This is a genomic window from Rhizobium sp. RAF36, from assembly GCF_052114105.1.
Taxonomy (GTDB): Bacteria; Pseudomonadota; Alphaproteobacteria; order Rhizobiales; family Rhizobiaceae; genus Rhizobium.
In genome coordinates this window covers 447609-501441 of the sequence record NZ_JBFREC010000003.1, presented here as the reverse complement: position 1 = coordinate 501441, position 53833 = coordinate 447609, and the positions used below count along the sequence as shown (strand labels likewise).

Below are 53833 nucleotides of genomic sequence, written 5' to 3'. Positions count from 1 at the left end.
TTTCCGCCCTTCATTGGCAAGTCCTTCGCTGCTATCCCAGACGGCGTCTGCCCCGACGGCACTTCCTGTTGTCATGAACGGTTTCGGCTTTCGGCCCTTTCCCAAAGCAATCGCTTCCATCGTCCTCCCCGACGCTACCGACGTATCATTATCGTCGAGCACTGCTGCGCCATCTTCCTCGACCGAATAATCGTCATGGTGCTTGATCAGCAGCCAGTTGGTACGTTTTTCACCTTCCTTGCCACGCATTCGAACGAGAACAAAGCTACCGTGAAGGCGGTCGCCATCGAGGGTGAACTTGAAATCGCCTTTCGCCAAGGCTTGTTCTGGGCTCTTGTTTCCTTCTGGTTCCCAGTATCCACGGTCCCATAGCATGACAGTGCCGCCACCATATTGTCCCTTTGGAATGGTGCCTTCGAAATCACCGTAGTCGAGGGGATGATCCTCGACCTCGACGGCCAATCGTTTGTCCTGGGGATTGAGCGACGGTCCTTTGGTGATAGCCCAAGATTTGAAAACGCCGTCGAGTTCGAGGCGTAGGTCATAGTGGAGACGGGTCGCATCATGCTTTTGAATGACGAAACGCAGGCGGTTTGACGACTTAATGGTAGTCTCCCCGCTGGGCTCAGCGGTCTTATTGAAATCTCGCTTGGCGCGGTACTTGGAAAGATTGTCAGCCATGGCGTCTTTTCCGTGTTTATGAATAGTCGAAATGTCCCAACCTTAATCAAGGTTCCCCACCGGTGGTGCGGGCGATTTACATTCACCATTCGGCCAGGGGGAACGAGTCAGCCTTGCACTTGAGAAAATTATTACTGGCGGGATACGGCACGCTACGACTACGATTCTAAGCTTAAGACGGGCTGGCCGGGCAGCCGCAGGCCGAGGCGCACGCTTTGTCCTGACACCCAGGAAAGTGCAAAGTGAATGCCTGTAAAATCCTGCTCGGTCACCCGAACGACGAATCGCTCTCCGCGAAGGATAAGACCAACAGCCGACTGTTTCATTCTTCGTCCCATAATCGGTGGAAATTCGTTGGGTGCGTCGGAACCGTAGGAGACACTAAGATTTGCGCGCTTTGCCCAATACAGTGAGCAACTCGGTTTTGCTCGTATATCCGGCCTGCAAAAGGTCGAAGAGGCGCGACGCCAGGGAGCATCCATCCAGGCTGTCCGGAGTGACGCGGTGTGTTGCGCAGTACTCTGCCATGGCCTCGAATGCCGGGGTCACGTCATCCTTGAACGAAATCGCGGAATAGCTCCGACATAGATCGCCCTCCCTGTTAGAGAGGCGAGAGCTCGTATCAACTCCCAAGCGGTCACTGCCATTGCATTCCGACCGACGATACAACATACGACCAATCGCTGGGTGCTGAGGGTGACGCCGTGAGGTAGTACGGCGAATGTTCTACATTTCCAAGTTCACTTATGAACGAGCGTCAATGGCGGGTCGCTGACTGGGCCACCGCGACGGCCAATGCGATCACCATCTGCTCCTGCTTGAGAGGCTCTTTCAAAACCGGCACCTTGCCAAAACGCTGTAGCAGCTGCGGTTCGTCGTTTTCTGTTATGAAGACGAAGGGGATCCGATGGGCGAGCAGTCGATCAGCTAGGGAGACCACGCCTGCGAGTTGGACCCGAACACTGACAACGGCGGCATCGACGACCGCGTGATTGATAACCTCAATTGCTTCCGGCACATTCGGATAAGGACCTACGATTTCGCTTCCTTGATCTTCAAGGGAAAGCACTGTTTCGCTGGCCCGGTGATAGTCGTCGTCGACGACAAGGACGTGTTTTCCTATTAGGTCGCTAAAGGTCATCAACAATCCTCTCAAGACTATCACTGGATGTTATCGTTTGATGCAGAGGAGATGACTTCCATCGACCGATGCAGGTCGGCGCTGAGCGCCTCGCGAGTGGCGGCTCCGAAGGCGATCAGATTGAGGGCAATTGAAGCCGCCTGTTTAGCCAGCTGTGTTTCGAGCGAGTTACCCGTAGCCTCGGCCCACTCGGTGAAAACATCTTGAAAAAGCTGAAGTTGTTCTGCATCTGTGAGGTCATCGATTAACATGGTGTCGCTTTCTGTTGCCGAGCGCGCGTGTTCTCTCCCAATCGGCCGGCCTGTGGCAGCGGCCGATGTTCAGGATACACCGAATTACCAGTTATTTGGCATGAATTGTCCGCTTCCGGACATGTTGGTCGCTTCGAGAAAGCGCCGCAGGGCCGCGAGGAGCCTACTATGTCCCTACCTAAGCTATTATAATTAAAGCGTAATTGACAAATTTATTTATGTAAAAATTGCGGGAGACCAAATATATTCGTCCGCTATCGTACGCAATTCTCTGGGAACGTCCACGTTGGCACTGCGTTGTGGCTCTTTGGGAGATCGTCAATGCTACACTTACCAGCAAGCGCAGCGCAGAGCCGCGAAATCGTCGAACTGATGCCGGCTCTACGGAAATTTGCTTACCGCTTTACATCCAATGAAAACGACGCCGACGACCTCGTTCAAGAAGTGCTAAAGCGTGCCATTGAACATCTGGATCAGTACTCTGCCGGAACGAGCATGAAATCCTGGATGTTCACCATTATGCGCAACCTTTACGCCACCCGTTACAAGGCTGCTAAACGCGAAAGCTGCGGTCTGATTTCCGACGTGGCATTGCAAGATGTGCCGGTGGCAGCCAGTCAGGACTGGAAAATGCGTGCAATTGACGTGAATACAGCGCTGCTTCGTCTTTCCAGCAACGAGCGTGAGGCACTGATGCTTGTCTCCGCCGGTGTGTCTTATATTGAAGCTGCACACTCCGGCGGTTGCGAAATCGGGACGATAAAAAGCCGGGTTTCTCGCGCTCGCCACCACTTGGCCGACCTTTTGGGAGATGCCAGTGTGGGGGAGGCGACTGCAGCTTCGTGACAAGCAAGCGTCAAAGGAACCTTACCAGCTTCGTTGCCCCAGGGTCTGCCCAGTCAGTCTCAGGTATTCTCGTTCGGCTGGACCATATGTGCTCCCTGCAAAGAGAATGAGAGCCTCGCGATTTTTAATTGTGATCATAGAGCGGCTTGTGCCGATGAGACCGTGCTTTTCGAGGACGTGAAGCGCGTCGGTCACGCTCGGACGCCTCACCCCCAGCATGACAGACAGGAACTCATGCGTCAGAGGTAATGCGCTTGACAGCATGCGGTCGTGGACCATGAGCAGCCAACGCGCCAACCTCTGGTCGATATGGGTCTTGCCATTGCAAAGCGTTGTGTATGCAAGCTGAATGGTGGCGGACCGCGCATAGCGCAAGAGCGACCGTCTCAGTTGATGAGACTGGAAAACGGCGGCTGCAAAAATCGGCGTCGCTATTCTAACCCCTTCGCCAGGCACCTGCATATAGCACTCGAATGGAGTTTGGTCGTCATCGTAGAGAAGCGACGCGCCTGTGAAACCCTCACGACCAATGAGGCCAACCTCGATTTGCAGACCATCGCGTGTTTGGGCGACAACGGAAGCGAGCCCGCTCTCGATAAAGTAGACGAAGTCTATCGGCTGGTGGACCTCTTCCAATCGGTGTTTGGCTGGCAAGTCGATGCGTTCGAAATGCGATGCCAACCTCTCGTATGTGGTGTCCGGCATGCTTTGTAGCAGCAGATTTTGGGTCGAATGGCGGATGTGATCCAAAAGCGCTCTACCTCCAGGGGTCAAAGCACGAAACGTCGCGTCGATGTGGAGCAATATGTCTCATCGCTCATCGTAGATGGACGGCTGCGGTTTTCAAGCGGCCGTAACCGTCAGGCCGCAGCCGCATTGACGGTCGTTTCAGCGATTTCCGACAGCAACTCGTCGGTCTCCTCTTCCTCATTGAGAGTGAGAGCAAGGAGGTCGGCAACCTCATCCAGACCGAGCGTTTTGGCCCAGGTCACCATCGTAACGTAGCGGCTGATCTCGGGGTGTTCCACCGCCTGCGCGCCGGCAAGCAGTCCTGGGTCGAGAGCGTCGGTCCCCTGAAGTTCTTCCATGACCTCTCTGCCTTCATCGATGATACCGAGAATGGCTTTACAGGTCTTTTGATCGGCTGGCTTGCCGAGGAGTTCAAAGGCTTCTTCCAATCGCTGGACGTGCACTCCGGTTTGTGCACGATGGGTCTCGAAAGCTTCCTTCAGCTCCATCGACTGTGCAGCATCGGCCATCTTCGGAAGAGCATTGAGGATTTGCTTCTCCGCGAAATAAATGTCCCTCATCGTTTCGGAGAGGGGGTCACTAAGGTGTTTTGATCCTGCCATTTTCGCGTTCCCTTTGATGGTCGTTGGGGCGTTCGACGTAGGGACATCGAGATGAGTGAGCATGTTAAGCGAACACCTCACAGACAACGATCCACTCCTGCGCCACCAAGCGGTCACTAAAGACTGACCGGCACTTGGGACTCCCTAACTGGGACCACCATGGATAGTTCCTTCCAACGCCGCGACTAGGTCAGCTTGTTGACAGTGGGGCAATTTCGAAACGGCTGGTCCTGCCACTCAATCGCCAGTAGCCGTCGTGAGGCCAAGCTGCGCTAGGTTCTGAGGCAGAGCTGCCTGGCAGACAAGCGCCTTGCAATAGAGCCATCTACGCGACCCGTCTTCGCTCGGACTCCGCCTTAATCGCGGCGTCCTTTGCCATCTTTATCAAGTAGGCGACGAACGGTTGATCGCTGAGTTCGGCAAGTTTCTTGGCTGCTTCAAGATGATCGATCAGATGAGCCTGCGACATTCAAACCTCCATTTGCAAATATATATTCATGTTTGCTAACGAACCTTAACCGAGGCTTAATACGCGAGTTTCGTCCGCCACCGGACAACCACAAGAGGCTAAAGGAGCAGCAGGCGCTGCCAGGCCACGGCAATCGCTCGGGCGATCCCGTTTTGAAGGCAACAACACGTTGGACGAGGTCTAGGTGAACTGACGATATCTTCGTGCGCGAATAGCAATGGCTATCTGACGGGACTCACGCCGCACATTGTGAAAATAGCTGATTAGGCCCGGTGTCATACCAACAAACCATAGGCCTTCGTAGGCGTTGCTCTGCCGAATACTCACCCCTTCCGTTCCGTCCAAGGCGGGAATTAGGCTTCCGAGGCCCGCGCCGTATCCCGTGGCGGCAATTATGATCTCTGGATCGATGGATGTGCCGTCCGCAAGGGAAACCATGTCTCCCGAAAATCCCAAGACCTCCGACACGACTTTCGTCCGCCCGTCCCTGATCGAGCGGATTGCCCCGTCATCGACAGGAATGGCGATTTGTTCATTCGAGAGACGCGTCGCTGCACCCTTGTGGGCCGCTGGAAGTCCTGTGTCCGCCAGGCTTCCGAACGCCAAAAACTGCGTCAAGGCGATCGAAACGTCCGCGACCTTCGAGGGCAGCGCGGCTACCAACGGTGACAATCGATGGACTGCAATTCCATGCAAACGTTTCGGTAGGATAGTCGAGCCGCTACGAACTGAGACCCACGTCTGGGCCGGACGAACCCTAGAAAGGTGGTTGAGGACGTCGAAACCGGAATTGCCTCCGCCTATGACCAGAACCCGCTTTCCCTCGTACTGCTTGGCATCACCGAATTGGGATGAGTGGATCAGCAAGCCGCGGTAGCCGTCACCCCCTTGCAAAATGGGCATGACGGGGTAGCGATCCCTGCCCGTCGCGATGACGACGTTCCGAGCCCGGACCGACGCGGCGTTGATTTGCATTGTGAAACAGTCGTCAGTTCGCCTAATGTCTGAAACCGTCACACCGTGCTCAACGGACAGATCGTGCCGTCGCGCGAACTCCTGGAGATGAACCGCTACGTCTGTCCTTCGTGGAAAGGCCGGCGTTCCACGGGGGTACTCCAAGCGCGGCAGGTGGGACACGCTCCTGTGTGTATTCAGAGACAGCTGGGGATGGCGATCGAGCCAAGTTTGACCAATCTCATCATCTTTATCGAAGATACGCGCAGCTATACCTGCGCGTTTGAGCTCGTACGCGGCGGTCAGTCCCGCGAGTCCTCCCCCGACGATCACGGCCTTCTCGATTGTGTCATCGGATTCCATGACACAACATCGCACGCCCGTGCCGAATAGCAACAGTGTTCGGCCAAAAGCGCATTTAGAATCCCCTAAAACAGTATTCGCGTTAGGTAACTCATGTTGCCTCTGGCACTGCTAGGATGCTGGCTTCCAGCGGGGGGATTCGAGATGCCGGGTGTTCGCAGTTTCATCGATTCAGTGTTCGATCGCCGCGTGGCTAACCTTCCGAACACGCCATATCCCAACGAAGAAAAGCTCGATCTCTGTCGAAAACATGGAGATTTCTCCTTAGCTTATTCGACAGCGGTTCAGGGAAACCTGCGCCATTACGGCGATGATAGCGGATACTTGGCCTACGCCACCAAGATGGGCCACACCTTTGTCCTTGGTGATCCGGTGGCCGCCCCAATCGAAAGACGCAAATACATTGAAGGCTTTGTGAAAGCCGCAGGCCGCCCCTGTTTTGTTCAGATCGGGGCGCAGACTGCTTCCGTGCTGGCTGGGCTCGGTTACCGCGTCAATCGCATGGGCGTGGACACCCGTCTCACACTTGACACCCATGACTTCGCTGGCAAGCGAAACGAGACCGTACGTTATTCTGAGCGCTGGCTTATCAAAAAAGGCTTCTCGATAGTAGAATGCGATGGGACGAAGACCACGCAAGAGCAGATCGAAGCCGTTTCAGAAGACTGGAGATCGGGTCGAATCGTCAACCGGCGGGAAATGTGCTTCCTCAACAGGCCCTTTTTAAGTGCCCTGTCACCAGACATGCGCCGCTTTCTCATCCTTGATCCGGACAACCGTCCTGTCGCAATCCTCGATTTCGATCCGCTCTTCAGTAATGGCGCCGTGACTGGATATACCGCCGCCTTCAAGCGGAAGTTCACGGGGACGACATCCCACGCCGAAATCGGGCTGACTAAGTTCGCGGCGGACCGCTTTCGGGAGGAAGGACGCGCTGTTGTGACATTAGGCCTCTCGCCTCTTGCGGCCATCGGGCGGAGCGGATTTTTGGAAAGTGGATTTTGGAGAAGCCTGTTCAAGCGTGCTTTCGACTCCCGTGCTGTGAATACCCATATTTTCAACCTCCAAGGTCAAGCCGCCTTCAAACGAAGGTTCCATGGCGACGAGGAACCGATGTACATCGCCTTCAAACGGCGGACGCCCTTAGAGATTCTTGCTCTTCTTCGGCTTCTTAAAACCCTCTAAGGACGCTTTTTGCGAGTTCAAAGCGGGTGGATTAGCCATCCTGGGCGAGGCAATCGTCACCGCGCCGTCCGGTCGTTGTGTTACCTCTTCTCCCGTTGAAGCCGGTACTTCCCATCATCGGTCACGAAGCCGTCGGCAGCTGGCATCCAGCCGTAAGACGATTCCTCTCCTGCGGAGAAGGACAGATAAATCTCGGAAATCTGCCAAAAGGTCATTTTGGTCTTTCGGACAGTGGCATTGCAGTCTTTGGAGAGTTCAAGGGCGTTTTCATCGTCGTAGCCCGCCGCTGGAGTATCAAGTAGGGTGACATGGCATAGTGTCTTCCCTTTTCGATCCAACAGAGCCCACGTTCCGGAAACAGCCTTCTTGGTGGGTACTCTTTCCATTGTGCCTGGTTCGGGCACCAAGTAGACCGCCGGCTCGACCTCCAGCGGCGTGCGCCACGGTCCGCCCTCCTGTTCTTCGAAACCGAGTACGGATTTCCGAGTGGCATCGCGGAAGACAATGCCAGGTTCGGCAAAGTCCCATGCAGCAAGCATGTCATGATATGGCGGCCCGCACGGACTTTCTTCAGTTAGCGCGTATCCACCGATCGTCTTGTCCTTTGACAGTTGCACTCTGCAACCGAGCGAACCATCGGCGGAAGCGATGAGCCAGGTCCCCGTAGTCGCCTCGACGATGTCGTCGCTGACCTGCGCCAGCGCGGGTGAAGCAAAAATACTGAGTGAGGCACTGACAATTGCCAGAGAAATACCTCGGAGCCCAAACATGAAATCCCCCGTCGCCTCGTTGCGTCGATCGCAAAGTGTCACGTTAGCCCGACGCCGTACAGAGTGGACGTCTCTTCTGGGCGAGCATTGGCGGGCTAGCCAATACGATGGATTTCGAGGATGCGAGGACTTTTCCCTAAACGGGAGGTCGAAACCTCACTGTGGGACGACGTTTCTGAAACCTGACAGCTTCTGGGAGCCAGGGTTGGTATCTGCTAAACCGGACGCCCAGGACGGTGCAAAATGAAAGCCTCAAAATCCGTCGTCCGGAGCTCGGTACCCTGCCGACGAAACTCCCTCCCCGAAGAATGAGATCAACAGCTGCTGTTTCATGGGTTGCCCCGTGATAGGGGGAAGAGATTGATGAGGTGCGTTGGGGATCGTGCGAACCACTAACATGGCCGTGCCTCGCCCAAAGCAGCCAACAACTCGGTTTTGGTCGTATATCCGGCCTGCAGAAGGTCGAATAGGCGCGATGCCAAGGAGCATCCCTCCATGCTGTCCGGAGTGACGCGGTGCGTTGCACAGTACTCAGCCATGGCCTCGAATACCGGGGTCACGTCATCATTGAACGAAATCGCGCGGAATAGCTCCGACATAGATCGCCCTCCCTGTTAGAGGGGCGAGAGCTGGTACCAACTCCCAAGCGGTCGCTGCCATTGCATTCCGACCGACGATCCAACATAGGCCCATCGGTCAGCACTGCCAATTAACTTTGACATCGTCCATTAGCGGACGAACACCGCATCGGCGACCGATTGATCCGAGGCGGTCGACGGTCCACCTCCCCCTCAGCAGATCGCCGTCATTTGCCGAATATGATTTGCCACCTCAGTGGCCTTGTATGGCTTGGGAAGAAATTTTCCATCTATGTCAAACGCACTGCCCGCCAGGTCATGATGCCCAGACGTCAAAATGATCTTGATCGGCGGCCATCTGTCGCGAACGAAGGCGGCGAGCTTAATCCCATCCATGCTGCCTGGCATATCGATGTCGGTGAACAAAGCGTGGATCGTAGGATTCGCCTGAATGATGGCAATGGCTTCGTCCGCGTTAGACGCCTCGAACACAAGGAAGCCCTCGTCCTCAAGCTCACCGGCGATCGATATCCGCAGGAGTGGCTCGTCTTCTACGACAACCACGGCGATAGGTTTAATGTTCGCTGCCATTTCTTCTCTGTGAGAATACGTCGTAGGCCAACTCAACCGATTGTACGGTTGCGAACATAACTGTCCTCAAGCTGTTCGGGTTCAAGTTGTCAATAAAAATAAAGATATGTCTTTGCGTTGGAAGAATAGGATCGCCAGAAATTCCGGTACGAGGAGAAGGCGATTTGAAACATCAGTGAATAATGAAAAAGCGCCCGCCGAATATCGGCAGGCGCTCCAGAATTGGCTGTCCGCTATCGGTTAGAGAGAGGCAGCACGTGCGATGTTGCGGATGTCGCTGCGATCAATACCGAGATCGTGGAGTTCACGATTGGACATGCGGCCCAGTTCGGAGACCGTCTGACGATACTTGCGCCAGTTCTTCAGAGTGCGTGCTACGTTCATGACTATCCCCTTTCGTGGGCTTTCGAAACACAGCTGCCAGTCCTTGGCGCTTCGTTTGTCTCGATGGCTATTATGTAATGGAGGTCCGGCTAATTTTGCAGCGCTAAGGCGCGATCCCAGCGATGCAGAAAGCGCATAGCCTGATTAAAAAGTCATCAAGTCACCTTGTTGCGTGGATCAACCATGGCAGAAGATTTGCCGCCGCTGCCGGCGTACTGTCCCATGAGAACGGCAGCGCGCTGATCGCTCCTTCTTTGAGCGAAGCCCTAGCGACTGGAAACGTGGATTGCGCCGGCGTCGCCAAAGATGCGATGGAGGGTCGGTATCTGGTCGGCTTTGACCATTACCGAGACGATGATTTCGCCGCCGAGCGCAGCATCCATTCTAGTGCCGTGGTTTACCGAGGGAGCATCGCCACCGTTTGGTATTACTCCCGAGCTGTTCGAGTGGCCGCTGGGTTCCACAAAAATATCGGCGCGGTCTAGCCCCGCGTGTTGGACCAGATGTTCGATAGCGAGGTCGGCACCCTCGCGAGCCTGAAAAGTTGCGGTAACGGTCTTCGTGCTCTTGTCCGACATAACGATCTCCATTCAATCTCTGTCTAAGGCCGTCGCCCGTTCTCGTGTTTGAGCCGAGCGACCTTCAAGGTGAGTGACGATCTCTGCGCCCGAGCAGAGCAGTGTCCTGGCCACAGCACTGCCCATCGCACCCATTCCAATCACTGCGATCTTCGTCACGGCATCTCTCCAGCGTTCTTGTTCATCTCGAAACTAGAGGCGCCAGAGTTTGGTGCAAGCGTGGGGAACCGGTCTTGTCAGCTAAAGGGCATTCGTTTTAGGGCAAAGATCGCCGTTAGACCATGTCGCGGAACAACCTTGCGAGATTACACATTCTATTGAAAACACGAACCGTCGGATCGGATCGATCTTGGAAGCACCACCCCTGCAACGAAAACTCGCCGCGATTTTGGCCGCGGACGTCGAGGGTTACTCGCGGCTGATGCATGTCAACGAAGAGCAAACCCTTGCAATACTCACAAGCCATCGGACAGTGGTCGATGGGCTGATCGAAAGTGCGAACGGCCAGATATTCGGAACGGCCGGCGACAGTGTCCTTGCCGAATTTCCAAGCGTCGTCCAGGCTTTCAACTGCGCGATAGCAATTCAGCTTGCCATCGGCCGCGCGAACGCCGATGAGGCGCCAGATCATCAGATGAATTTCCGCATTGGCATCAACATCGGAGACGTGATGGTCAAGGATGGAGACATTTTTGGCGATGGTGTCAACATCGCGGCGCGCCTTGAGGGCTTAGCCGAGATTGGCGGAATCTGTGTGACGAGGGTGTTCGCGATCACCTCCGCGATCGGGTCGCGGCCAAATTCGAGGACATGGGGGAGCATAGCGTCAAGAACATTCCCCGGCCGGTTCGCGTATTTAAGGTGTTGTTTGACCCGGAATACGACCCCATGCTGTCAGTGCCGAAATCCATCGACCCGCCGTCGAAGGACGCGACAATGGTCGTTGAGGGCGACGCCGCCGAGGTGGCGTTCTGGGAGTCGATCCGCGACGACGATGATGGTGCAGAGCTTCGAATCTATCTTGAGCGCTATCCAAACGGAACCTTTGCCGACCTCGCCCGGACACGCCTTGATCGTGGCCCGACGACCAGCGAGGATCCCGCAGTGGAGGTGTCGTTTTGGGAAAGCGTTCGCGACAGCGGCAATCCGGAAATGATTGAAGCTTATCTTCGACGTTATCCGACCGGGAAATTTGTAAGCCTTGCTGAGATTATTACAGGTCAGAAGTCGCAGTGAGGACAAAAGCTCGATTGCACGATGGGCAACATGCGAGGATCGATCGAGATGACGTATTATCGCTTCAAGACTTCATTACTCCTCAAAATCTAACAGATGCAGCAACCTGCATGGGATGCATGCGTTCGTACGACAGTGATCGTGAGCGACGATGGAACATCAGAGGGGTTGGCAGCATTAGGCGCAATGATGAAAACATTCCTTCTCAACTCCGTCATCTCCCTCGCGTCGGTGGGAGCAGTTCACGCTCAAGATTTATCGCGCGAGGTGATTAATAACGCTGATCTCTCATCCTTCTCGTCTGAGAATAGCAAGGAAAGCGCGCCGAACGACCAGCCCGATCCCGTGACCATTCACCTTCAGGTGTTGCTAGATCGTGCTGGCGCATCTCCGGGGGTCATTGACGGACTGGATGGCGCAAATGTTCGGAAAGCCATCTCGGGATTCGAATTGCTGCAGGGACTTCCGGTCGACGGGAAGTTGGACGCTGACGTTGTAGCGCGTCTTTCCGATGATAAGGGCGTCGTCGGGCCCTACATCATTTCCCCTGATGACGGCGACGACATCGTTGCAGAGATTCCGAAAGACTACGCCGAACAGGCAAAAATGACCCATCTAGGGTACACCAGCATCGCCGAAAAATTGGCTGAGCGTTTCCATATGGACGTCGACCTTATGTATGCGCTGAACCCGACAGCGCAATTTGTCCCTGGCGAAACGTTGTCCGTGGCCGTAATCGGCGCTCCCCGAACAGGAAACGTTAAGCGGATTGAGGCGCATCGCAAGGCAGGCGAGCTTGTTGCCTACGATGCGAACGACAAAGTCCTGGCCATATATCCCGCGACAATTGGCAGCGAGGATAATCCCTCCCCTTCAGGCAAGCACAAGGTCAACGGCGTGGCTCGCAATCCGCCATATGTCTACAATCCCAAAATCAACTTTCAGCAAGGCAAGAACAAGACGAAACTCACACTTCCGAGCGGTCCTAACAATCCGGTGGGCACCGTCTGGATCGATCTTTCAGAACCGACCTACGGCATCCACGGTACGCCAGAACCGTCACTGATCGACAAGGCCGGCTCTCACGGATGTGTCCGGCTTACGAATTGGGACGTCGAAGAGCTGAGCAGCATGGTCAAACCTGGGGTCATTGTCGAGTTTGACCAGTAGAATGTTGGCGACGCTTATGCCGCGGCCTGGGTCACCTAGCTTAAATCGCCCTATTGTCAGCATTGAGCTGTGTTGAGTGCCTTGATAGACCGCAGCAGCCGTGGTGAAAAAAGGAGGTCGGCGATGATTGCTGACCTCCTTACCTCAGAGGGCCCTAAGGAAGGCCAGTGACGGCATAAAGAAGTATTCTCCACCCTTCATGGTGACGGCTCGCTGCACAGCGGGTGTCGTCATCAGGGCAGCGGGATTTCCCCACTCAGTCGTTCCCTCCATGTCTGGGCGTTGGCTGTCACTCGGCATCTGACCGATAACGGGGTCGACACCGGGCGAAGGAAAGCCGGCCGGCACCCGTGGGAAACCTGGGTTATTCGCCCAGTTCTTTTGCGTGAACTCGAACTGGTTGCCGATATCGCTGTTAAAGGCCATAAACAGAAGGCCGACGTTTTTGTCCGGCTTGTTGTCAATCCGGCCGTCATTCGGATTGTCAGTCCTGACGCCATAGGTCTGGCCGCGTCGCGCCATTAGGTGCTTGCGTTCACCATCCTGATCTTCGAACCCGCCCGACCCACGTGGATTGGTTTTCCTGATATGTCCGGAGAACGGACACTTCGCGCCGTTCTTGTCGCTGAAATAGTTGAAGTTGTTGGGCACCGGAGATTCAACTCCGTCTTCGAACTGCATAGTGACGGGGGTGCCGTCCTCAAAGCGGCCGACAACCATGGCTCCCGCTATTTCGTTTTCTGCACCGAAGAGCCGATCGGCCAGCTTCTCCTCTTCCTCCTTGAAGAGCCGAACATTTTGCTCGAGTTTGCGATAAACGAAATAGCTTCCAAAATGCACGGTTGGATCGGGGGCCGCCGGATCAGCGACGATGACCTGGCCAAGCGGGAAGTCGGGGTTCCAGTTTGCGGTCCCATCGGTCCCGTTCTCCTCGCCCTCGATATCTTCTGTGAGGAAGAGCGGCTGGCTGCGTCCATCGACATAGCCGAAATGCTCGATCCCTTGGCCGTTGTTGTTGTGCAGGCCCAACCCATCCTGCGAGCCGACAATTTTGACGCCGTAGGAGCTGTTGATCAGGTTGACGACTTGGTCGTGCGCAGCAACCTTTGTCTCGTTGAGCATATCTCCGATAAGGACAACGGCGTGAATGTCATCGCCAAAGTACGGGTCCCAGGTACTGGCATCGGGATCGTTTAGCTCGGACATCTGCATCCCGCTACCAAAGAGACTGTCGCCCGGTGTCTGGGTTATTCCGAGTTTGTCGTAGCCCTTCTTTGTGAGACCAACGCCGACATAGGGTGTTCCAGCCACAGGCGGCGTTGACTTGAACGCCTCGATTTCGTCCAGGTGTTGCTTGGCCGATTTCATCATCGAATTCGATAAAGTCTTGAGAAAGCTCTTCGAACCTGCTTGATCGTCGAATTGGAGAAAGAGTAGGGTCAAAAACTCCCGAACGTGAGCTTTTATGATGTTGGGTTGTAGACTATCCAGCATAGTTGCATCGTCGGGCGCTGCATTCTTCCAGGATATAGACGTGTTCAACGTTACTGACATCTTGCGCTCCTCCATTAGAGACGGCGCATGGAGGCTCTGACCATGTATTAGAGTCAACGCAACTATGATTTCTGGGTTTATATTTTCCAGTTGCGTTGAGCGGGAAAGACCTAGCCCCCTTCGAGATTTAGGGGAATTTGACCTGATCTGGACCAAACTCGCGGTGTTGTCCCGGGGAACTTTCCGGCTGTCGCTCGGGGCATCGGCGCAATTCCGGACACCGAGATAGTGTTTAATCTACCTCCCGAGGCCGGTCTTTACGCACTTCGACCCAGTCCGCGAAATGGGGTTCGGTGTCCTCTGCCAGTTCTACGGGGCGCTTCATCTCGGGAAAATGACCTCCCTCGGCATGGTCTCCCCATCGCACAACGGTGGAGACGCGTTCCACCCATGAACGCGGAGGCATGGGCAACTCCTTTGCAAAAGGCGATAGGGGGGCGGGCGTAGTGATCCGCTGGCCCGGTTGGAAAGACAAAGGATGTCCCCGGCTCTCCTTGCAAAGCCGCAATGACACTCCAGCGACCACATGGAAATCTCGGTCAGCAGTGTGTGCATACGGAACGCCTTTGGAGGTTTGGGCGTCCTCGTAATCATTATCACATTGACGATGTTTGGGCTGCGGTCTGAGCCAAATTTTTGCGCGATCCTATCTAAACTTTCGAAGCAACTCTTTTTGCCGAATGTTCGTCGAACGGTCCTGCAAGGAACCAATACAGGTCAACCCGCGTTTATGGGGCGCTGGCTTGTTCCTCTGCCGGCTATGTCACTCTCGCGACTCGCCCCGCCACAAGCGGGGCTTTCTTTTGAATTGCTGAAGCGTGACGACCGATGGCCGTCTCGGTCATGCCGGCCAAGTCGAGCTAGGCCGGTGCACTCAAGTGATTGGATCCACGGCGGTGACGCAGGGATTACGGTTTGCACTTGTCCCCCTTGCGATATGGGTGCGTTTCAGTTTCAAAATTCTACTAAAACGCTAGTGACTTGAGGCGGTAGCCTGGTGCATCGACAGCGAGCGGCCTCGCTAAGGACCTAGACGGGGGAACCTTCACGCGACATGTTGCATTGTCACAATATGGGAGTGATGGAGGAGAGCATGAACGATCGGACAGCCGGATATCTGATCGCAGCTGAGGTCAGTGGATTATTCTGGATCGCGGCCGCCGTTGCAGCGTGGAACCTTTTTTGAACGTCACCACGGGGCAAAGCGGCGACAGCCATTGCAAGGTTGTCAGCCACGGAGGCCGGAGGCAGCAAGTGGGCATCGAAAAACTGATCTTCGACGCGAGCGCGTGGGTTCCTAACAACCCTTCCCTTCCCGTTTTGCTTTACCGTGGCGTCTTCATCACCAAGGATGGATCGGAGGAGTTTGCGAGACTGTTTGCTTCGCATGGCTGGACGGGACTGTGGCGGAACGGTGTGTTTGACTACCAGCATTATCATTCGGGCGCGCATGAGGTGCTAGGCGTCGGCAAAGGCCACGCCAAGCTGCTGATCGGCGGGTCTGATGGGAACGAAATCGACTTGAGCGCTGGAGATTGTATTCTTCTTCCAGCCGGCACAGGCCACATGCGGATTGATGCTAGTGACGATTTTGAGGTAGTCGGCGCTTATCCCAGTGGACAAGAAGCGGACATCCAAACTTCACCGCCTTCAAAGGCAGTTTGCGCCCGGATAGCCCGCCTACATCTGCCCGAGACTGACCCCGTGCAAGGGACCAGCGGTCCCGCTGTCGTCGCATGGTCACGGCCAATCTAGTTGGTTGGATGCCTGAGACTCCCTACTCCGAGGCTGTTTTCGGACCGAACGTCGCCAGATCTGGTCGGCTTGAAAGTTGCGATCGTTAGCACGTCTAAGGACTTCGATGGGTCGGCAACCCTTTGGCTTTTACGAATGCTTGACACTTGGAAGCTATCGTCCGTGAGCGCGATAGATAGTGCGTTCGCGTTTCTCTCCCTTAGGGTTCAGCATGACATCTCCCGCGATCTCTTTTTCAGCCGCGATCTTGATTTTAGCCCTTCTGGTGGCTGCAAACCCCTTTGGCCACGATCTTGTTGACCCGCAGACGACAGCAAGCATTGAGACCCACTGAAACTCCTATTTCTTATTGTCGTGGTCGACAGCTATTCAGTTGTCCGCATAGTCAATAATTCGAATTTCGAACCAATCCGTGTCCAATTTTTAGGAAGCAACGTCTCAAAATTGGTGAAGTGGCGTCTCTGCATCTCGGTCTGTGTTGCAGAATGCAGACCTTTCCAGCTGTTCGAAATTCTTGAATCTAGGAAGACTGAGCCCACAGCCGGGGCGCTCTGCCGGTCCAGCCCATATCTGGGGATTGGACCGACTTGCATAAAGGGGTAGTTTCCTGGCACGAACCTGGAGCGAGCGCGACAAAATGAACTCGATAACTAGGACCGGCTGCACCCGTGCTCAAGCTGCGCGTAGCGCGTTAACGAGCAAACTGGGATACCTGGCTATCGCCGCGCTTGCGATGTTGGTGTGGGCAAGCGAAGAAGCCCCGCTGTCTACCGAACACCTCGCCATGAGAGACGCTGCGGTCCGTCAGAGTCTGCACTGACGGAATCAAATGGGTGTGCGGCACTGGGGCATGTCTACGCCCATCAGGCGCTAGCATCAGGGTATGCCCATCGTCGGTACTCGGTCTCCGAGAAAGCCGACGATAAGTACGTAGACATATTCAAAGGCTGGCAGTCGATTTTCATGGCGTTTCTACTGGACACGCTGGAGACCGAAAGGCAGACGGGATGGTCGATTTCGTCAATCTGGACGACTGCGCCCGGCGTGGCCAACGCCGGCCTCGCCGGTAATAAATCAAACCATCCGCCAATCAGTCGTCGCGTTCGTCTTCGTCGCCTCCAGTGGATTGAAGCAATCTGAAGACCGCGTTTTGAACCTTGTCCGGCGACGCCGCGAAATATCTCAGTAGCCGTTGGCCCCGTTTGGTCATGGCCAAGTCTGTCGACTTTGGCCGCAGCGGCACCTCCGCGGACGCAACTTCCCCCGATCCTTCTTCCAAGAAATAAAGGATCGAAACCCCGAAGAGGGCGGCGACGTTGTTGAGCGTCGTGGCTGCAATGCGGTTTGCACCACGTTCATATTTTTGAACCTGTTGAAATGTGATCCCAAGATGGTCGGCTACGACTGTCTGACTTAACCCAGCAGAAAGGCGCGCGACCCGCAGGCGCATTCCGATGAGGGCATCCATGTCGGTCACGCGGCGTGGGTTATGGTCTGGATTAGCGATGTCGCGGCTCCCATTGGTTGAGAAAAGCCAACTCTATCAGTCGGCCCTGATTATGCGAGAGGTTTTGGTCGGTAGTCTTCGTTTTAGCCGGCTGCCAGACGTTGACAGGCGTCGGCTCCTCGTCAAGTCAGCCGACGCTCGGCCGCCCAGCGCTGCTTCCAAGCGACCTGTTGAAGGCGACGGCTGTAGCCGACGTGATCCTTATGATGTTCACGACGAGTTCGATCGGTTCGAGATTCTTCAACGAGTGCAAAAAGCTCCACCTGTCACCACGCAATTCCATCGCTTGGCGAGGTGCAAAATCGCGTGAACCTTCCGAGGGCGCTTGTTGCGCAGATAAGGACGGCACCCCCGCCTATCGACCCGACGCCTTTGATCAAGTCCTCGATGATGCGCGGCGTTGGGTCGGCGTTTTCGCGCTGGATCGTTTCAGGCCACCTGACTGAACCCGCACGCAGCTACGGCCACGTGCGTAAAGATCGGCTGGCCGGCGCTTCGTTCGCCCCGTTCCCGATGCCTTGGCGATCACTTCGTTGAGGAAATGGCGGAAGCAAAGACATACGGCCATCAAACTGGCCTAGACAAAAAAAGCCCGTCGCATTCCGGTGCGACGGGCTTTTGGCATATAGGGGTTTCGATCATCTTATTCTACTACCCCGACCAAGTAATGAATAAATAGATCCGCGGTTAATGCAATTCAGCCAAAAGGCGTAGCGAGTGCAGAATAAATCCCACCCCCTATCTGTGCCTCACTTAGTTCGAGGCTGCGCGGTTCACTCGGTGGCCAGCGTTCTGTGTAGCGTCCACCGTATTGGCGGTGTCTTTGCCCATGCCGCGGATTGTGTTGCCGCAGCTAGAGAGCGCCACAGTCAACAGCGTTGCAGCGGCAATTGCAGTTATGATTTTCATGTGAGGTTTCCTTTGCGCCTAAGGAAACACTAACTTCGCAAACCGCTCGAAGTTCCGGATCGGCCGTCTTTTACCAGCTTAAGAAGTTCACGATAAGTCCGCATTTCGAAGCGCGATGGTGACGCCATCAGTAAGCGCGACACCGGGACATTCTTTTTGGAACTGTTGGACTGCCTTTGCGATGCCGGCTCCAACAGATCTTGCAGACAATACCGCAAGTTTATGGACATATCGCTCGACGCCCTCGTGGGTGAAGACGACTTCGAGAATGGTCGTGTTCTCTCGGATATTGCGTATCACGTTCATTTACTCGGTTAGCGCACAAAAAGAAGGCCGCACTCATTGGGGAGCGCGGCCGATAGATACCAGCTACTTCCTGGGGGAAAGAGCACAAAGCATGCTCGGCTTTGGTTAATTTTGAATTAACCGTTCCAGCCCATGGCGCGGCACTGCTTCTCCGCTACTTGTCGAGCGTCATCGAGGCTGTTGTACTTCCCCTGCAGTTCATACCGTCGCCCGTTGAACGAGAAGTAGGCACTCTTATCGATCCTGTTAAACGTCACCATCGGCGCCTGCTCTTTATCGCTCATGTGGGTCTTCCATTCTGTTGGTGGCGATAAACCCGCATCGCACCCGTCTGGTTCCAGTACTTCCTCTATCAAGACGCGTTTTCCGGTCGTTAATGTGTTTCGGGGTTGAATAGGCTGTGACCGGCCAAGAACACAATTTACTTGTCCGATTGCCTTACGCATATTGATGGCAATCATTTCGATCGGCGTGTTGAGCGGATCATCAGCATTGCGGTCGTCCTCTGGCTTACAGAGCCATGCCGAGCAGGAGGCAGGCTATGGGCGATAGGTCCAGATTGAAAGCGAACGCGGCAAACCGGAGCAAGACATACGCCGCAATGATTGCCACCGCCGTGAGGTTGCAGCGTCCTTGGCAGGTCACCTGGTCCTCTTTCCGGCCAACGGACTTCGATGGAGATCGTCGCCCGAGCGCCGTAGCCGCCGCTGTCGGAAAGCTCTCAGACTTTCCTTTTCATTGGGCAATGATCGCAGTGTCGACTATACCCCGATCCGAGAACATCAAGATTATTCAGCCGGCGACTCCCACTGCAGAGCGCTACCAACTGGTTGTACCAGCTCATTTCGCAAAAGGCCCTTCAAACTGAATAACGGTGCCAGCGGAAATCTCAGGAGAGCGAAGGCTTCAACAATGTGTCGAGGTTGTTCCTTTATGAACTCGACTGCGAGAAGACTCTCTTCTCTTCGTTTTACGGCACAACCGATGGAGTACTCGAAGTTGCCAATCACGATGTAAAAGTGTTCAGGTATTTCTGCAGAGACGCTGATTAGCGCTCCTCCCTGCGAGACCTCCAACATAACGGCACGACACGATGAAATCGGCTGCTTGAGAGTTTTTTTGTAAGCAAGCCGCACAGCGGCTTTGCATTTGAAGCGCTTGTGTTTTCTGGCATCTACTGGAGCAATCTTTGTTAAGTAATGCCTGTTCATGTCCAGAATCCAATTCATTTATGGACAGATACTGGTAACGCACGTGCAGGTGCGTCCATTGCTTCGCTCCCCATCCGTGCCAGGTTAATTGCGAAGCTTTCTGCGTCGGTTGGGATTCCGAATAGGTAGCCTTGGCCGACCCGACAGCCCATTTCGCCAAGCGTTGCACGCTGTACTTCCGTCTCCACGCCCTCCGCGACCACCGTCAGGCCAAGGGCGCGTCCCAGCTCGATAACAGCGCGGACGATCACCCGCCTGGCGGGTCTGGTTGCGAGTTCGCTGACAAACGTTCGGTCTATCTTGATTTCGGTAACTGGGAACGTCTCAAGGGAGCGCAGGTTCGAATAGCCAGTGCCAAAGTCGTCAACTGAGAGACCGACTCCAATCTGTCGCAGCTGCTGGAATGCGTCCATGACGCCGGGCGTATCGCTAAGGAACATGCTTTCGGTAATCTCGAGGGTCAGCCACTCCGGTTCAGCACTGGTCAGATGCAGGACGCGGTTCAGCATTTCAGCCATGTCATGCTGGAGAAATTCCCCGGCCGACACGTTCACGGAAAAGCGAAGTGCCTTGTCGCGGTGCGCGTTGATCCGCCGGGCGAACGTCGCAACGGTGGTCAGGCTCCGTTCGGTCAGATCAAGTAACAGACCTGATCGCTCAGCGGTCTCAATGAAGCCGCCGGGGAGTTGGCTGCCGAACAGGGGATGGTTCCAGCGAATCAAGGCTTCCGCGCCGAGCCACTCACCGGTGATTAGGTCTACCTGGGGCTGGAAGTGATACACGAATTCGTCGTTCGCGACCGCGACCTTCAACTCACGTGTCATCCTGACGCGTCGGCTGGCTTGCTCGTGGTCGGACTCGCGAAACCGCCGCGGACCACCCAACGGATCAGATTTGGCTGCCCGAAGGGCAGTACCGGCGTTCCGGATCAATGAAATGGCACTGCCCACTGGCCTGCCTACGGCATATCCGATGGAGAAGCGCAGTGAGACACTGGCACCTGCCACCACGAAGTCCGCTGCGAGCGACGCGGAAACCAGCTTTACCGTCGGGTCTGCACTTGGTTCATCCTGGAGCTCGAAGGCGAGGGCGAACTCGTTCGCGCCCATCCGACCCACTAGTGCAGCGCCCATGTCACGCAGCCGCCGCCCGGTTTCACAGAGCAGAGCATCCCCGACGTCGAAACCGTATCCGGTGTTGAGATCATGAAAGCTGACAACATCCAGCTTCACAACCAGAAGGATCGTCTCGGCATTGGTTGCGAAGCGTCCCTCGGTAGCTTGGATAAATGATTGACGGTTCAAGCAGCCCGTGGTCCCGTCGAGGTTTGCGACACGATCCAGCGCTATATGCGCTTGGCGAAGCGCTGATACATCGCGCAGTATTCCGACGTAGAACAGTTCGTCCCCAACCCAGGCGGGCCTAAGACTAAGACTATTCCAGAAGGCCGAACCGTCCTTTCGATAGTTTTGCAACGTTTCGTCCACTGGCTCGGCCGCCCCGATCGCAGCGCGAATGCGAGCGATCTCGGGTTGCTCACGCTCATTGCCTTGCAGGTAGCGGCAGTCTTTGCCGATAACCTCGGTTCGAGAGTATCCAGTCAGATGTTCGAAGGCCCTGTTTACGTAGAGCAACGGCGAATTGGCACCTAAACGCTTTGCGATGGCGATCCCGTCCGTCATTTCCTCGACAAGTGTCGGAAGAATGGACCTGACGGCGTCAGCGCTCAGAGGCCCATTGTCGGCCGTGCCCCGCGCACGCCTCATGAAGTCCGGCTGTTTGAGTTTCTCAACTTCTTCCATGACAGAAACATGGACTGTGACCCGAGGCGGGGCAACGTGCAGCCGGGGCCGTCTCAGGACAACCATCAACCGCTTTCGGACAAACTCGGTCTTGCACCTTCGCCAGATGTCCGGAGGCGATCCCTGTGGTCAGACGGTGTCAATCCGACACTCAAAACGAAGGCGAGCGCATCGCTTGTTGCAATCCAAAACCACTTCTTATGCGATCGATATGATTGACAGCCGGCTCTTCAAAAAGAGAGCCCGCGACGTCAATCTGACATAGACGGATGTCCACAGCGCGACACCATCGCAATCGAAATTGCGGCGTTGAGCCAAAACCTCCCACGGCGGCTGTTTACCGAGATTTACTGGTAAAATCCCAGGCTCGAGCTCCCACTCGAGATGCCGTGGCACCACGACGGGTCCGAACGGCGCGGCATGAAGGCTTTCAGTCGCACCGCGGCTCATTCGGCAGACATATTCATCGGGAGGGTTTTCCGGTGGTAGATCGCCAACGCGCGAACCACGGGGTCGCCGGGACTAGAACAGTAACGCCGATCGGAGATCGCGCCGATTGGCGGGACGAAACATCAGGTGACGTCGAAGCAAAACGTCCTCGCCACAGCCTGCATGCGTTGTAACGCTCCAAGCTCCTCATGGCCGTCCGAATATAGCTAACGACTGTGCGCTGACAGCTTCGTCCAGTGGCGGTCTTGCCCCTGCGCACCACTCAAAGCACTTCCGTTCGCGTCGGCTGGGTGGGATGCCACTCGCGCGATCAGGGTTGGCAGACCCTTGAGAGCGTTAAGAAGCTTCGTCACGTGTATCAAAGTGACGTCACCTCCAATACCTTTTCGGCGAAGCCCCAAGCGGTGACGACAAAAGAGATTTGTTTGTGATCCGAATTGTGTAGCGTGGACGCGAAGGGTTGCTGGGATGGCGAAGTTGCGGAGCAACTAGCACGAGCGGGCGCAGCCCGGCGGGGCCTCTTTTTAGTGCCGAACATTTGCCTGCCGCCGCTCACGGACACCACGCACTTGAGGAAATGGACGCAAGGCCCGGCGCGCGCTTTATAAAGTCCACCTGTTGGAGCTTCTCGATGTCTGCCATTACATAAACATTGACTCCGACCCCAGCTGGGGCAACCCGCAGCCGAGGCGGTTCCAGGACAACCATCAGCCGTTTTCGGACAAACTCGATCTTGCTCCTTCGCCAGACGTTCGGAAGCGATCGCGGTAATCAGACGGCGTCACTCCGACATGCGATAGGAAGGCGCGGCGCATCGCACTTGCCGATCCAAAACCGCATCTTTCTGCGATCAACGTGATCGACAGCCGGCTCCCTTCTAAGAGGAAGCGTGCGACATCGATACGCGTCAGGTCGACATAGTCGGATGGCGTTATCCCAACCTCCTGCGAAAAGACGCGCGTGAAGTTCCGTGCGCTCATCGCCGCGATTTTCGCCAAGGCCGTGACCGAAAGGTTCGCTGTAGCATGGTTCAGAATGTATTCCTGGACTTTGTGTAGACGGCTGCGGTCGCTTGCCTGCGCCGCCAGATGCACGCTGAACTGCGATTGGTCACCTGGTCGCTTCAGGAACACGACAAGCCGCCGGGCAACGTAAAGCGCCACCTCGCGGCCGAGGTCCTCTTCAACGAGAGAAAGCCCGAGATCGATTGCGGCGCTGGACCCGGCCGACGTGATCATCGCACCGTCTCGGACAAAAACACGATCGCTTTCCACCTGCGCCTCAGGGAAGCGCTCGCCAAGCAAGGACGCGAACTGCCAGTGAGTGGTGACACGTCGGCCTGCGAGTAAACCGGCTTCGCCGAGCAGGAATGCCCCTGTGCATACGGAGCCGTAGCGCCGGGTCTCGGGGACGGTATTGGTCAACCAGTCGATAACCTGTCTCCCCGGGGAACGGGGAACGCCGGCGCTCCCGGCTACGAGCAACGTGTCTGGGTCACCTGGATACGCATCGAAAGTGCAATCGGGCAGAACCCTGAGCCCTGATGCGCAAAGGATCGAGCCAGCTTCTTCTGCTGTGATGGCAACGTCATAGAAGTTCTTGCCAACACGGGCGTTTGCTTCGGCGAACACGTCCATGAGCCCGGCAAGTTCCAGTGAATGCACGTCCGTGGGCACGAAAATGACAATCCGCATGGGGATATCTTTCGCCGCGCGAGGACTCAAATCTCTCGACGAGCATTTTTGCGTCGACGCCGGTCCTGGCCAACGACAGTCGCACAGTGCCGCCAAGTCGTCAAAGTCAAACGCATCGAGTGATTGCCAACGGAGAGACGGTCCATCTCTGACATTTGCGAGGAAGAGGTCCACAATGGCCGACTGCGGTCTTCCCTTCGCGCCAATTGCGGTCATTGAGCATGATGTTTTCAATCGGCCGCTGCCGACCCTTGAATCACTTTGGCTGATTGAAGGAATTCGTTTACATTTTGGGGCAACTCGCGCCGGCCGGCGGCCTTTCGCGCCTCGCAGCCAACTGATCGGCCTCCATCGCAATTTGACAGCTTCCGACTTTGCCTGATTGGAGGAGCTTGAAGATCTCTTTTGAGGGAAGCGCGCATATCGAAAGAAGACGTGCTCTTTCAACGACGGACGCTCTGGCAGTTAGTCCACCGGCGCGCCGGCGTGGCGGCGCCACCTACGCCGACTGTCGAAGCCGCCAGATCAATAGTTGAGCTTCGGGTACCAGTCCGTGCCGCGTCCGGCCGGCGTCATGTCCAGTATATTCCAGAGGGGTGCGATATCGACAGCGCCTCGCGGATCCTGCCCGGGATCAGCGGCATCGGCAGGCATCTCGCCGTTGTAAAAAACGCGAACCGTGTTTCCGTGCTTCTGGTAAACGGTGAATGCCGGATACTCATAGCCCTTGTCGTCGAGCAGTCCGAGGTCTCTGGCATAATCGTCGCCGACGGTCTCTATGAAATCGAGGTCGTGCCAGCCGCGCTCCATCGCAAACGCCCGCTGCCTCTCGACCGGGCTGCGCCCAAGGATCTTGAACGCAACCCGTTGCTTCACGTCGGCGCCGTTCCCATTCGCGCCGCCTAGGAAGTTCGTGCACATGGGGCAAGGCCTCTCGCGCTGCGGACCGAACATCCAAAAATAGGTCACCAAGGTGTGATGCTTTCCGAACAGGTCGGCCAAAGCCAGCTCGCGGCCATTTTCGTCCTTGAAACGATAGTCTTTCTCGACGACAGGGCCAGGAGGAAGCCGCATGCGCTGTTCTGCCAGTTTGGTAAGATATCGCCGGGCTTCGATCTCTTCCGCAAGGAGAGCCGTTCTCGCCGCGGCGTATTCGGCGGTTTCGTTCGGAAATCTGCTGACGCGCTTCGCTGCCAGTTCCGTTGCGGACCTCAACTCGCTCATATTATGTCTCTCCCTTGCTCCGCTTATTCACGTGACATGATAACTAGACGTATGAAGGGGGCCGTTGCCGACAAGGTCGATCCGATTTTTTCGACCGTTATTGACGGCCGCCTGTCATTCGTCGATGCCAAGCCGCATAAGACGTCGTCTTTGCCATGTGACGATTGAGATCAGGCGTGCCGTCATCCCACCACACCGGCCCCCGCTCGCCGAGCGCAATCTTCGCAGCATCGATGGCCTTGCGCACCGCACGCAGCCGCACATCGTCGTCGCCGGCTTCCTTTACCGCCCTTCGAGCAGCCATCAGCTCCGCCACCAAGCGAGTGCGCGTTTCTTCGGGAAGGCTTGGGTTCGTCTTTCGCCAGAGCCGGCCGCGCACAATGATGTATCGGCCGTCAGGTGTCTGTAGAGGTGTGTTCTGCGCTGCCATCAGCCGTGCACCAGGGCTGCCAGATCAAGCTCGATCATGACGGGCGCATGATCGCTCGTGTGTTCCCAGCCCCGAGGCTTCCTGCGCACTTCTGCCGATTGGAGTGACGAGGCGATGGCCGGGCTGAGCAGGAAGTGGTCGATCCGCAAGCCGGCGTCGCGCTCGAACGAGTTCCTCCAGTATTTCCAGAAGGTGTAGATGCGCTCATGCGGATGCAGATGCCGGACGGCATCGGTCCACCCCTGTGCTACGAGATCCGCATAGGCCCGGCGGACTTCCGGCCGGAACAGCGCGTCGTCCAGCCACCGCTCCGGCTTGTAGACGTCGATATCCGCCGGCATGACGTTGTAGTCACCGGCCAGCACGACTGGCACCTCCAGTTCGAGCAGCTCCGCGGCGTATTCCTGAAGTCGTCGAAACCACGCGAGTTTGTAGTCCCACTTCGGGCCGGGGGCGGGATTCCCGTTCGGCAGATAGAGCGCCCCGATGAGGATGCCGTCGACGGCGGCTTCGATATAGCGGCTGTGCGCGTCGCTCGGATCGCCTGGCAGCCCCTTTCTGGTAAGATGGGGCTTCTGACCTCGCGTCAGGATCGCGACGCCATTCCAGCTCTTCTGCCCGTTCCAAACCGCGCCGTACCCGGCTTTCTCAAGCTCCTCTCGTGGGAATTTATCATCGGCGGTCTTCAGTTCCTGAAGGCAGACAACGTCGGGCCTGTCCTCCTTCAGCCATTTTAGGAGGACAGGCAATCGGCCCAAGACGCCGTTCACATTGTACGTGGCAATTTTCAAAAAATCCCCCGATGGAGCGTTTGAGTCTGTCCGGTGAACCATCGGCAGATCGTCGACCAGTGCCGACTATAGTCTCATCGAGTGGGTCGGCTTCGTCAGCGCGTCGCTCCGAATACGAAGGCGAGCGCAGCGACGATTGCGACCGCTGCGATGGGACGCTCGCGGATCCGCGCCTCGATGTCCTGCACGTAACCGCGGACTTCGGACTTGGCGAGCAACTTGGCTCCCGAGGCGATTTCGCTTGCGGTGTCGCCCAGGCGATCAACGTCCCGTCCAAGAGCGCGAACGCCATCTCTCCCGGCGCGGACACCGTCGAACGCAGGACGACCTTCGCCCGTCGATCGGAGCGCCTGGTCGACCAGCGCATAGTCATCCTCACCTTCCGGCGTCTGCTTTACGCGGTCGGCAGCGTCAGTGTCTGTTCGACCGGAGGGCACGGTGGTGTGCGTGGCGGAAACCGGATCCGACGCGGGGAACGTGTCTTCAAGCCCAGTCTCGAGATCGCCCTTCGAAGCTCGTTTGCGCTGGGCTTCCTGCTCGATTTCCATCGATCGTGCCGCGGGGGAATTTTTAGGGTCTGGCATTTCCGTTCTCCTTTGTGGGGAAGGAAGTCCGGCGTCGTCCCTAAGTTCCATCGCGCCTAACAAACTTTATCTCACCTTTGACCTGGTGGTGCTAAACCAGTCCTTCGCCGCCGATCCTGCATACGCACAGACGACACGAACCAGCCGCCCTATCATTTCCTAACACCCGACCACTAAGGCGTCCGGTCCGGGGGGCGAGCTACGTGTTCGAAACGGAACAGGGCCGCGTTGGAAGAGGCGCGAACGCCACTTGGGAGATGGCGGCCGGGCGTCTTCCGACCGCCGACTTCGACACGATCTCCGTCGGGGTTTGAGCAGAGCACGCCAGTTTGCGCCCGCAGATTCTCGACGAGATAGACAAAGCAAACAATACCCAGCTCTAGTAGCGAGGCGCATGCAGGCGAAACGAGGAGAGCCCAACAATGACGTTTGACCTTCAGGGCAGGTCAGTTCCCCAAAATCGGGCGCACACCACGAGGTAGCGCGCGTCCGGCGTTATAGAGCCCGATCTCGTTGACGCTGCTGTTACCGGCTGCCCGGCAGGCTCTGGGGCTGATCAAGATCATCGATCGAATGGCTCTGGCTCATTCCCTCTTCCACCGGCCGGTCGCCTTCGCAAGCGTCTCACGGATGACCGTTGGGAGGTAGTCGAAATGTTCGTCCACCAGCTCGCACGAGCGAACCTTGGGTGAAGCTGGACCGGCCCCTCCTCAGATATTGGCCGATGTCCGCGGAGGCGATGGTCGCTGCATCGGACTGGAATACCCCATCTTTCGAACCACCCGCCTGTTGGTCGCAGTCCGTGTTCCAGCCGTCCAACCACCGGAGATCCGCGAGCTACTCTCGCGACTTGCCCCCAGCGCGGAGAGTCGTTTTTCGCGAAAAGCGAAAACGGCTCGCCGTCATTTGAACGGGAGAGATAATCATCCTGCAGTGTAGCTGTGCAGGCGTAATCCATATTGGCAAATTGTGAGAAAATCCGACCTTTAGCATGCTCAGACAATGGAAACGCTGCCGTCTCGCCTACGATTATCTTGGATCGTCGCCATCATGCTCTTCACCTTCGCTGGGATGTGGATGATCGATGAGTTCTTCATCAACGTCGAGCAAGAGGTTGAATATCTGCAAGACGAGGAGTGAGCAGGAACCTGTTTTGGTGCTGTTGTCACGCTTGCGTCACGCGACGCCGTTCACCTTTTGTGATTAATTATCCGCGCTGATGCGACCTGGCGGACCACCCGGGAGCATTTCGTGGGACTTACCTGTATGTCGTGGCGAGCTTTTTAATCATTCGCTCGCGCGATGCTGGAACGAATTCCTCTTCTCGGCCCTTTGTCATCAGGCTCCTGGAGGAGGACATGTGATGGTATGGCTGATTGGAATTTCGATTGGACTATCGTTGCCCTGGATAATTCGTTGGAACGCGCTTCTGAACGCCTTCTGTTTCAACGGACCAAGTTCAGGGTTCGCGCTCTGGGGGTTGATCAGCATCATCACGATCCCGATTTCGACCGTTGCAGCCTTCTTCGCCCGCGAAATGCTTTGATGGAACATCGGACGGGCGTGGAGGTAATCCGCACGCCATCACGGAACATTTGCCTCCAGGGTTGATTATAGCGCGCGAACAGAACCCATTTGCGAGACACACATGAAGTTAAGTGAGCTGACTGAAATCTATCGCCGCGGCGGGCGTAAAGAGCTTATCAGCGCCATGGAAGAATTCTCGCAAGCTGAAAAGGCCCAAATGCTTGAGGACATAGGATTGGCGCCGCGCATCGGCCCTGGGCGAGCTCAGGAGAAAACCGGGCCGGCGGTGGACGTGCAGCCCGGTGAAGACGAGAGTTACTGATTTTGTCGCCCCGGGCTTTCGTCTCCGGCATGGTATCTTCAGAAATGATTGGGGACGCTAGGACGTCTTGCGAATTTTCACACCCATAAGCCGATGATATTCATCCTCCGCTGCTCCGTAGGAGCCCTTGGCTTCGTCCATCAGGCCAAGCCGGTTGACGACAATAATCTTGCCGCGATTGGCGCGGATGAACCCCTTGCCCTCCAGGATATGAACCGCAACCGTAACCCCGGGGCGCCGCACGCCGAGCATGATCGCCAGAAATTCATGGGTTAGCGAAATCGCGTTGCCATCCATCCTGTCGTGAACCATGAGAAGCCAGCGCGCGAGACGCTCCTCAAGCTTGGCATGGGCGTTGGCAAGGACGGTCGAGGACATTTGCGCCAGAAATGCCTGAATGTAGGCAAGCAGTTTACCGCGCAGCGTTGCACTGGTATCGATAACCTCCTGTAGTTTTGTGGATGTGATACGATACCCAGTACCTGATACCTGCATGAAGGTCGTATTCGGCGATTGCTCGCCACCAAGCACAATCGCAGCACCGGTCATGCCTTCACGCCCGGCAATCCCCACGTCTATATCCCGCCCGCCCGGTAGTCTGGCGACGATCGACGCCAGTCCTGATTCCAAAAAGACGACGTAATCGACCGGCGCGTGGGCTTTTTCGATCTGATAGGGAATGTCCAGCGTCACGAATTCGAGATGGGGAGCGAGAAGCGTGAGGTCGCTTGTGTCGAGGCTTTTTAGCAATTCGTTCCGGTATTGACGCTCGTCAGTCGGCATTCTCGTCCCCACAGCGTTCGGAGTGAATCCGACTCGATGCAAGGGAACCTAATGACTTGAAAATACAGAACAACCGACTGTCTTTTACCGTACAAAGAGCAATGCTTAAGGAGGCGACATGGGCCGCCTGCCCTCGCCCTCATGTCTGAAAGCTCGCGCTCCAGCCGCTGCTGCGCCTGCCCGCTGGAACAATTACTCTCTCCCAATGTTTCAGATGATCAAACGGAGAACATCGAAATGCACAGAACCATCAAGTTTATACTGATCGGGCTCGCTGCAATGAGCGGCCTGACGGTTGCTCCGGTTATCGCCGGGGCACAGGACATGGAATTGCGAGTCGGACCTGGCGGTGTCGGGATTTATGACCCTAATCGTGACGATGACCGATATGATCGCAGACGAGACCGAGGATGCGATCCGGACGACGCGCTTGACATTGCCCGTGGTGAGGGCCTTCGTCGTGCGCAGATCCTGCGCGTCACGCCCCGAAGCATCGTCATTCAGGGGTATACCCGTCGCGGCCCGGAGCGCATGCAGTTTGCCAACCGTCGCGGATGCCCGGAGATCACCCGGCGGTAAGGGAACGAAGCTAGGCATGAGCGCTGCGATGCTCTTGGAACTGCGTCTTTCAGTCAGCGCTCTATCCCCTATTGCAGGCTCCGGTTTTTGCTGGGGCTTTCTCTCTAGAACGAAATTGAGAGCACCGTCAGGCGCTGTACGACCCCCAGTCGTTCATTAAGTGGCCGCTGCGATTCCTGATATGTTCTTTGCCACTCATTTCCACAAGCAAATCGTTCGCTGATCTGGGTTTTCGACGTTACCGTCGAGGACGGCAAGCTGAGGGCGATCATGGAATACATTGATGCCTAGGCGCTTGACCGCGCATCAGCTTGGTGGTTCTTGCGCGGAAAGCGACTGGCGCGAGCAGCTGGTAAAAATTGGGCGTCGAAGAACATGCGCGGCTATCACAGTCTGCGAGGCTAAGGATGTGGGTTGTCCGCCGCCGAGATTGGGGCACGTCCAGCTCTATGGTGGCATTCGGCAAAGGACGGGCCGCCGCCCGCTCCCAATCTCGACGAACACCCAGAGACTGACAGCGGGGAACATCCTGGCGGCCAAACTGTTCCTGCAAGACACGAACATGGAGGAACTGAAATGTCTGAAGACCTAAAGGTTGGATTCACTGGGGCTCCGTCAGAACCTGCTACCGGCGTCCGTAAGGTCGCCAGTGACGCATTAGATGCCGTGAAGCGGGAGACGAGCGCCGTCGCGGCGGGCGCGGTCGATCACCCGCACACAGCCACCAGTCTTTTTCTCGGCGTGGGCGCACTGGCATTCGTGGTTGGTTATGTGTTTGGCCGTGGGTCTGGGAATGACAGCTCCTCTTGGCGATAGCCGAGCTGTTAGGCTCCCCGCCTCGCTCCGCTCGGGAGCCGCGGGTTAAGGTCAGTCACCTGTCGCAAACATTGCAACAATGAGCCTCACCCGCTCGGCGCGGTGCGAGGCCCTTATTCGACCGTGGCGTTCAAGCTCTGCCAATCCGTGTAAAGCTGCCCAGAAATATTCTGTCGCGACCTCGGGGTCAGAGCAAAACGGTTCCACGACGACCATCATAGCGCCAAATGTATCTCGCAGCACTTTGGGCGTATCGGACTTGGCGAATCGAAGGCCACTCGGCAGGACGAACATGGCTTCGTACAGAGCTGGCCTTTCGAAAGCGAATACGAGATAGGCCGTCGCAACGTCTCGGAGTGCGTCTATCGGAGGTGCGCCGTCGCGGACAGAGGCCCGCAACGTCGGGCCTAACTCCGCAAAGCCCTCGAGCGCGACCGCGCCGACGATCGCGTCGCGATTTTCAAAATGGGCGTACAGGACCGGCTGACTGTATTCGATCTCTTGTGCAAGGCGTCGTACGGTGACGGAAGCCCAACCATCACGTTGCGCCAGCGTTCGCGCCGCGGCGACGATCCGCTGTTCCCGTTCCAGTCTCTCACGCTCTTTTCGCTCGCTGATACCCATTCTTTCGCCCTCGATCCATGCACGAGAGACTTTAGTGACCCTAATTAATCAGGGCAATGGTTGACAATCTAGCATCGCTAGATTTAAGTTCATCGCTATAGTAACTGGGCGATTAAACCGAAGGGTCTTTCCAAATGTCCTACCTCATATCGTTTTCACCGGGCGATGCGGCGACACTCGCGGCCGCTGCGGCATTTCTCGTGGGCAGCATCGTCAACGCCACCGCCCTTAAGACAATCCGCGATGAATTCGTCCGGTACGGATTTCCATGGTGGTGGTGCTGGGTTACCGCTTTGCTGGAATTCACGACAGCCATTCTCCTCGTCCTCCGTCCGACATTTGCGATCGGCGCTGCGCTAGGATCATGCATTATGATCGCCGCAATCTTCGCTGTCGTCCGAGCACGTGACTTCCGTCACACCCGGGCGCCGGCAGTCTTCCTACTTCTGCTCATGATCGCGATTACTGTCCAGGTCTCATAACCTCGGCGACAAGCCTTTAACCTCAACCACCATCAAACAGAAACACTTCGAAACCGCGCCGACTTCCGTCGGCGAGGCGCAAAAGCACGGCTAAAGGAGCCAGGCATGACCATCCACTCACCTTCAAGTATCGTCGTCGTTTATCATTCTGGCTACGGCCATACCCACCGCATGGCTGAGGCGGTCGCCAAGGGAGCCGGAGCAGCGCTCCACGCCATTGATGCCGAGGGTAACTTGTCGGAACACGGATGGGCGGCGCTCGATGCGGCCGATGCCATCATTTTCGGCGCACCGACCTACATGGGCGGACCAAGCTGGCAGTTTAAGAGATTCGCCGATGCATCTTCGAAGCCATGGTTCTCCGCAAAATGGCAAGACAAGATTTTCGGTGGATTCACGAACAGCGCCAGCCTCAACGGTGACAAGCTAAACACGCTGCAATACTTCGTTCTTCTGGCGGGGCAACACGGTGGTTCCTGGGTCAGCCTGGCTATCAAGCCATCAAACATCAAGGCGTCGCTACGAGACGATGTAAATCGGATGGGATCGTATATCGGCCCGATGGCGCAATCTGACGCCGACGCGCCCCCCGAGGAGATGTCGGTCGGCGATCTTGAAACCGCACGTCTATACGGGGCGCGAGTTGCTGGAATTGCGCGACAGTATATGTCCACTCGATGAGTTCGACCGAGAAAGTTGGCAAAGCTCCGTACCCTTCCGCGCTATCCGCGGTAGGGTTTTGAGCAGCCACTCCCATGGCCACTTGGGCGACACCCGACGGCCTATCTCAACGGCCGAGGTGGCTTAGCCCTTGGCCGCCTTGTCGTAGCGTACAGACGCAGCCTCGATGTGAGGCCCATTTTCGAGCGACCATGCGCAAAGCGCTTCGAACGGCTCGCGGAGCGAATGGCCAAGCGGCGTAATCGCATACTCGACGCCGATCGGTTGCGTTGACAATACGGTCCTTGTCACAAGGCCGTTCCGCTCGAGCCGCTTCAATGCATCGGCAAGCGCCTTGTGGGTGATTCCGTTCAGACGCCGTTTGATCTCGTTGAAACGCGAAGGTTTCGGGCAGATCACAGTGAGGATCAAGATTGTCCACTTGTCGGCGATCTTGTCGAGAACAGGACGCACAACGGTCATGTTGTTGAGAGCGCACTGAGAAAGGGTTTCGAGGTCGGTATACTGGTCCATATCTAAGCTACTCAAGGTGCGTAATTGATATCAGATTTACGACGTATATCATCTTCCGACCATCAATAGGAAGGCAGGACGTATAATGGCCCGTATGCAGGACAAAGTCGCGCTCGTCGTAGGCGGCGCAAAGGGAATTGGTTTGGCGATCGCGAACCGGCTGGCTGCCGAGGGAGCGACTGTCTTCATCACTAGCCGTCGGATTGACGATGTCGAAAAGGCTGCCGCCGAAATCGGCGATAAGGTAGTGGGCATCGCGGCAAACGCAAGTTCTCCAGAAGACATGGTAAACGTCGTGGCCCAAGTTCAGCAGGCGAATGGACGTATCGATGCGCTCGTCCTAAACGCCGGAATTTCAGAGCCCGCCCAAATTAGCGAGGAAACGGTTGAACATTTCGACCGTCACTTCGACGTCAACGTACGAGGGACGGTTTTCGCTTTACAGGCAGCTTTGCCGGCAATGCAAGAAGGGAGCTCAGCCGTGCTCATAGGTTCAATCGCGGATGTCGCTGGCATCCCGGCCTACGGCACGTACGCCGCGACAAAAGCTGCGCTTCGATCCTATGCGAGGACATGGACGGCCGAACTGGCCAGCAGGGGTATACGGGTAAATGTCGTCGCTCCTGGGCCTACTGATACTGAGATGATGGCAGCGGTGCCTGAGGACGTCCGCGAGGCCTTGATCGCGCCCATACCCTTGGGACGGATGGCACGTCCAGCTGAAATTGCAGCGGCAACGCTGTTCTTGCTGAGCGACGAGGCGAGCTATATCGCCGGCGCTGAGCTGTGTGTCGACGGGGGCATGCGCCAAGTGTAGGAATTCTAACTGAACAAATTCGGACGTTCCAGCTCCGCCTGGAGCGTCCTCCATCGTCAATTAAAATTCCGGCTTTTCACCTTCAGAATATCGATGTGCCATTCCGGTGTGCCGTGTCTTTACGGCCGCCCGATAAAACTGGGCGATTAGGTGAACCTGTCGCCCGACCGCTGTAGTCCGCTGGAGCAAATTGGGCGTGTCTGATCTTTGGTGATTTCGCAAGGTAGTCCGCCCGATGGGCGCCGCGATGTCGCCAAGATCTTCCGCATCGCGAAGTGATATGAAAATCCGACGAGCGACGTGTTCCCGCAGCTGTTCGATGACGCGATCCACGCCTGGCGGACCGGCAAGTTCGAGGGTGAGAGCGTGTTTTAAGCTGAGGATCCGGGGCCCGGTCGCGCAGCGCTCGGAGGTGGACGCCGAAGATGCTGACAAAGCCGAGGATAATGCACCCTCCGACATGCCGGAGGAACGCCGATCAAGCCCGATGATGCCGGCATCCGCATCGATCTGAAGAGGATCCGGGGGGCCAAAAGTGATGTTAGTCAAGATCGGACGTTTGTTAGATTAAAGATAGACGGCATTTCACCTTAAATTGGACGGTCATTGATTTAAGAGTGGCCGTATGACTGATCATTCGAATTCGAAGCCCCGACGCGAGCCTCTGTGCATCCGTCTGAGACTGAAGCCTGCCGTCCTCAGAGCGCAGCCATGGAGCGGGTCGCAAGGCCGCTAGCAAGCGGAAGGACGGGCGGTGTCAGGACGCCCGTTGGAGACCGATAGCAGCAACGCCCAGTAATCCACCATCGCCAACTGGCCTTGATCCAAAGCCAGGTGCTTGCTCCCCGACCCTATAGTTCAAGGGTTGGCGGCTTCAGTGATTGGCATCCTGCTGTTCATTCTCTGCGATGATCACCATGCCTGAATATGCCACCAGTGTACCGTCTCGCGTATGAAACGCTCTGCCGAAGGCCGCGACGGCTTGATAGGTGTGTTCAAAACTACGAACCCGGTAAACTTGCTGCTGCGGGATGTCCGCCACGATCGTATCTGTTATCGCTTTTGCCAGTGCTGGCCGGTCCTCGGGATGAACTTTGTCAAGGTAGGAATCAAGGGGTAAGCCGTGTTTGGCGTCACCTGGGTCGACACCAAAAAGACGAGCGACAGCGCCGTCAGCAAACACGAGATTAGACCGTATATCCCAGGTGTAGATGCCCGGCTCGCCCGGCAAATCTACGCCCACTTCAGTCGAGAATACTCGGCCAACTCCAATGGACATTGCTGCTCCCCTTGAATTGTTAAGGAGAAGCTAATGCTACGTCGAACAACTTCAAGACGCATGGACGTTGTGTCCAAACTATCGTTCAGCTCGATTTGGCTGCTAGACGATTTAGCATTTCAACCAAGTCCGACACCGATCTGGCATTTGATTTTTCTTGAATCACGTCATCGGACACATGTCCGTTTATTAGGCCAGAAAGCCGGTTCAAATGAGTTGATAGTGCAGATTGGTGAGACGTCTTCTTCGGCAGCGCCGCCGCGCCCCTAGACTGTTCTAGGAGCCGTGCGAGGATCTTCTCAATACCGTGCCTCTTGGTGTTTATATCGGATAACATGGACGTGCCTCAAATCGGTGTGAAGTGTCCTTATATTCAGATCGTGACACTTATGCCAGAACAATAGAATGACATTCAATTTACCGGGCCTATCAATCTAGGGTCACTGACGGAGCGTCGGTTGAAATATCATTGGGAGCCTTTGGAACCAGCGGGGAATGCCGACAAGCCTTGGTTTTGTGAGGAACGACGAAATCGGCACTCATTTTACCGACGTAGACATGTCCGGAAGCGTTTTGTCGCCAAGCCAGCTTCGGGTTCAAGTTACTTGAGTTGATCGCCTCTACAGCTGCTTAATCAAACAGTTCAGATCGGCTTGGTTGCTGCGTGAGCCCCACCGGCGCGCCCCGCCGCAAGCGATATGGTCACGCAAGGTGGCAACCCAACGGACGGCTGACGTCGTTACAAACTGATCGTCATAAGGCCGCGAGGTTTTAATGTACTGGCAAGCCAAGTCCCGGCTTCAACTCAACCCGAATAAAGCTCTGGAACCATTGTGCAACTCCCTCGTTTCATGCTCGCAAGATATTCATTTCAAAAGGAGTTTTCATCATGGGTCGCGGCATTCTACTCTGGCTTCTCGGTGTTCCCCTGCCGATCATAATTCTTCTCGCTCTCTTCGTAAGATAAGGGTCAAAGATGTCTCTTTTGGAAACACAGGGAGGTATTCCCGTCGAATCCTCCAGATCCGCCATCTCATGGGGCCCGATTTTGGGGGGCGCTTTCGCGGCCATCGGGGTCACGCTCATTCTCTTACTTCTTGGCTCTGGTGTTGGCCTGACGATGGTCTCGCCCTGGTCTGGGGAGAGCAGCTCCGCGGCCACCGTAGGCATTACAGCCGCGATTTGGCTTGTCGTCGTTCAATGGCTCTCTTCGGCGCTCGGCGGTTACTTGACTGGACGACTCCGGACGAAATGGGCAGCCACCCATACTGACGAAGTCTTCTTCCGAGACACTGCCCACGGCTTCATCAGCTGGGCCATATCGACGGTTTTCGTGGTGGGTTTTCTGGCTTCGTCTCTAACCTCGCTGGCAGGCGCAGGCGCAAGTGCTGCAGGTGCTGCGGCAACGGCGGCTGGAGCGACTACAGCGGCGTCCACCACTTCGACACAACCCGATCTCGCGACTTCCTATTTCACAGATGCCCTTCTGCGGCCTGAGCGCGTCAGCACGAATGCTTCAAGGGACGACGGCGCGGCTTCGGCCGAGATTTCGAGAATTCTGTTGAACGACGCCGCGAAGGGCGAGATTCCGGAAGGCGACAGGACCTACATCGCGAGCATCGTTGCCGCTCGGAGCGGATTGTCAGAGGCGGACGCCCGTACTCGGGTAGACGCGGTCCTCAAGCAAATCGACGACGCTAAGGTTGCCGCGCAGACTGCTGCTGACAAGGCAAGAAAGGCCGCAGCTACGACGGCGCTTGTCGGATCGATCTCACTTCTCATCGGTGCCTTTATTGCTAGTGGCGCTGCAGCTCTTGGCGGTCGCCAGCGCGACGATGAAGAGGATGTCCTCCTGATGGGCCGCGGCCCGTTCGCGTAATCCGTGGGCAAAATATTCCGTCGATGGTGTCACCATCGACGGATTTCCCTTCTATGCAGGTGTTCCCACCGTTTCCACACGAAGTTATAACTGTTACGGCGCTTTCCGTGGCTTACGTTTGCAAAAAAAACCGTGGGTAGGAGACCCACGGTTTCATATTTTTTCTGAGGACAGTCGGCCCCCCCTCCGCCGCGTATGTCACACAGGAGCTACGGCGCCTCCATGGAGCCCACCCAACAGCCAGAGAACGATCAAGACGACGACAATCAGACCGAGGACGCCGCCGAGCCCGCGGCCTCCATAACGGCCGTGAGCATAGTAGCCGCCGCCGCCGCCTAGCACGAGGATTAACACGACAATAATCAAAAGGGTACTCATGCGTTTTCTCCGAGTTTCTACGAATCAAATGACTTCGACCCGGACCTAAAATGACAGCATTCGCGGCCCAGCTACCGTAAACACTGGACACGCTGGGATTGTTCCCGCTCTAGGCGATCTCCAAGAATATCCGGTCGGCGACGAGAACACATCAACGAGCCGTTGAACATTCCCGCGCCAATGCCGTTCGAGCTGACTCAAGAGTGTTACCGATGAGGGGCGGCTATGGAATTCCGTCCGCAGAACCACCATATCTCATCCAAGCGGCAGCAGTCCCTTCGAGAGGGCCATTGATAGCGCTGCATCACCACAGAAGCACAGGAGAACATCATGACTGACGCCAAGGGCGCACCTGCGTCCGAAAAACCTTACGACGCAATCACGCTAGCGAAGAAACACAGGATCTCCGTCGAGGACGCACAGACGATCATCGAGGAGCACGGAGACAATCGGAAGCTCGTCGACAAGGCCGCCAGGCGCATCGCTGCCTAGCTCGCGGGTCAAGGAGTTCGACCATGACTATACAGAAAGGAAGGGCAGTCGAGGCTGCGTTGACGAAGACGCAGCGCGATGCAGTCACTGCGATCCGACGGTTTCGTCACCAACGGAAAGTCGGCAGTACGTGGCTGGTCGGAGACCGTCGTCTCTCTCGGGGTGTCATTTCTGATTTGGAGAAGATGAGGCTTGTCCGAGAGGTGACGGCAGGCGGCAGTCCCGTCCTCACATACATCGGTGAAGGCGACTGAGACCATAGGCAACGGCTCCTCATTCCTGCAAATGAAAAGGGCGCTTCTCGACATCACGTCGGAGCGCCCTTGTTCGGAGATGGCGACGTTGCGGCGGGGCCATCGTCCGAGAACAGTATCTGAGCGGATTCGCAAATGCCTCGCAAGTGACGCCTTTCTTCCCGCTTTCGATGGGGCAAGCTCTACCCACATCCTTTCCACTGTCTATCCACAGGGTATCCGCAGGCTAACTGATTGATCTCAGGGCACTCTCGCCTTTCGCCGCCATGGTGTGGATAAATCGAGTGCGACGAAATGGTTACAGAGGGCTTTCCATTGGCCGAAACGGATTCCGTTTAAGAGTCGATAGGACTATTGTCGCCAACGCTTTCCTTGAGAGCAGGCGGCGGACCTCGGAGAGCGCGGCGGCGAGCACTCGATGCTCCCGCCGCTTCCACGCCCTGGCGAAACGGCCATCTTCCACCGTCTACGACCTGAAGTCGAACTCCAGTCGCCGAGCTGCGCACCGGAATCAATTTCTGAGCGCGATTCCGTAAGTCATTGAAAAATGATTCGTTTCGAGTCGGAACGAATCACCCTCGCACGTCTTTGAATCACGACCCAAGTGATTCGGAGTGGAGCGTCATGGCATCGGGACACCGCGCACAGTGGAAAGGCTTTCTTAAATTTGGTGAAGTGAGCTGCGGCGTGGCCCTCTATACAGCGGCCAGCACATCCGAGCGCATCACTTTCAACACGATCAACAAGGCGACGGGTAACCGCGTTAATCGCGTGTTCGTCGACAGCGAGACCGAAGAACGGGTTGAGCGGGAATCTCAGACCAAAGGCTTCGAGATCGAGAACGGGCAATACATCATCATCGATCCCGAGGAAGTGGCAGCGACAATCCCGGAGAGCAACAAGACGCTCGAGATCGACGCTTTCATCCCATGCTCCGAAGTCGACGATGTGTATTTCGACAAGCCTTATTACCTGACCCCGGACAAAATGGGTGCCGACGCTTTCGTGGCCCTTCGCGACGGCATGAAGAAGTCGAACGTCGCAGCCATTGCTAGAGCTGTCCTATTCCGCCGGGTGCGCTCGGTGTTGATCCGCCCCCATGGCAAGGGCCTGGTGGCAACCACCATGAACTACGACTACGAGGTCCGATCCTCGAAGAAGGCGTTCGAGGAAGTTCCCAAGCTGCAGATCGAGGGCGAAATGCTCGATCTCGCCAAGCACATCATCAGCACGAAGAAGGGCACGTTCGATCCGGCAACGTTCGATGACCGCTATGAAGCCGCCCTCGCCGAATTGGTGAAAACCAAGATCGAAGGCAAGGCGCTGCCGAAGGCAAGAAAGGTCGAAGTCTCGAAGCCGAACGACCTGCTAGCCGCCCTCCGCGAGAGCGCCGGATTGCTGAAGTCTGGGGCGTCCACCGAGTCCAAACCGAAACGCACTGCGGCCAATGCCAATCAGGGCACAGGTCGGCAGCGCGCCGCGCGCGGGGTGGCCGCGAAGGCCGCCTCCTCCAAGGCTGCCCCGCAGCGCAAGGCAAGCTGAGGGAGATCGATCGATGGCACCCAAATATTATTGGAAAGGCTACCTCAAGCTCTCGCTCGTCACCTGCCCCGTGGCGATGACCCCGGCGACGTCCGAGTCCGAGAAGGTCCGCTTCCACACCCTCAACAAAGACACTGGAAACCGGGTCGTTTCGCAGTACGTCGACTCCGTGACCGGAAAGGCACTGAAGCAAGGCGCAGAGGCCAAAGGCTATGCTCGTGGTGAGAATGACTACGTGATCCTCACGGACGACGATCTCGACCGCGTCGCTCTCGACACCGTTAAGACCATCGACATCGAGAAATTCGTCCCTCCGGATTCGATCGAGTGGGTTTATCTGGAGAAGCCTCACTATCTTACCCCCGATAACGCCGTCGGCAACGAGGCCTTCGCGGTTATCAGAGATGCCATGAAGTCGGACAACGTCGTCGGCGTCTCGAAACTCGTGATCGGTCGCCGTGAGCGTGCCGTCATCCTCGAACCCCGCGAGGAAGGCATTGTCCTGTGGTCACTCCGTTTCGGCGACGAAGTGCGCCCGGAGGAGAGCTATTTCGAGGACATCGAGGACGAAGCCGATCCCGACCTGATCCCGCTGGTACAGAAACTCATAAAGCAGAAATCGGCACACTGGTCGCCCGACATGGTCAGCGATCCAATACAGACGAGCCTGCTGAATCTGATAGCCGAGAAGAAGAAGGCGATGAAGCCGAAGAAGGCGGCCAGAGGCAAACGTTCGGATGCCGCTCCGAAGGATAACGTCGTCAACATAATGGATGCTCTGAGGAAGAGCGTCGATGCCGATCTCCGAGGTAGGAAGGCGGCCTCATCCCATGCATCTTCTTGAAACCAAAGTCGCTCACGAAAAGACAGGGTGGCGCGTAGACTTTCTTGGCGACGACGGGGAGTTGGTGTCGATCAAGGTCGCTGACGGGCACGCATTCAGCGAGGAAGAGGCCATCGTTCACGCCAAGGAGGTAATGGTGCAACTGACTGCATTTGGCACCCGCGGTGGCGGTCGAAGCATTAACGCCTATGACGCTGCGAGCAATGGCAACTTCGACGACGAGCCGCCGTTCGGTACTTGGCACTGATATGTGACATTTGGCAGATGGCACGCGTGAATGAGACGTTTTTTCCTCACACGCCTGATGTCGCGGCTTCACGCTGCCTTCAAGCGAAGCTGTGCCTGGGGCAATGGTGGCTCGCTTGATGAAGGTGAATGGCATTATCGCTGAAGATCCGGAAGACGACAGACGCTAATTAAAGCGCCTTTTACAGTTCCAAAAAAGCGCGGCCGCTTTGGTCGTTCCGGGCACGGTCGGGCTACGATCTCGGAATAGTGCGACGGCGTACCAACACTGTCACGAAAGCATCGCCCAAATGCAGAGACGCAAATCTGGCTGCCATATACCTACCCCTTGACTATTGCTTCATGAATGGCGCGCGCGACCTCAGGCTTGTCGCTCACCGAGATAGCACAATATGGTTGGCCCCGCTCAGCACTAAGGGCATGAAAGGCAAAAAGCGCTGCAAGTGGAGCATGCCCGTAACACCGTGTCTGAGTTGAGGTTCCAGGTGAATAAGCCTTCTACGCCAGCACGTGTGAGTGCCGCATCGCATTTCATCCATCCTTGTCTGCGTCGCGTCGCCTTCCTGTCGAGTCAATCGGTGGGAACAGACCGCTCTCGCCGTCGTTACTGCATGAATATGGAGAAGAGCATGACACGCTACCTTGACACGCCGGCTGCCGCGGAGCCGCCAAAGCCTGACATAAACACGCACATCCGCACCAATCCCAGGGTGAAGGGGATACTATGGACGGCGGGAATTGGCATGGGACTTCTCATCGTGATCGCTACTGTGATTTCTCATGTCCTATAAGGATGCCAGATCGGTCGATAGCCGCACCCATGTCAGAGAGGATCGATACCAGGCAATCCCGGGCGAGGACGGCTGGACGGTGGTGGATCGCTTGAGCGGTCTTCCAGCGGCTTCCAACGGCCGCGACTTCATCAAACTAAGAAAAACAGACGCGCGCGACATTTCAAATGAACTCAATAATTGCGAAAGAGAGGGCAAGCCCAGCCCGCTACTGTAAATTCTCTGATCGACGATTTCCGCATCGGTGCTTGCACGGGAAATCCACATACTTTGATAACTGAGCGGCCCGCCGGCAGCTATTCCGGGGTGTTGGGCCGCTTTGAGGCTTCTTCGTAACGGCGGATGTCAGGGCGCCATTCAACTGCCTTTGACGATCGCATAAAATTAATTTTACGGAAAACCAGCGACCCAACTGCTGGAGAAAAGCATGCGCTCGGGATCGCCATCGAGGCCCTCGGTGATATCGAAAGCAATTAAGCGCTCGACGACCCCATCGAAGTCATGCATCCGCAATGCGAGATGCCAGCTGTTGCGATCAATCGCCGGCCACTTACGGGACGTTCCTTCGTGGTCTACCGCGTGCAGCTGCAAATCGCGCACCCGTGGCGTCCCTCACCGGAAAGTCAAGACGTGGAATATCCGTCAGCCCAACCAAGTCTCGGTAGGATAGGGGCGAAGTTTTGAGATCCGCCGTGATGATCGATGCGTGATGCAGAGCAGGAACGGGATTCTGTCTTCGAACCGCCAGCGCGCAATGCGAGGTCAGGGACCAGAACCATCTAGTGAGCAGCACTTGCAGACCGTCGTTTCGGTTGTCCGATACGTTCGAAAACCCATCCGCTCGTAGTACGCCTGTGCAATGTCGTTGCCTATTCCGATAAAGGCCTCGATTTTCTCAAGCCCCGCTTCGATGGCCGCCTGTCGGGTCGTCCCGAACAGCTCGCGCCCGACACCAGTCCTGGCTGCGTCTGGAGAGACATGCGTGCCGACAATGCCCCATCCAACTGGCGTGTCATAGGGATTATCATCAGTCGCTCGGATCAGCGATTGAAAGCCGAGTAGGTTTCCGTTGTCGTCCTCGGCCAGGGAACAGCGGATGCCAGCCGGATTGTCGATATAATGCTCGCGAACGAATTCGACGTCTGCTCTTGCCGTCCGCTTTCCGGCAGCAACCAGCCGCTTGAGCATTTCACTTATAGGAAGAGCGTCTTCAGCCTCTGCTGTCCGAATCTTCACTGTAACCTCGCTCCGGAGCTGTGGTGATCGACCGCCGGCCGTCTCAATATGTCGGCCGCACCGGGAATGTAGGTCGAGACAGCACGACTACGCTAGAGTTGACGACCCTGGTTTTGAGCCTGTTCCAGTGCCAGCGCGTGGCGTTCTTTCTTTGCCTCGCGTCTACGCTGTTCCGCTGTCAGGAAATTTCGTGCCGTTTGCGCGAAGCCTTGACGCGGCTCGTGTTTCCGTAAGTTGGAGAAGTCGCTGGGCTGTGATGCCGAATTCTCGGTCATGGGTGTTTCCTCTATTGCCGGGAGAGAACGCGCCAAGCAGTGAAAGGATACGGCGTCCGCCTGATTTTTTTCATGAGGATGGTATTGTCGTCACGATCGGCCTTCCATCGCCTGGATCATCATCATCGTATAGTCATCCATTGCAGGCGGCGGCACGTCGTTTTTGACCGCCTGCTCCGGCAGGATTTTATGCGCTGGATTGCCACCATGCGCGAATTGACGCGCCGACTTCTTTGCTCGGCTTGCCTTCAGGTCGATGCCGTTATCTCTGTTGCGTGACATCTTTGTGCTCCGTCTGCGACTTGATTCCTTCATGAACGGCAAGGAAGGAAATTCGTTCCGTGCGGAGTGGCCCGCGAAAAGGAAGAGAAGTGTGTCTCTCACTCGGCCAATGCCTGATTTTCAGGCGTTGACCCTACATCCTGTCGATCTTCCCAAAATGAGCGGGTTAATCACTTTCGCCAAATGTCGTCGTAATACATCACAAGTGGCGGGGATCAAGCGGTAGAACCCGATCTTGAACAAGGTCCGGTACCGACACGGCTTAGCGACGCTGGGCACTGCTACCCAGCTGTTCTGGCGCCGTACATCTGATTGTTGATCTGAATCAAAGCCGGCGAACTGATATCCCACTCGAGCCTACGTGTCACGCGGCTCAGATCTGGCGCGCTGGTAACGAAGCGCTCGTCGTAACGGAGATAGAGTGTCTCGAAGAAACTGGTCGTTGCAAGCGGGCTGGTTTCAGGGGGGAAAGGTTCGAAAAGCTTGTTCTTGGTGGGGCCTTCCATTTCGACCAGGCCGAAACCGATTGCTTCATAGCGGCTGACATCGTCACGGATCCCACGGCGCCCGACGAGCTCGCGCAGCGCATTGTGGAAGCGGACGATCCCGGCCACCGGCTCGCCGCCGATTGCAATCGCAATGTCGTTGGCCGCCAGGGCCTTCGCGGGGGCAGTCTCATTGCTGACGTCGTCAACAGCTTCGGCAGCGATATCGAGCGCGCGTTCCGTTTGTCGGTTTGCCCGCAGCAGGACGAGATAGCCGAGGACGAGAGCCGGATAGGTGATATGCAAATTGGTGCATTCGCCGATCGTCTCTTCCATGCGATTGGTCAGGTTACGGAACGCACCGGTTACGCCCTTGCAGGAGACAGCGAGTACGGGGCCGATCCCTTCCCTGGTCACGACAACATCGACGTTCTTGGTTTTCAGGCCGCCGAGCACAGTTCGTTCGCCGCCGCCGGCGACGGATGGATCATAGTGGAGAATAGGCACGCGGCCAGATTTGCGCTCTACCCGAAATGGCGGTCGCGGCGTGATGTCGACTGGATCGAAGCCTCCCTCGATCACCAGCCGGCAGGCAACATACCAATGCAGAGGCTTGATGTGGCTAGCACTTTGCGTCTTGCCTGAGAATTCCGCGAATTCCCTGAGCGCGTCTGCTTCGGTCGTCCAACGGCAGACATTACCTTCGATTTCAGTCGGCATAGTGTCTCCAGCGCTGAAGCGTCTGGATGGAGTCCAAAATTGCCTCGGAGGACTTCTTGTCTACCACGCGACCAGCCGGAAAGAGAATGTTACCGGCTTCACGCGGCTCCAGCTTCAGCATTCCACCTCCAAGCGCGTGGCCTTCGATCTCGCAGCTCAACCGGACGAAAGGCGTTTCCCACGAGGGGAGGAGTTTCGCTGCGAGCTTACGGTCGCGCAGCCTCACAGCGTGGACACTGTTTGTGCAGGTAACACCTGCGTCGTTTTTGACAAGGCTCGCTGCGCGGCCCGACATGTACTGAAGGATGTAATCGGGCTCCTGGACATCGGGAACCGAATACCAGGGGTCCCTCACCCGGCATTTATAGGCTTGCCGGGCTTCCCGACCAGGATTGCTATTGAGATAGCGCCTGACTGTGGCCGGCACTTCCTGTCCGCGGCTGATCTTGAGCAGCAGCATTGCCTGGTCATTGGCCTGCCAATCCGTCACAGTAGACTGGGTGATAGCGTCTTTCGGGAGCGAGCGCGCGTTGCGCACCGAGGGCTTGAGGAACTGTGATGGGATCCCAAGTTTCTCAGCCAGGGACGGTTTCAGGTGGAAGAAGTCGTTGTCGCCGCTAACATAACCGATCCCAACGGCTGCGAATTCCGAAAACCGACGGCTGTCCGGGTCCGCCGCGGCTACCTGATAAATCCCTCTTACCTCTTCCGAAATCAGGTACGGCCGCAATCTGCTATTCCAGATAGAACGCCACTCTCCGACGTTGACAAAGGTTGTTGCCGCGGGCGGTTGTGCGGCCGGTCTGTATTGATCTACAACTGACAGCTCGATGCGATCGGTCTTTTCGCCGAAGCCGTCGGCATAGAGAAGCCAGCAATCTTCGGACAGTTGCGGGAAGAGCTTCTGGCGCACGGCGACGATTTTCACCTGCCGGAACGAGGCGACGAGATACTCGATTAGCGGCGCAGCATAAGGAGCGTGGCCGATCTCGGCCGGCACGACAAAAGCCAGACGGCCGCCGGCCTTCAAAAGCGTAGCTGTCGACACCAAGAACGGCGCCCATGATGATGTCAGTCCGCTGAAGCGTGCGCCATGCGATAAGCAATGGGCGAGAGCGCGTTTGCGCATGTCGCCCTTGAAGGTCTGGTAGCGGATGAATGGCGGATTGCCGGCTGCACACTCGAAGCGTTCCGACGTCTCCGCCGCCCAGGTGAAGAAATCGCCCTCGTGCACGAGCGACCAGGGAGCGCGGTCCATGGCAGAGCGCGCTGATACGAAGTCCTGCTCGATGCCGACGGAATTGCGGTGGTGGACAAGGAAGTTGCCATCGCCGCAGGATGGATCTAGCAGCCGATCGTCGTCATGACGCAGCGCCCAACGCACGAGGGCGGCCGCAATATCATCCGGCGTGAAATACGCGCCCGATTGCTTCTGCGGCGGTCGAATCGATTGTCCTGTGTCCATGGCGCCACCTTAGGGAAATGGGAGTGCTTTTCAAACATAGACGGGCATGAGTTTCAAGAACATAAATAGAACGAGCGTCTGTTAGCCTCGAAGCTTTTTTTGCTTGAAGGTGGCCGGTTTGGAATTGGGGACGAACTCGCCATTCGTCCTTTTGAGAGATTTCGTCGAGAGTAAACCGTCAGCCGACAAAGACATGCAGGGCAGCCCGGCACCGTTGGACAGGAAGCGGCGATTGGTACTCAGGGAAACTCGAAGACGAGAGATTAGCGCTGAGGCCGTCTTGCTCCTCCGGCAGACCGAGGGCACCTGCGAACCGATAAGGGCCAGAAAGACAACAGATCGATCCAACCCAGCGCCACCATCAAACAAGCAAACCGCCAGAGCTCTGTTCAATGATGCGTAGCCCCGATCGGGGGATTGGTCCGTCCAAATGCGTAGTTTCAGCGCCAGACCCTGGAGCTAACAAGACCCAACGAGGACTGGCTGCACCCACGCACATGCGGCCGTAGCTCCTCGACCAGCAAGCCCGGATACGTTGCCGTCGCTGCTATGGCAATGCTTGTGCGGACAAATGAATAAGCTTCCATCTCGTCGAGGCATCCGCCATGATGGACGCTGCCTTTTACATGCGTCACAGTAGCTCTGTCCCAACCTATCGAACGAAACCCGCGTGATAGCTGGCGTCCTCTATCATGAGCACGTAAAATTGTTTTCTAACTCGGGCCACAGGCAACGGAAATCAATCTCAGAGTTGGCGCTCTTTTGCGGCCAGCTGAAGAGGATTTGCCGGCAGATGAACACTCGCAGCATGCTAAGATGGCGCTTTCCAACGTTACCGGAATGTCGTTCCTCTAGCCGCCGACACCCGGCGTCCAGCCCTCGCCGCCTGTCTTGGGGAAGAGCTCCGTCACATTGGAACCGTTGGCCGGAAGGGGGCCGGAAATTGGTTTAGCTCGCGATCGCCGTTCGCCGGCCGCCTGCACGACCGATGCCAACCCCTCGCGCTGCTGATAATAGTCAGGCTTCTCCGGAAGATGGAGTGTAAATTCAGCGCATATCCGCTCGATAAGGTCCATCGCCTTTGCGGCTAAAACCGCATATCCTTCCTGGCGACGTTCAAAGAAGCTGTCGAAACCGGGGCTCGAGAGATCGAGACTGTCCAGCGCATTCCCAAGGTTGGCGACGCGGTTGGAAAGCCACAGGGTCTCGTTGAAAAACTCGTCTCCGAGCAACATGATATCTTGAGCCGGCGGCAGAACCAGAATGGGGTCTGGAGTGTGAAAGACGAATTCACCCTCGTTGACGGGGTTAAACTCTGGCTCGTCGTTGGCTGCGGCGTAAGCGGCGCCAACGAAATCGTCCAAAGCAAGGACGGTCAGCATCGCGGACCTGCGCGCGGCCGCCTTCTCGACGCGTCTACGACCGCCACTCGCCCATCGTAACGCGCTCGGCACGATCGAACCGGCCGCAAAACCGCCCGCTCCGATGATTGCTCCGATCACCATGATGCCCTGCGTTGTCTCGAAAAACTGCGTCAACACCCACCTCGTAAAGTTCGAGAAGTGACTTGCATCGGTCGCACGCAGCACGGAATGACGACCGGCTTCTGCAGTGTGCCTCGCTTGGAAGCGATTGGAAATGCTTCTCTTAAAATGCGACCCGACCGGGCAGCTTTCAAGGGCCGGCCGCCATCATATCAGACAGAGTGAGCGGGCCTTGAGGCCCTTCATTCCACAATCGGCGCCGACCTGTCACGCGCGATTGCCGGCTGAGACGACAGAGAAGGCCGCTTTTCACGCACATCCGCCAATCGATTGGCTTTTCTCAGCTCTATTTGCAAGACCTGCTTCGTTTGGCCGAACCGGTCAGGGCCTTAGATATCAAGCGAATTTCAGGTGTTGAACCGCGCAAGCCTTCCCCGAAGCTCTGCGTTTTCCGTAATCAGCCGCGCATGCAGCATCTGCCGCAGGCGATAGTTCTCTGCTTCGAGTTCGGAAAGTTCGTCCGCACGCAGAACGGCAACCTGTTTTGCTCGTCGCTGCCGGACCGGCGATCGCGAAACACGTTCTGGCTTGCCGGGCTGTCTAGCGGCAGCAACGGTATGGACAACCTCATCCAGGCCGGCACTATCGGTTTGAGCGGTGCCATGCGCTAAAGCCTCACGCTGTGTCTCTCGTGCCTCTTCTTCAGCTGGTAAACTCAATGCTTGCTTTGCATTGCCTTCCGAAGACACGGACCTGTCGCGATGATCGGATGGAACCGCTTGGGGCAAGGTCTTGGCTGAAATAGCAGGCGCCGGCTCCTCGCCCCTGTCCGCTTCAGTTTCGCGCGTCAGCGCCTCAAGGTCAGTGCCGCTCCAGATGGAGGCTTTTGCGCCACGGGTTCGGCGGCGCGATTGCCTTACTTCGACAACGAAGGCTCGCTGTTGTCTTCTCATGTCATTCCTATGTTACGTATTCGGGTCCATCAGCCGCGTGTAAAACGCGCATGCATCGCCTTAAGCTGTTCGTTCTGCGCGCGCAACTTGCCAGCCAACTGGCGCCTCAATTGCCTGATCTCGTCATCCAGCTCGGCAGCTTCGGAACCCAAAGCCGGCTCAGCTTTCAACGGTCCAACGCGAGGCCGTAACTTGGACCGCTTCGCTGGCGGGGAAACCGGCGGCGTTTTCGATTTATTTGCAGGCGGCGCGCCCGTTTCGGCGGTATTGGCTTGCGGCTGTTGAGCCCCTCCGCCTGGCGCACGAGCATTTTGCTTTGGCTGCCTGGCCGGGGGCGGGGGCGTTGTCTCGCCAGCGATTACTGCCAATGGCGTCTTGCCAGTCTCTGTCCCATCACCAACAGCTGGCGTATTCCCCGCAGAACGACCCTCGTCCATGCTGCTGTTGGTCGAGGGGGACTGAAGGTCGACCAGGGTCTGTGGCGACGCAGGAACCTGCACCGTCTTGTCGGCAGGATCCTCATGCAGGACGGGATCCTCTTCGCCGATCTCCCTGTTCGCATCGCGGCGCGAGATGAACTGGCCCAGAAGTTTCCATGGTGATTTCATGTAATATACCCCGAACACATTGCAGCCGGGGCCGCGGCGCGAACCCGGTTGCCAGACCTTAGGGATCTAGGATCGACGGCAGCCTGAGCAACCGCCGTCGCTGGTAATTACTTAACGCCGAGCTTCTTGCGAAGGTCGACATTTTCGGCGCGGAGCTTGTCACCGAGCTGCTTGCGCAGGCGCTTGTTCTCGTCTTCGAGCTTCAGGAGTTCGGTCATCTCATCGGCGGCGGAAGAAATCGCGACCGTCGCAGCAGTCTGGGCCGCAGCGCGCTTGCGCCCGTCAACCTTTGGACCCTCCACCTTGGCTTTGCCTCTACGACGTACCACAGGCTGGGCATCTGGCTTGGTCTCGTCAGCCTTTACGGCGGCGCTCTTGCGCCCTCTTCCGGTCGTGGCAGCTGCGACAGGAGCAGTAGTGGGCGCAACTTTAGGCGTACGGGGAGCACGTTTCTTCTTTTCAGGAGCAGATGCAATCGGAGCAACACCCGCCGTGTCGGCAGCAGGGTTCTGGGTAATTTCGTCGGCCATCGGTTTTCTCCCTTTAAAGGCGAAGATGTTGTCGGATGTCCAACGCGCAGAGTCAATCGAGCCGCTTGGACGGCAGAATGACTAGCAAGCGAATCTTGTCCGGAGGCGACCTCGTTCCTTCCGGTCTCTTTCACAGCGGACGCATCGATCGACCGGTTGCGCACGGTCAGGTGAAAATGTCGATGGCGAAAGATTATGTCTGGTAAGGAGGCGCACCTGAACCTAGCGTCTGAAAAGAGGAGCTGACAAACTACTCACGCCGGCATTGCGCTTTGAGACACGCATCAAATGCGGAGCCCGCCGCGCGTCAAGCGGGGGTCAGCGGGCTCCTGCCGCGAGGCGGCGACGCAACTTGGAACGCGCAGCTGAGTCGATCCAAGCGCGGCATTCTCCGCTCCACAAGCATTCCGCAATAGGTTTAAATTCGGGTGAAAGCCGTGCCGTTTTGAGACACCTCTCTTGTACGAGCGTAAGGATGCAATACGCCATGTCATCTTGGTGTGAATGCGGGCCGGTATGGTTTCGCGCGATAATCCGGCCTTTTACCCCAATATGAGGCAATAGATCGGGAGCAAACTATTGTATCGAAACGGGTCATGCGCGCCGGGCTCTACCAAGTCGTCCATTCGATCTTCGCCGTTACCGTCACGGCGGTATTTCTGGCATCGATATCGCGCCATTCGTCTCGGCAGGGTTCGTGGTGGTAGCTGTCGTATACGGGGGATGGTCGATCTGGCATCTGGTGCCACTTTGCCATCTTTCCCTAATTGCAGGAGCGATCTACTTGGTCGGACCCGCATTCCGCAAGCCGCGCTTCTCCCTGACGTGACATCAGACACCTCGCCATACTGGCTGCGTCCTAGCGTTTACCTTGAAGCTTAATATCAACAGCGGGTTATCGTCCGGGTTGGCTACTAGGACCGAGGACGTCTTGCGCAAACGCCGCATGACGATGCTGGATTGCGTTTCACGCGTGCGGCTCGAACGGATTTCAAGATCGATCCCCGCACCGACAAGGTCACTATTGTGCTCAGTTCCGACCACCTCAACGGAAACATCCGGATAGCGCTTGAGAAAATTTTAAACCGTCCGGGTGACGACGAGCTCAACGAATGGCGTCGGACATCCCAGCCGGGCAAGCCCCTGCGGCCGCTCCTGCGCGCTGATGACTGCATTTCTCGCGTCCTCGGCGGCCTGCAGGATCGCGACGCAGGGTTCATATAAAGCTCTTCCGATCTCCGTTACGTGAAAATTGCGCGTTGAGCGCTCTATCAGCCGCGCGCTCAACTCATCCTCAAGTTTCTGGATGCGAATACTGAGTTTCGACCTTGCAATGCCAAGGCTGCGGCTGGCTGCCGAATAACCGCCATGGGCGACGACAGCGGTGAAGTATCGACGGTCATTCAGTTCGTTGACCGACATTGCTGTCTGGATTTCGACGCACCGGTGCGGGTTCTCGTCCACGCCAGCGTTGCGCCTTCAAGATGTTCAGCTCATCAACGTCAAGCCCAAGTGCTTGGCATCGTTAAGCGAATACCTCTCAGCACGAACCGCGGACCAAAACAATGATCTTTGGTTGCTTCCGTTTTTGCGGCCGGTAGATTAACGCTAGCCGTAATTGCGGTACATCACCTTACGGAAGGCGTACAGTTTGAGCGACGAACACGAGAGATTGGCTGAAAAGAAAGCCGCCCTTCTTTCAGCTATGGCCAATCCCAACCGGCTAAAGATCTTGCTGGCGTTGTCGAGGGGCGAAACATCCGTGGGCAATCTTGAGCAGTATGTTGAGCTTTCGCAATCAGCGCTCTCCCAGCACCTCTCCAAGCTTCGGCACGACAAATTGGTCTCCACGAGACGGAGCGCCCAGACCATTTACTACGCAACACGCGATCCTCGCGTTCTCAAGATGCTTTCGGTTCTGGAAGAGATTTTCGTCCAGAACCAACGGGGCGGCAGACACGCGCAATCGTCCGGCAAATGACCAACACTTGCAATCTCGCAGATTGTATTTCGCGTTCGCAACACGTTCTCACATTTGTCACTCCCTATATTCTTTCTTGCTAATTTTCGTTGCGGCAGCCGATGACAGGGATGTCCGTGAGAGGCCTTGGCGAATTCGCTTGAGACTGATGCGGGGGGGCTGCCATCCGGGGCAAGATGCTGTGCCAAGACCGTCGCGCTTGATATGAAACCATCCTCGGGTCAAAATCTCGCATGGCCGATTGAAACGTTGCTGGGAGCGTTCAGCACTGTCAACCAGAGATTGGCGAAGGCGAATTCTCTGGTTGTTCGGCAGATCCGCGAATGTTGAAAGACTATTCGATATGCAGGAAGCGGCGGCTCCGGGGATCTTCACCCCGCCCAACGCGAAAGCGGCGGCGAGCATCGGGCGGGGTGAGCAACGGCAACGCAACATGCCGTAACGAGGACCGTTCAACGAGCCTATCGTCACCGCATCCTGTTAAGTCGGGTTAAGCCTTCATCGAGGATCAAGGTAGCGGGATCAGGTCTGCAGATTAAAAGCATAGCGGCGGGAAACGAACTGTCCATCGATCGCATGCCGATGACCGCTTTGAAATTGCTAAACCGGGTATTGCTGACGCTATCGATCGGCATCGACCGCGACCCTCTTGGCAGTAGATCGAGCTGAACACCATCCACAGGCGCCATTTAGGGATCGGCTTTGCCGGAGCCGCCGTTCGGTCCCGCAACCGCATGTTCGAGCAGCTTCAGCAACCCTGCAATAATCAGGACGACAGCAAATGCAATTGGTACTCCGACAGTCAGCATGAACATCGACGCTCCCCCACCGCTTATCTTGTCAGTTTTGCCGTGCCTGACGAGAATACAACCGGGCCATACGACTTAAGCCGAATGGGATGCCTGTAACCGCTTCTCGCTACGATCACGCCGTTATCCCCCTGATAGCCAAGATGTGCTTCACCGAATTTGCGCGATTGTGACGTCGTGGCATGCAGGAGGAAACATGACGATTTTGCGTTTGGCATTCTGTTTGATCGGTGCGTCTTTTGTGGTTGCCGCTGGCCTGATCCACTATGCGCTTTCTCACCCCGCTACCGTTGGCATAGCCGAGATCGATACGGTTTGTTGCACACATGTCCAGCAGCAACTGTTCATATGGTTCACCTTGCTTTGCACAGCAACGCCAGGAGCGGGCTGTCATTGTCTGGGCAAGCCACCTGTGGGAATGGCACGAGGTGTAGGGCCGGGTAATCCCACCGTAGAATTGCCGTGAGTTCGATAGCATGCTTACTTAATTTCTGGCAGCACCGCAGCCGCCGGTTTCGCCCCAGGGCAGGCCTAGGACCCGCCGCGAAACCCTCACGGTGGGTCTTTTGCATTGGAATGCACTCCCGCCGGGCCTACCTCGTAGCTAAGTGCACCGATCTATCCCCAACAACTGCCGTATTCATTGGGCGACAGCGGAGGCCGCAGGGCGCTCCTTGTACGCGCCGCAGCGACATTACCTGCACATTCGCCATGGGCACCAGCTGGAGGCGCTCCATTTCGTAGCGGACTAGAACTTCGCCGTACCGCGTTCGCGCAAAGGAAGCGGACGCTCGCGTCAGCCCGGCCTGCACCGCAACGTCGTAATCGTGGCGATGGCAAACAAGCTCGCCCGCATTGCCTGGGCCGTATTGCGAAAGGAACGTCCATTCGATCGCGCGTGGGGCGCCATCACAGCGTAAGAAGATCGGCTGCGTTTATCTGCAGCCCATGATGTTTGCGAGAAGGACCATAGATGGCCTGACAGTTGACCGGCGTACGGAAAGCCCAGCAGTGCAAATGGCTTGAAGCCGTGTTGATTATTGAGGCTCCGGACGTGCGGATATCCATCTTGGCCACTGCATGACCGTGAGACCGAATACGTTGAAGAAGACTGTTCAGGGTTCTAAAAAATCTACTTGCAAAAAGGGCGGGCCATGCGTTTGCGCTGAAAGCTGACCCGGGATTTGCACTGAGAAGTCTGCCGCAGTCCGGCGTCAGCTTTCAGCGCAAATCATCACCTCGTCTGATCATCGAGGTTTTAGCTATGCTGAAACAACTTCTCGCACGAGGGAGAGTGTGGACAAGCGAGAAAGAAGTTTGCCCTTCATTTCAGAGGGTAAGGGCGCTTCGTCGATTATCGGTGGCCAAGAGTGAACCGCTTTTCGAACGG

The 53833-nt window shown here is 56.6% G+C and carries 61 protein-coding genes and 4 pseudogenes (2 of these 65 only partly in view); 25 read left to right on the top strand and 40 right to left on the bottom strand.

The features are described 5' to 3' along the window. The 3 genes from ligD to AB4Z25_RS13925 form a co-directional block, all read right to left on the bottom strand. Nucleotides 1-681: the 5' portion of a DNA ligase D gene (gene ligD, locus AB4Z25_RS13935; RefSeq protein ID WP_442208243.1), read on the bottom strand. Its footprint begins 1974 nt before the window's first position; the window shows 681 of its 2655 coding nt (coding positions 1-681); its start codon is at nucleotides 679-681; its stop codon lies off the left edge, out of view. Between the two features lie 757 nt (nucleotides 682-1438). Further along, a complete protein-coding gene (locus AB4Z25_RS13930) occupies nucleotides 1439-1822 on the bottom strand; it encodes a response regulator (RefSeq protein ID WP_112386592.1) in 384 nt (127 codons plus the stop codon). A 20-nt stretch (nucleotides 1823-1842) separates the two neighbouring features. Further along, on the bottom strand, nucleotides 1843-2073 hold the full coding sequence (locus AB4Z25_RS13925; RefSeq protein ID WP_112538816.1) for a hypothetical protein: 231 nt from the start codon (nucleotides 2071-2073) through the stop codon (nucleotides 1843-1845). A gap of 321 nt (nucleotides 2074-2394) precedes the next feature. Here AB4Z25_RS13925 and AB4Z25_RS13920 point away from each other — a divergent pair, with 321 nt between their 5' ends. Next, complete coding sequence (locus AB4Z25_RS13920; RefSeq protein WP_112538817.1) at nucleotides 2395-2919, top strand: sigma-70 family RNA polymerase sigma factor; 525 nt, start codon at nucleotides 2395-2397, stop codon at nucleotides 2917-2919. Between the two features lie 21 nt (nucleotides 2920-2940). On the opposite strand, the gene AB4Z25_RS13915 is transcribed toward AB4Z25_RS13920, so the two are convergent. From AB4Z25_RS13915 to AB4Z25_RS13900, 4 genes are all read right to left on the bottom strand, one after another. Next, nucleotides 2941-3723, bottom strand: coding sequence for a Crp/Fnr family transcriptional regulator (locus AB4Z25_RS13915; RefSeq protein ID WP_442208242.1), 783 nt, complete (start codon nucleotides 3721-3723; stop codon nucleotides 2941-2943). Nucleotides 3724-3779: 56 nt separating this feature from the next. Beyond that, nucleotides 3780-4271: a YciE/YciF ferroxidase family protein gene (locus AB4Z25_RS13910; RefSeq protein WP_112538818.1), complete on the bottom strand. Its 492-nt coding sequence runs from the start codon at nucleotides 4269-4271 to the stop codon at nucleotides 3780-3782. Nucleotides 4272-4596: 325 nt separating this feature from the next. After that, nucleotides 4597-4740: a hypothetical protein gene (locus AB4Z25_RS13905; RefSeq protein ID WP_162702755.1), complete on the bottom strand. Its 144-nt coding sequence runs from the start codon at nucleotides 4738-4740 to the stop codon at nucleotides 4597-4599. A gap of 180 nt (nucleotides 4741-4920) precedes the next feature. After that, the gene (locus AB4Z25_RS13900; protein WP_442208241.1) at nucleotides 4921-6057 is read right to left on the bottom strand and encodes a flavin-containing monooxygenase; all 1137 of its coding nucleotides are present in this window, start codon (nucleotides 6055-6057) and stop codon (nucleotides 4921-4923) included. 144 nt (nucleotides 6058-6201) lie between these two features. On the opposite strand from AB4Z25_RS13900, the gene AB4Z25_RS13895 reads away from it, so the two are divergent. After that, nucleotides 6202-7242 carry a phosphatidylglycerol lysyltransferase domain-containing protein gene (locus AB4Z25_RS13895; protein ID WP_310295810.1) on the top strand — a complete coding sequence of 347 codons (1041 nt, stop codon included), beginning with the start codon at nucleotides 6202-6204 and terminating at the stop codon, nucleotides 7240-7242. 80 nt (nucleotides 7243-7322) lie between these two features. On the opposite strand, the gene AB4Z25_RS13890 is transcribed toward AB4Z25_RS13895, so the two are convergent. From AB4Z25_RS13890 to AB4Z25_RS13880, 3 genes are all read right to left on the bottom strand, one after another. Next, a complete protein-coding gene (locus tag AB4Z25_RS13890) occupies nucleotides 7323-8012 on the bottom strand; it encodes an AprI/Inh family metalloprotease inhibitor (RefSeq protein ID WP_442208240.1) in 690 nt (229 codons plus the stop codon). Nucleotides 8013-8803: 791 nt separating this feature from the next. Further along, on the bottom strand, nucleotides 8804-9181 hold the full coding sequence (locus AB4Z25_RS13885) for a response regulator (RefSeq protein WP_112390517.1): 378 nt from the start codon (nucleotides 9179-9181) through the stop codon (nucleotides 8804-8806). Nucleotides 9182-9421: 240 nt separating this feature from the next. Further along, a complete protein-coding gene (locus AB4Z25_RS13880; RefSeq protein WP_112390516.1) occupies nucleotides 9422-9565 on the bottom strand; it encodes a DUF1127 domain-containing protein in 144 nt (47 codons plus the stop codon). A 122-nt stretch (nucleotides 9566-9687) separates the two neighbouring features. Here AB4Z25_RS13880 and AB4Z25_RS13875 point away from each other — a divergent pair, with 122 nt between their 5' ends. Next, entirely contained in the window at nucleotides 9688-10050 is a 363-nt protein-coding gene (locus tag AB4Z25_RS13875) for a hypothetical protein (RefSeq protein WP_442208239.1), read from the top strand. 120 nt (nucleotides 10051-10170) lie between these two features. Here the strand turns inward: AB4Z25_RS13875 and AB4Z25_RS13870 are convergent. Next, nucleotides 10171-10302, bottom strand: a pseudogene (locus AB4Z25_RS13870) (NAD(P)-binding domain-containing protein); the annotation flags it as partial. A 262-nt stretch (nucleotides 10303-10564) separates the two neighbouring features. Here AB4Z25_RS13870 and AB4Z25_RS13865 point away from each other — a divergent pair. From AB4Z25_RS13865 to AB4Z25_RS13855, 3 genes and pseudogenes are all read left to right on the top strand, one after another. Continuing rightward, nucleotides 10565-10846 (top strand): annotated as a pseudogene (locus AB4Z25_RS13865) (adenylate/guanylate cyclase domain-containing protein); the annotation flags it as partial. 107 nt (nucleotides 10847-10953) lie between these two features. After that, nucleotides 10954-11379 (top strand): hypothetical protein, encoded by a 426-nt coding sequence (locus tag AB4Z25_RS13860; protein ID WP_442208364.1) that lies wholly within the window; start codon nucleotides 10954-10956, stop codon nucleotides 11377-11379. Nucleotides 11380-11565: 186 nt separating this feature from the next. Then, nucleotides 11566-12549 carry a L,D-transpeptidase family protein gene (locus AB4Z25_RS13855; RefSeq protein WP_442208348.1) on the top strand — a complete coding sequence of 328 codons (984 nt, stop codon included), beginning with the start codon at nucleotides 11566-11568 and terminating at the stop codon, nucleotides 12547-12549. A 144-nt stretch (nucleotides 12550-12693) separates the two neighbouring features. Here AB4Z25_RS13855 and AB4Z25_RS13850 read toward each other — a convergent pair whose 3' ends face one another. Further along, nucleotides 12694-14103: a Dyp-type peroxidase gene (locus AB4Z25_RS13850; RefSeq protein ID WP_442208238.1), complete on the bottom strand. Its 1410-nt coding sequence runs from the start codon at nucleotides 14101-14103 to the stop codon at nucleotides 12694-12696. Nucleotides 14104-15357: 1254 nt separating this feature from the next. On the opposite strand from AB4Z25_RS13850, the gene AB4Z25_RS13845 reads away from it, so the two are divergent. Continuing rightward, entirely contained in the window at nucleotides 15358-15858 is a 501-nt protein-coding gene (locus AB4Z25_RS13845) for a cupin domain-containing protein (RefSeq protein WP_442208347.1), read from the top strand. Nucleotides 15859-16948: 1090 nt separating this feature from the next. On the opposite strand, the gene AB4Z25_RS13840 is transcribed toward AB4Z25_RS13845, so the two are convergent. From AB4Z25_RS13840 to AB4Z25_RS13815, 6 genes are all read right to left on the bottom strand, one after another. Next, on the bottom strand, nucleotides 16949-17326 hold the full coding sequence (locus AB4Z25_RS13840; protein WP_442208237.1) for a helix-turn-helix domain-containing protein: 378 nt from the start codon (nucleotides 17324-17326) through the stop codon (nucleotides 16949-16951). A 792-nt stretch (nucleotides 17327-18118) separates the two neighbouring features. After that, nucleotides 18119-18274, bottom strand: a complete 156-nt coding sequence (locus tag AB4Z25_RS13835; RefSeq protein WP_112390507.1) for an entericidin A/B family lipoprotein — start codon at nucleotides 18272-18274, stop codon at nucleotides 18119-18121. A gap of 422 nt (nucleotides 18275-18696) precedes the next feature. Beyond that, nucleotides 18697-18864 carry a hypothetical protein gene (locus AB4Z25_RS13830; RefSeq protein WP_162698910.1) on the bottom strand — a complete coding sequence of 56 codons (168 nt, stop codon included), beginning with the start codon at nucleotides 18862-18864 and terminating at the stop codon, nucleotides 18697-18699. A 504-nt stretch (nucleotides 18865-19368) separates the two neighbouring features. Continuing rightward, a complete protein-coding gene (locus tag AB4Z25_RS13825; protein ID WP_148194359.1) occupies nucleotides 19369-19791 on the bottom strand; it encodes a PilZ domain-containing protein in 423 nt (140 codons plus the stop codon). Between the two features lie 14 nt (nucleotides 19792-19805). After that, nucleotides 19806-21593 (bottom strand): putative bifunctional diguanylate cyclase/phosphodiesterase, encoded by a 1788-nt coding sequence (locus tag AB4Z25_RS13820; protein ID WP_442208236.1) that lies wholly within the window; start codon nucleotides 21591-21593, stop codon nucleotides 19806-19808. 1157 nt (nucleotides 21594-22750) lie between these two features. Continuing rightward, nucleotides 22751-23737 (bottom strand): GlxA family transcriptional regulator, encoded by a 987-nt coding sequence (locus tag AB4Z25_RS13815; protein ID WP_442208235.1) that lies wholly within the window; start codon nucleotides 23735-23737, stop codon nucleotides 22751-22753. A 175-nt stretch (nucleotides 23738-23912) separates the two neighbouring features. On the opposite strand from AB4Z25_RS13815, the gene AB4Z25_RS13810 reads away from it, so the two are divergent. Then, nucleotides 23913-24119, top strand: a complete 207-nt coding sequence (locus tag AB4Z25_RS13810; RefSeq protein ID WP_442208234.1) for a hypothetical protein — start codon at nucleotides 23913-23915, stop codon at nucleotides 24117-24119. A gap of 143 nt (nucleotides 24120-24262) precedes the next feature. On the opposite strand, the gene AB4Z25_RS13805 is transcribed toward AB4Z25_RS13810, so the two are convergent. The 4 genes from AB4Z25_RS13805 to AB4Z25_RS13790 all read right to left on the bottom strand — a co-directional run bounded on the left by AB4Z25_RS13805 (nucleotide 24263) and on the right by AB4Z25_RS13790 (nucleotide 26766). After that, on the bottom strand, nucleotides 24263-24961 hold the full coding sequence (locus AB4Z25_RS13805) for a DUF899 family protein (protein ID WP_442208233.1): 699 nt from the start codon (nucleotides 24959-24961) through the stop codon (nucleotides 24263-24265). Between the two features lie 97 nt (nucleotides 24962-25058). Beyond that, nucleotides 25059-25391, bottom strand: a complete 333-nt coding sequence (locus AB4Z25_RS13800) for a hypothetical protein (protein WP_112390503.1) — start codon at nucleotides 25389-25391, stop codon at nucleotides 25059-25061. Further along, complete coding sequence (xth, locus tag AB4Z25_RS13795) at nucleotides 25391-26182, bottom strand: exodeoxyribonuclease III (protein ID WP_112390522.1); 792 nt, start codon at nucleotides 26180-26182, stop codon at nucleotides 25391-25393. The genes AB4Z25_RS13800 and xth overlap by 1 nt, the downstream gene beginning before the upstream one ends. A 95-nt stretch (nucleotides 26183-26277) precedes the next feature. Further along, entirely contained in the window at nucleotides 26278-26766 is a 489-nt protein-coding gene (locus tag AB4Z25_RS13790; protein WP_442208232.1) for a hypothetical protein, read from the bottom strand. 1002 nt (nucleotides 26767-27768) lie between these two features. Between AB4Z25_RS13790 and AB4Z25_RS13785 the strand changes: the two genes are divergently transcribed. The 3 genes from AB4Z25_RS13785 to AB4Z25_RS13775 all read left to right on the top strand — a co-directional run bounded on the left by AB4Z25_RS13785 (nucleotide 27769) and on the right by AB4Z25_RS13775 (nucleotide 28615). Continuing rightward, nucleotides 27769-27906, top strand: coding sequence for a hypothetical protein (locus tag AB4Z25_RS13785; RefSeq protein WP_162702750.1), 138 nt, complete (start codon nucleotides 27769-27771; stop codon nucleotides 27904-27906). 223 nt (nucleotides 27907-28129) lie between these two features. Beyond that, nucleotides 28130-28312: a hypothetical protein gene (locus AB4Z25_RS13780; protein WP_112598156.1), complete on the top strand. Its 183-nt coding sequence runs from the start codon at nucleotides 28130-28132 to the stop codon at nucleotides 28310-28312. A 102-nt stretch (nucleotides 28313-28414) separates the two neighbouring features. Beyond that, nucleotides 28415-28615: a hypothetical protein gene (locus AB4Z25_RS13775; protein ID WP_112390499.1), complete on the top strand. Its 201-nt coding sequence runs from the start codon at nucleotides 28415-28417 to the stop codon at nucleotides 28613-28615. A gap of 57 nt (nucleotides 28616-28672) precedes the next feature. Here the strand turns inward: AB4Z25_RS13775 and AB4Z25_RS13770 are convergent, their stop codons facing one another. Then, nucleotides 28673-29398, bottom strand: a complete 726-nt coding sequence (locus AB4Z25_RS13770; protein ID WP_112390498.1) for a Crp/Fnr family transcriptional regulator — start codon at nucleotides 29396-29398, stop codon at nucleotides 28673-28675. Nucleotides 29399-29635: 237 nt separating this feature from the next. Here AB4Z25_RS13770 and AB4Z25_RS13765 point away from each other — a divergent pair, with 237 nt between their 5' ends. Continuing rightward, nucleotides 29636-29977, top strand: coding sequence for a hypothetical protein (locus tag AB4Z25_RS13765; RefSeq protein WP_112390497.1), 342 nt, complete (start codon nucleotides 29636-29638; stop codon nucleotides 29975-29977). Nucleotides 29978-30844: 867 nt separating this feature from the next. Here AB4Z25_RS13765 and AB4Z25_RS13760 read toward each other — a convergent pair. Then, complete coding sequence (locus AB4Z25_RS13760) at nucleotides 30845-31417, bottom strand: TetR/AcrR family transcriptional regulator (RefSeq protein WP_112390494.1); 573 nt, start codon at nucleotides 31415-31417, stop codon at nucleotides 30845-30847. A gap of 134 nt (nucleotides 31418-31551) precedes the next feature. On the opposite strand from AB4Z25_RS13760, the gene AB4Z25_RS13755 reads away from it, so the two are divergent. Both AB4Z25_RS13755 and AB4Z25_RS13750 read left to right on the top strand, forming a co-directional pair. Beyond that, entirely contained in the window at nucleotides 31552-31899 is a 348-nt protein-coding gene (locus AB4Z25_RS13755; protein ID WP_112390493.1) for a DoxX family protein, read from the top strand. Between the two features lie 105 nt (nucleotides 31900-32004). Beyond that, complete coding sequence (locus AB4Z25_RS13750) at nucleotides 32005-32580, top strand: flavodoxin family protein (RefSeq protein ID WP_112538316.1); 576 nt, start codon at nucleotides 32005-32007, stop codon at nucleotides 32578-32580. 123 nt (nucleotides 32581-32703) lie between these two features. Here the strand turns inward: AB4Z25_RS13750 and AB4Z25_RS13745 are convergent, their stop codons facing one another. Beyond that, complete coding sequence (locus AB4Z25_RS13745; protein ID WP_112390491.1) at nucleotides 32704-33093, bottom strand: winged helix-turn-helix transcriptional regulator; 390 nt, start codon at nucleotides 33091-33093, stop codon at nucleotides 32704-32706. Nucleotides 33094-33178: 85 nt separating this feature from the next. Here AB4Z25_RS13745 and AB4Z25_RS13740 point away from each other — a divergent pair, with 85 nt between their 5' ends. Continuing rightward, nucleotides 33179-33910, top strand: a complete 732-nt coding sequence (locus tag AB4Z25_RS13740) for an SDR family oxidoreductase (protein WP_112390490.1) — start codon at nucleotides 33179-33181, stop codon at nucleotides 33908-33910. Between the two features lie 291 nt (nucleotides 33911-34201). After that, a pseudogene (locus AB4Z25_RS13735) lies at nucleotides 34202-34285 on the top strand (conjugal transfer protein TraH); the annotation flags it as partial. A gap of 499 nt (nucleotides 34286-34784) precedes the next feature. Here the strand turns inward: AB4Z25_RS13735 and AB4Z25_RS13730 are convergent. Next, a complete protein-coding gene (locus AB4Z25_RS13730; RefSeq protein WP_112390489.1) occupies nucleotides 34785-35189 on the bottom strand; it encodes a PAS domain-containing protein in 405 nt (134 codons plus the stop codon). Between the two features lie 976 nt (nucleotides 35190-36165). Between AB4Z25_RS13730 and AB4Z25_RS13725 the strand changes: the two genes are divergently transcribed. Continuing rightward, complete coding sequence (locus AB4Z25_RS13725; protein ID WP_442208231.1) at nucleotides 36166-37068, top strand: hypothetical protein; 903 nt, start codon at nucleotides 36166-36168, stop codon at nucleotides 37066-37068. A 198-nt stretch (nucleotides 37069-37266) separates the two neighbouring features. On the opposite strand, the gene AB4Z25_RS13720 is transcribed toward AB4Z25_RS13725, so the two are convergent. Continuing rightward, nucleotides 37267-37446, bottom strand: a complete 180-nt coding sequence (locus AB4Z25_RS13720) for a DUF3309 family protein (RefSeq protein WP_112390487.1) — start codon at nucleotides 37444-37446, stop codon at nucleotides 37267-37269. A gap of 330 nt (nucleotides 37447-37776) precedes the next feature. On the opposite strand from AB4Z25_RS13720, the gene AB4Z25_RS13715 reads away from it, so the two are divergent. The 5 genes from AB4Z25_RS13715 to AB4Z25_RS13695 all read left to right on the top strand — a co-directional run bounded on the left by AB4Z25_RS13715 (nucleotide 37777) and on the right by AB4Z25_RS13695 (nucleotide 41832). Further along, nucleotides 37777-37938 carry a hypothetical protein gene (locus AB4Z25_RS13715; RefSeq protein WP_310295772.1) on the top strand — a complete coding sequence of 54 codons (162 nt, stop codon included), beginning with the start codon at nucleotides 37777-37779 and terminating at the stop codon, nucleotides 37936-37938. 878 nt (nucleotides 37939-38816) lie between these two features. Beyond that, nucleotides 38817-39734, top strand: a complete 918-nt coding sequence (gene ku / locus AB4Z25_RS13710; protein WP_112444242.1) for a non-homologous end joining protein Ku — start codon at nucleotides 38817-38819, stop codon at nucleotides 39732-39734. Nucleotides 39735-39747: 13 nt separating this feature from the next. Next, the gene (ku, locus tag AB4Z25_RS13705) at nucleotides 39748-40578 is read left to right on the top strand and encodes a non-homologous end joining protein Ku (protein ID WP_112390484.1); all 831 of its coding nucleotides are present in this window, start codon (nucleotides 39748-39750) and stop codon (nucleotides 40576-40578) included. Continuing rightward, nucleotides 40565-40825, top strand: a complete 261-nt coding sequence (locus AB4Z25_RS13700) for a hypothetical protein (RefSeq protein ID WP_112390483.1) — start codon at nucleotides 40565-40567, stop codon at nucleotides 40823-40825. The genes ku (AB4Z25_RS13705) and AB4Z25_RS13700 overlap by 14 nt, the downstream gene beginning before the upstream one ends. Nucleotides 40826-41604: 779 nt before the next feature. After that, nucleotides 41605-41832, top strand: a complete 228-nt coding sequence (locus AB4Z25_RS13695) for a hypothetical protein (RefSeq protein ID WP_112390481.1) — start codon at nucleotides 41605-41607, stop codon at nucleotides 41830-41832. Between the two features lie 173 nt (nucleotides 41833-42005). Here the strand turns inward: AB4Z25_RS13695 and AB4Z25_RS13690 are convergent, their stop codons facing one another. The 11 genes from AB4Z25_RS13690 to AB4Z25_RS13640 form a co-directional block, all read right to left on the bottom strand. Continuing rightward, nucleotides 42006-42215 (bottom strand): hypothetical protein, encoded by a 210-nt coding sequence (locus tag AB4Z25_RS13690; protein ID WP_442208230.1) that lies wholly within the window; start codon nucleotides 42213-42215, stop codon nucleotides 42006-42008. A gap of 162 nt (nucleotides 42216-42377) precedes the next feature. After that, nucleotides 42378-42851 (bottom strand): GNAT family N-acetyltransferase, encoded by a 474-nt coding sequence (locus AB4Z25_RS13685; protein ID WP_112390480.1) that lies wholly within the window; start codon nucleotides 42849-42851, stop codon nucleotides 42378-42380. Between the two features lie 92 nt (nucleotides 42852-42943). Next, entirely contained in the window at nucleotides 42944-43126 is a 183-nt protein-coding gene (locus AB4Z25_RS13680; protein WP_112390479.1) for a hypothetical protein, read from the bottom strand. 90 nt (nucleotides 43127-43216) lie between these two features. Beyond that, nucleotides 43217-43408 (bottom strand): hypothetical protein, encoded by a 192-nt coding sequence (locus AB4Z25_RS13675; protein ID WP_112390478.1) that lies wholly within the window; start codon nucleotides 43406-43408, stop codon nucleotides 43217-43219. A 281-nt stretch (nucleotides 43409-43689) separates the two neighbouring features. Continuing rightward, the gene (locus AB4Z25_RS13670) at nucleotides 43690-44613 is read right to left on the bottom strand and encodes a hypothetical protein (protein WP_112390477.1); all 924 of its coding nucleotides are present in this window, start codon (nucleotides 44611-44613) and stop codon (nucleotides 43690-43692) included. Then, complete coding sequence (locus AB4Z25_RS13665; protein WP_112390476.1) at nucleotides 44603-46078, bottom strand: HsdM family class I SAM-dependent methyltransferase; 1476 nt, start codon at nucleotides 46076-46078, stop codon at nucleotides 44603-44605. Before AB4Z25_RS13665 ends, AB4Z25_RS13670 begins: the two co-directional genes overlap by 11 nt. Nucleotides 46079-46929: 851 nt before the next feature. Then, nucleotides 46930-47616 carry a hypothetical protein gene (locus AB4Z25_RS13660; RefSeq protein WP_112390521.1) on the bottom strand — a complete coding sequence of 229 codons (687 nt, stop codon included), beginning with the start codon at nucleotides 47614-47616 and terminating at the stop codon, nucleotides 46930-46932. 353 nt (nucleotides 47617-47969) lie between these two features. Continuing rightward, complete coding sequence (locus AB4Z25_RS13655) at nucleotides 47970-48515, bottom strand: hypothetical protein (RefSeq protein ID WP_148194361.1); 546 nt, start codon at nucleotides 48513-48515, stop codon at nucleotides 47970-47972. A 29-nt stretch (nucleotides 48516-48544) separates the two neighbouring features. Next, nucleotides 48545-49123 carry a hypothetical protein gene (locus tag AB4Z25_RS13650; RefSeq protein WP_442208229.1) on the bottom strand — a complete coding sequence of 193 codons (579 nt, stop codon included), beginning with the start codon at nucleotides 49121-49123 and terminating at the stop codon, nucleotides 48545-48547. Between the two features lie 107 nt (nucleotides 49124-49230). Beyond that, entirely contained in the window at nucleotides 49231-49653 is a 423-nt protein-coding gene (locus tag AB4Z25_RS13645; protein WP_112390473.1) for a hypothetical protein, read from the bottom strand. A gap of 1080 nt (nucleotides 49654-50733) precedes the next feature. Further along, nucleotides 50734-51117 (bottom strand): LysR family transcriptional regulator, encoded by a 384-nt coding sequence (locus AB4Z25_RS13640; RefSeq protein WP_112538312.1) that lies wholly within the window; start codon nucleotides 51115-51117, stop codon nucleotides 50734-50736. 241 nt (nucleotides 51118-51358) lie between these two features. On the opposite strand from AB4Z25_RS13640, the gene AB4Z25_RS13635 reads away from it, so the two are divergent. Next, complete coding sequence (locus AB4Z25_RS13635; RefSeq protein ID WP_112390520.1) at nucleotides 51359-51634, top strand: metalloregulator ArsR/SmtB family transcription factor; 276 nt, start codon at nucleotides 51359-51361, stop codon at nucleotides 51632-51634. A 689-nt stretch (nucleotides 51635-52323) separates the two neighbouring features. Here AB4Z25_RS13635 and AB4Z25_RS13630 read toward each other — a convergent pair. Then, entirely contained in the window at nucleotides 52324-52449 is a 126-nt protein-coding gene (locus AB4Z25_RS13630; protein ID WP_442208228.1) for a hypothetical protein, read from the bottom strand. Between the two features lie 190 nt (nucleotides 52450-52639). On the opposite strand from AB4Z25_RS13630, the gene AB4Z25_RS13625 reads away from it, so the two are divergent. Both AB4Z25_RS13625 and AB4Z25_RS13620 read left to right on the top strand, forming a co-directional pair. Continuing rightward, nucleotides 52640-52909, top strand: a complete 270-nt coding sequence (locus tag AB4Z25_RS13625) for a hypothetical protein (protein ID WP_148194362.1) — start codon at nucleotides 52640-52642, stop codon at nucleotides 52907-52909. A 340-nt stretch (nucleotides 52910-53249) separates the two neighbouring features. Continuing rightward, nucleotides 53250-53363, top strand: a pseudogene (locus AB4Z25_RS13620) (IS110 family transposase); the annotation flags it as partial. 342 nt (nucleotides 53364-53705) lie between these two features. Here the strand turns inward: AB4Z25_RS13620 and AB4Z25_RS13615 are convergent. Then, on the bottom strand, nucleotides 53706-53833 hold the end of the coding sequence (locus AB4Z25_RS13615) for a type II toxin-antitoxin system HipA family toxin (RefSeq protein ID WP_162698712.1). It continues 1153 nt past the right edge of the window; 128 of the gene's 1281 nt are visible here — the last part of the coding sequence; its start codon lies beyond the right edge, outside the window; the stop codon is at nucleotides 53706-53708.

What these genes read in the sequence shown, in the direction of transcription:
- AB4Z25_RS13930 (WP_112386592.1), bottom strand. Translation starts at nt 1,822, where the DNA reads ATGACCTTTAGCGACCTAATAGGAAAACACGTCCTTGTCGTCGACGAC.
- AB4Z25_RS13925 (WP_112538816.1), bottom strand. Translation starts at nt 2,073, where the DNA reads ATGTTAATCGATGACCTCACAGATGCAGAACAACTTCAGCTTTTTCAA.
- AB4Z25_RS13920 (WP_112538817.1), top strand. Translation starts at nt 2,395, where the DNA reads ATGCTACACTTACCAGCAAGCGCAGCGCAGAGCCGCGAAATCGTCGAA.
- AB4Z25_RS13910 (WP_112538818.1), bottom strand. Translation starts at nt 4,271, where the DNA reads ATGGCAGGATCAAAACACCTTAGTGACCCCCTCTCCGAAACGATGAGG.
- AB4Z25_RS13905 (WP_162702755.1), bottom strand. Translation starts at nt 4,740, where the DNA reads ATGTCGCAGGCTCATCTGATCGATCATCTTGAAGCAGCCAAGAAACTT.
- AB4Z25_RS13900 (WP_442208241.1), bottom strand. Translation starts at nt 6,057, where the DNA reads ATGGAATCCGATGACACAATCGAGAAGGCCGTGATCGTCGGGGGAGGA.
- AB4Z25_RS13895 (WP_310295810.1), top strand. Translation starts at nt 6,202, where the DNA reads ATGCCGGGTGTTCGCAGTTTCATCGATTCAGTGTTCGATCGCCGCGTG.
- AB4Z25_RS13890 (WP_442208240.1), bottom strand. Translation starts at nt 8,012, where the DNA reads ATGTTTGGGCTCCGAGGTATTTCTCTGGCAATTGTCAGTGCCTCACTC.
- AB4Z25_RS13885 (WP_112390517.1), bottom strand. Translation starts at nt 9,181, where the DNA reads ATGGCAGCGAACATTAAACCTATCGCCGTGGTTGTCGTAGAAGACGAG.
- AB4Z25_RS13880 (WP_112390516.1), bottom strand. Translation starts at nt 9,565, where the DNA reads ATGAACGTAGCACGCACTCTGAAGAACTGGCGCAAGTATCGTCAGACG.
- AB4Z25_RS13875 (WP_442208239.1), top strand. Translation starts at nt 9,688, where the DNA reads ATGCAGAAAGCGCATAGCCTGATTAAAAAGTCATCAAGTCACCTTGTT.
- AB4Z25_RS13860 (WP_442208364.1), top strand. Translation starts at nt 10,954, where the DNA reads ATGGGGGAGCATAGCGTCAAGAACATTCCCCGGCCGGTTCGCGTATTT.
- AB4Z25_RS13855 (WP_442208348.1), top strand. Translation starts at nt 11,566, where the DNA reads ATGATGAAAACATTCCTTCTCAACTCCGTCATCTCCCTCGCGTCGGTG.
- AB4Z25_RS13850 (WP_442208238.1), bottom strand. Translation starts at nt 14,103, where the DNA reads ATGTCAGTAACGTTGAACACGTCTATATCCTGGAAGAATGCAGCGCCC.
- AB4Z25_RS13840 (WP_442208237.1), bottom strand. Translation starts at nt 17,326, where the DNA reads ATGGATGCCCTCATCGGAATGCGCCTGCGGGTCGCGCGCCTTTCTGCT.
- AB4Z25_RS13835 (WP_112390507.1), bottom strand. Translation starts at nt 18,274, where the DNA reads ATGAAAATCATAACTGCAATTGCCGCTGCAACGCTGTTGACTGTGGCG.
- AB4Z25_RS13830 (WP_162698910.1), bottom strand. Translation starts at nt 18,864, where the DNA reads ATGAGCGATAAAGAGCAGGCGCCGATGGTGACGTTTAACAGGATCGAT.
- AB4Z25_RS13825 (WP_148194359.1), bottom strand. Translation starts at nt 19,791, where the DNA reads ATGAACAGGCATTACTTAACAAAGATTGCTCCAGTAGATGCCAGAAAA.
- AB4Z25_RS13820 (WP_442208236.1), bottom strand. Translation starts at nt 21,593, where the DNA reads ATGGAAGAAGTTGAGAAACTCAAACAGCCGGACTTCATGAGGCGTGCG.
- AB4Z25_RS13815 (WP_442208235.1), bottom strand. Translation starts at nt 23,737, where the DNA reads ATGCGGATTGTCATTTTCGTGCCCACGGACGTGCATTCACTGGAACTT.
- AB4Z25_RS13810 (WP_442208234.1), top strand. Translation starts at nt 23,913, where the DNA reads ATGGCCGACTGCGGTCTTCCCTTCGCGCCAATTGCGGTCATTGAGCAT.
- AB4Z25_RS13805 (WP_442208233.1), bottom strand. Translation starts at nt 24,961, where the DNA reads ATGAGCGAGTTGAGGTCCGCAACGGAACTGGCAGCGAAGCGCGTCAGC.
- AB4Z25_RS13800 (WP_112390503.1), bottom strand. Translation starts at nt 25,391, where the DNA reads ATGGCAGCGCAGAACACACCTCTACAGACACCTGACGGCCGATACATC.
- AB4Z25_RS13790 (WP_442208232.1), bottom strand. Translation starts at nt 26,766, where the DNA reads ATGCCAGACCCTAAAAATTCCCCCGCGGCACGATCGATGGAAATCGAG.
- AB4Z25_RS13785 (WP_162702750.1), top strand. Translation starts at nt 27,769, where the DNA reads ATGGAAACGCTGCCGTCTCGCCTACGATTATCTTGGATCGTCGCCATC.
- AB4Z25_RS13780 (WP_112598156.1), top strand. Translation starts at nt 28,130, where the DNA reads ATGGTATGGCTGATTGGAATTTCGATTGGACTATCGTTGCCCTGGATA.
- AB4Z25_RS13775 (WP_112390499.1), top strand. Translation starts at nt 28,415, where the DNA reads ATGAAGTTAAGTGAGCTGACTGAAATCTATCGCCGCGGCGGGCGTAAA.
- AB4Z25_RS13770 (WP_112390498.1), bottom strand. Translation starts at nt 29,398, where the DNA reads ATGCCGACTGACGAGCGTCAATACCGGAACGAATTGCTAAAAAGCCTC.
- AB4Z25_RS13765 (WP_112390497.1), top strand. Translation starts at nt 29,636, where the DNA reads ATGCACAGAACCATCAAGTTTATACTGATCGGGCTCGCTGCAATGAGC.
- AB4Z25_RS13760 (WP_112390494.1), bottom strand. Translation starts at nt 31,417, where the DNA reads ATGGGTATCAGCGAGCGAAAAGAGCGTGAGAGACTGGAACGGGAACAG.
- AB4Z25_RS13755 (WP_112390493.1), top strand. Translation starts at nt 31,552, where the DNA reads ATGTCCTACCTCATATCGTTTTCACCGGGCGATGCGGCGACACTCGCG.
- AB4Z25_RS13750 (WP_112538316.1), top strand. Translation starts at nt 32,005, where the DNA reads ATGACCATCCACTCACCTTCAAGTATCGTCGTCGTTTATCATTCTGGC.
- AB4Z25_RS13745 (WP_112390491.1), bottom strand. Translation starts at nt 33,093, where the DNA reads ATGGACCAGTATACCGACCTCGAAACCCTTTCTCAGTGCGCTCTCAAC.
- AB4Z25_RS13740 (WP_112390490.1), top strand. Translation starts at nt 33,179, where the DNA reads ATGGCCCGTATGCAGGACAAAGTCGCGCTCGTCGTAGGCGGCGCAAAG.
- AB4Z25_RS13730 (WP_112390489.1), bottom strand. Translation starts at nt 35,189, where the DNA reads ATGTCCATTGGAGTTGGCCGAGTATTCTCGACTGAAGTGGGCGTAGAT.
- AB4Z25_RS13725 (WP_442208231.1), top strand. Translation starts at nt 36,166, where the DNA reads ATGTCTCTTTTGGAAACACAGGGAGGTATTCCCGTCGAATCCTCCAGA.
- AB4Z25_RS13720 (WP_112390487.1), bottom strand. Translation starts at nt 37,446, where the DNA reads ATGAGTACCCTTTTGATTATTGTCGTGTTAATCCTCGTGCTAGGCGGC.
- AB4Z25_RS13715 (WP_310295772.1), top strand. Translation starts at nt 37,777, where the DNA reads ATGACTGACGCCAAGGGCGCACCTGCGTCCGAAAAACCTTACGACGCA.
- ku (WP_112444242.1), top strand. Translation starts at nt 38,817, where the DNA reads ATGGCATCGGGACACCGCGCACAGTGGAAAGGCTTTCTTAAATTTGGT.
- ku (WP_112390484.1), top strand. Translation starts at nt 39,748, where the DNA reads ATGGCACCCAAATATTATTGGAAAGGCTACCTCAAGCTCTCGCTCGTC.
- AB4Z25_RS13700 (WP_112390483.1), top strand. Translation starts at nt 40,565, where the DNA reads ATGCATCTTCTTGAAACCAAAGTCGCTCACGAAAAGACAGGGTGGCGC.
- AB4Z25_RS13695 (WP_112390481.1), top strand. Translation starts at nt 41,605, where the DNA reads ATGTCCTATAAGGATGCCAGATCGGTCGATAGCCGCACCCATGTCAGA.
- AB4Z25_RS13680 (WP_112390479.1), bottom strand. Translation starts at nt 43,126, where the DNA reads ATGACCGAGAATTCGGCATCACAGCCCAGCGACTTCTCCAACTTACGG.
- AB4Z25_RS13675 (WP_112390478.1), bottom strand. Translation starts at nt 43,408, where the DNA reads ATGTCACGCAACAGAGATAACGGCATCGACCTGAAGGCAAGCCGAGCA.
- AB4Z25_RS13670 (WP_112390477.1), bottom strand. Translation starts at nt 44,613, where the DNA reads ATGCCGACTGAAATCGAAGGTAATGTCTGCCGTTGGACGACCGAAGCA.
- AB4Z25_RS13665 (WP_112390476.1), bottom strand. Translation starts at nt 46,078, where the DNA reads ATGGACACAGGACAATCGATTCGACCGCCGCAGAAGCAATCGGGCGCG.
- AB4Z25_RS13655 (WP_148194361.1), bottom strand. Translation starts at nt 48,515, where the DNA reads ATGAGAAGACAACAGCGAGCCTTCGTTGTCGAAGTAAGGCAATCGCGC.
- AB4Z25_RS13650 (WP_442208229.1), bottom strand. Translation starts at nt 49,123, where the DNA reads ATGAAATCACCATGGAAACTTCTGGGCCAGTTCATCTCGCGCCGCGAT.
- AB4Z25_RS13645 (WP_112390473.1), bottom strand. Translation starts at nt 49,653, where the DNA reads ATGGCCGACGAAATTACCCAGAACCCTGCTGCCGACACGGCGGGTGTT.
- AB4Z25_RS13635 (WP_112390520.1), top strand. Translation starts at nt 51,359, where the DNA reads ATGGCCAATCCCAACCGGCTAAAGATCTTGCTGGCGTTGTCGAGGGGC.
- AB4Z25_RS13630 (WP_442208228.1), bottom strand. Translation starts at nt 52,449, where the DNA reads ATGTTCATGCTGACTGTCGGAGTACCAATTGCATTTGCTGTCGTCCTG.
- AB4Z25_RS13625 (WP_148194362.1), top strand. Translation starts at nt 52,640, where the DNA reads ATGACGATTTTGCGTTTGGCATTCTGTTTGATCGGTGCGTCTTTTGTG.